General features: G+C 50.9%; 50 protein-coding genes and 1 tRNA gene (1 of these 51 running past the window's edge). 16 read left to right on the forward strand and 35 right to left on the reverse strand.

Annotated elements, in window-relative coordinates; all coding sequences use genetic code 11:
• Positions 1 to 102 precede the first annotated feature (102 nt).
• The 6 genes from ACQKPA_RS29960 to ACQKPA_RS29985 all read right to left on the reverse strand — a co-directional run bounded on the left by ACQKPA_RS29960 (position 103) and on the right by ACQKPA_RS29985 (position 9,278).
• Positions 103 to 1,815 carry a PrpR N-terminal domain-containing protein gene (locus ACQKPA_RS29960; protein ID WP_427496037.1) on the reverse strand — a complete coding sequence of 571 codons (1,713 nt, stop codon included), beginning with the start codon at positions 1,813 to 1,815 and terminating at the stop codon, positions 103 to 105.
• Positions 1,816 to 2,001: 186 nt separating this feature from the next.
• Positions 2,002 to 2,736 carry a glycoside hydrolase family 30 protein gene (locus ACQKPA_RS29965; RefSeq protein ID WP_427496038.1) on the reverse strand — a complete coding sequence of 245 codons (735 nt, stop codon included), beginning with the start codon at positions 2,734 to 2,736 and terminating at the stop codon, positions 2,002 to 2,004.
• Between the two features lie 124 nt (positions 2,737 to 2,860).
• Complete coding sequence (locus ACQKPA_RS29970) at positions 2,861 to 3,676, reverse strand: phosphotransferase (RefSeq protein ID WP_427496039.1); 816 nt, start codon at positions 3,674 to 3,676, stop codon at positions 2,861 to 2,863.
• Positions 3,669 to 5,888, reverse strand: a complete 2,220-nt coding sequence (locus ACQKPA_RS29975) for a DEAD/DEAH box helicase (RefSeq protein WP_427496040.1) — start codon at positions 5,886 to 5,888, stop codon at positions 3,669 to 3,671. The genes ACQKPA_RS29970 and ACQKPA_RS29975 overlap by 8 nt, the downstream gene beginning before the upstream one ends.
• Positions 5,885 to 7,222, reverse strand: coding sequence for an ATP-binding protein (locus tag ACQKPA_RS29980; RefSeq protein ID WP_427496041.1), 1,338 nt, complete (start codon positions 7,220 to 7,222; stop codon positions 5,885 to 5,887). The genes ACQKPA_RS29975 and ACQKPA_RS29980 overlap by 4 nt, the downstream gene beginning before the upstream one ends.
• A gap of 73 nt (positions 7,223 to 7,295) precedes the next feature.
• Positions 7,296 to 9,278 (reverse strand): TerB N-terminal domain-containing protein, encoded by a 1,983-nt coding sequence (locus ACQKPA_RS29985; RefSeq protein WP_427496042.1) that lies wholly within the window; start codon positions 9,276 to 9,278, stop codon positions 7,296 to 7,298.
• A gap of 138 nt (positions 9,279 to 9,416) precedes the next feature.
• On the opposite strand from ACQKPA_RS29985, the gene ACQKPA_RS29990 reads away from it, so the two are divergent.
• Positions 9,417 to 10,079 (forward strand): M50 family metallopeptidase, encoded by a 663-nt coding sequence (locus tag ACQKPA_RS29990; protein ID WP_427496043.1) that lies wholly within the window; start codon positions 9,417 to 9,419, stop codon positions 10,077 to 10,079.
• Between the two features lie 108 nt (positions 10,080 to 10,187).
• A complete protein-coding gene (locus tag ACQKPA_RS29995; RefSeq protein ID WP_427496044.1) occupies positions 10,188 to 10,718 on the forward strand; it encodes a DUF6933 domain-containing protein in 531 nt (176 codons plus the stop codon).
• A gap of 522 nt (positions 10,719 to 11,240) precedes the next feature.
• Here the strand turns inward: ACQKPA_RS29995 and ACQKPA_RS30000 are convergent.
• Positions 11,241 to 14,030, reverse strand: coding sequence for a glycoside hydrolase family 2 protein (locus ACQKPA_RS30000; protein WP_427496045.1), 2,790 nt, complete (start codon positions 14,028 to 14,030; stop codon positions 11,241 to 11,243).
• A 146-nt stretch (positions 14,031 to 14,176) separates the two neighbouring features.
• Here ACQKPA_RS30000 and ACQKPA_RS30005 point away from each other — a divergent pair, with 146 nt between their 5' ends.
• Positions 14,177 to 15,109 carry an ArsR/SmtB family transcription factor gene (locus ACQKPA_RS30005; protein WP_427496046.1) on the forward strand — a complete coding sequence of 311 codons (933 nt, stop codon included), beginning with the start codon at positions 14,177 to 14,179 and terminating at the stop codon, positions 15,107 to 15,109.
• 134 nt (positions 15,110 to 15,243) lie between these two features.
• On the opposite strand, the gene fhuB is transcribed toward ACQKPA_RS30005, so the two are convergent.
• Both fhuB and ACQKPA_RS30015 read right to left on the reverse strand, forming a co-directional pair.
• A complete protein-coding gene (gene fhuB, locus ACQKPA_RS30010) occupies positions 15,244 to 17,349 on the reverse strand; it encodes a Fe(3+)-hydroxamate ABC transporter permease FhuB (RefSeq protein WP_427496047.1) in 2,106 nt (701 codons plus the stop codon).
• The gene (locus tag ACQKPA_RS30015) at positions 17,346 to 18,380 is read right to left on the reverse strand and encodes an ABC transporter substrate-binding protein (protein ID WP_427496048.1); all 1,035 of its coding nucleotides are present in this window, start codon (positions 18,378 to 18,380) and stop codon (positions 17,346 to 17,348) included. The genes fhuB and ACQKPA_RS30015 overlap by 4 nt, the downstream gene beginning before the upstream one ends.
• Before the next feature lie 310 nt (positions 18,381 to 18,690).
• Here ACQKPA_RS30015 and ACQKPA_RS30020 point away from each other — a divergent pair, with 310 nt between their 5' ends.
• The 4 genes from ACQKPA_RS30020 (at position 18,691) to ACQKPA_RS30035 (ending at position 22,534) form a co-directional block, all read left to right on the forward strand.
• On the forward strand, positions 18,691 to 18,909 hold the full coding sequence (locus ACQKPA_RS30020) for a DNA-binding protein (protein WP_427496049.1): 219 nt from the start codon (positions 18,691 to 18,693) through the stop codon (positions 18,907 to 18,909).
• A 428-nt stretch (positions 18,910 to 19,337) separates the two neighbouring features.
• Positions 19,338 to 20,858, forward strand: a complete 1,521-nt coding sequence (locus ACQKPA_RS30025) for a flavocytochrome c (protein WP_427496050.1) — start codon at positions 19,338 to 19,340, stop codon at positions 20,856 to 20,858.
• 122 nt (positions 20,859 to 20,980) lie between these two features.
• Positions 20,981 to 21,292 (forward strand): ArsR/SmtB family transcription factor, encoded by a 312-nt coding sequence (locus ACQKPA_RS30030; protein WP_427496051.1) that lies wholly within the window; start codon positions 20,981 to 20,983, stop codon positions 21,290 to 21,292.
• A 117-nt stretch (positions 21,293 to 21,409) separates the two neighbouring features.
• Positions 21,410 to 22,534, forward strand: a complete 1,125-nt coding sequence (locus ACQKPA_RS30035; RefSeq protein ID WP_427496052.1) for an NADH:flavin oxidoreductase — start codon at positions 21,410 to 21,412, stop codon at positions 22,532 to 22,534.
• A gap of 103 nt (positions 22,535 to 22,637) precedes the next feature.
• Here ACQKPA_RS30035 and aroC read toward each other — a convergent pair whose 3' ends face one another.
• Positions 22,638 to 23,696, reverse strand: coding sequence for a chorismate synthase (gene aroC / locus ACQKPA_RS30040; protein ID WP_427496053.1), 1,059 nt, complete (start codon positions 23,694 to 23,696; stop codon positions 22,638 to 22,640).
• A gap of 109 nt (positions 23,697 to 23,805) precedes the next feature.
• Between aroC and ACQKPA_RS30045 the strand changes: the two genes are divergently transcribed.
• A complete protein-coding gene (locus ACQKPA_RS30045) occupies positions 23,806 to 24,690 on the forward strand; it encodes a LysR family transcriptional regulator (protein WP_427496054.1) in 885 nt (294 codons plus the stop codon).
• Positions 24,691 to 24,814: 124 nt separating this feature from the next.
• On the opposite strand, the gene ACQKPA_RS30050 is transcribed toward ACQKPA_RS30045, so the two are convergent.
• The 10 genes from ACQKPA_RS30050 to ACQKPA_RS30095 form a co-directional block, all read right to left on the reverse strand.
• Entirely contained in the window at positions 24,815 to 25,267 is a 453-nt protein-coding gene (locus ACQKPA_RS30050; RefSeq protein WP_427496055.1) for a hypothetical protein, read from the reverse strand.
• Between the two features lie 106 nt (positions 25,268 to 25,373).
• A complete protein-coding gene (locus tag ACQKPA_RS30055; RefSeq protein WP_427496056.1) occupies positions 25,374 to 25,559 on the reverse strand; it encodes a matrixin family metalloprotease in 186 nt (61 codons plus the stop codon).
• A gap of 42 nt (positions 25,560 to 25,601) precedes the next feature.
• Positions 25,602 to 25,889: a hypothetical protein gene (locus tag ACQKPA_RS30060; RefSeq protein ID WP_427496057.1), complete on the reverse strand. Its 288-nt coding sequence runs from the start codon at positions 25,887 to 25,889 to the stop codon at positions 25,602 to 25,604.
• Positions 25,890 to 25,901: 12 nt separating this feature from the next.
• Complete coding sequence (locus tag ACQKPA_RS30065; RefSeq protein ID WP_427496058.1) at positions 25,902 to 26,153, reverse strand: hypothetical protein; 252 nt, start codon at positions 26,151 to 26,153, stop codon at positions 25,902 to 25,904.
• A 935-nt stretch (positions 26,154 to 27,088) separates the two neighbouring features.
• Complete coding sequence (eno, locus tag ACQKPA_RS30070) at positions 27,089 to 28,378, reverse strand: phosphopyruvate hydratase (protein WP_071219501.1); 1,290 nt, start codon at positions 28,376 to 28,378, stop codon at positions 27,089 to 27,091.
• Positions 28,379 to 28,426: 48 nt separating this feature from the next.
• Positions 28,427 to 29,971 (reverse strand): 2,3-bisphosphoglycerate-independent phosphoglycerate mutase, encoded by a 1,545-nt coding sequence (gene gpmI, locus ACQKPA_RS30075; protein WP_411552648.1) that lies wholly within the window; start codon positions 29,969 to 29,971, stop codon positions 28,427 to 28,429.
• Positions 29,972 to 30,724, reverse strand: a complete 753-nt coding sequence (tpiA, locus tag ACQKPA_RS30080; protein WP_216535198.1) for a triose-phosphate isomerase — start codon at positions 30,722 to 30,724, stop codon at positions 29,972 to 29,974. It lies immediately after the preceding gene.
• A gap of 75 nt (positions 30,725 to 30,799) precedes the next feature.
• The gene (locus ACQKPA_RS30085; RefSeq protein WP_194540401.1) at positions 30,800 to 31,981 is read right to left on the reverse strand and encodes a phosphoglycerate kinase; all 1,182 of its coding nucleotides are present in this window, start codon (positions 31,979 to 31,981) and stop codon (positions 30,800 to 30,802) included.
• A 194-nt stretch (positions 31,982 to 32,175) separates the two neighbouring features.
• On the reverse strand, positions 32,176 to 33,180 hold the full coding sequence (gene gap / locus ACQKPA_RS30090; RefSeq protein WP_071219497.1) for a type I glyceraldehyde-3-phosphate dehydrogenase: 1,005 nt from the start codon (positions 33,178 to 33,180) through the stop codon (positions 32,176 to 32,178).
• Between the two features lie 101 nt (positions 33,181 to 33,281).
• Positions 33,282 to 34,325, reverse strand: coding sequence for a sugar-binding transcriptional regulator (locus ACQKPA_RS30095; RefSeq protein ID WP_113060526.1), 1,044 nt, complete (start codon positions 34,323 to 34,325; stop codon positions 33,282 to 33,284).
• A gap of 369 nt (positions 34,326 to 34,694) precedes the next feature.
• Between ACQKPA_RS30095 and ACQKPA_RS30100 the strand changes: the two genes are divergently transcribed.
• Both ACQKPA_RS30100 and clpP read left to right on the forward strand, forming a co-directional pair.
• Positions 34,695 to 34,769: transfer RNA gene (locus tag ACQKPA_RS30100), tRNA-Arg, on the forward strand.
• Between the two features lie 162 nt (positions 34,770 to 34,931).
• Positions 34,932 to 35,528 carry an ATP-dependent Clp endopeptidase proteolytic subunit ClpP gene (gene clpP, locus ACQKPA_RS30105; RefSeq protein ID WP_006207581.1) on the forward strand — a complete coding sequence of 199 codons (597 nt, stop codon included), beginning with the start codon at positions 34,932 to 34,934 and terminating at the stop codon, positions 35,526 to 35,528.
• A 748-nt stretch (positions 35,529 to 36,276) separates the two neighbouring features.
• On the opposite strand, the gene ACQKPA_RS30110 is transcribed toward clpP, so the two are convergent.
• The 7 genes from ACQKPA_RS30110 to ACQKPA_RS30140 form a co-directional block, all read right to left on the reverse strand.
• Positions 36,277 to 37,350, reverse strand: a complete 1,074-nt coding sequence (locus ACQKPA_RS30110; protein WP_427496059.1) for a PdaC/SigV domain-containing protein — start codon at positions 37,348 to 37,350, stop codon at positions 36,277 to 36,279.
• A 142-nt stretch (positions 37,351 to 37,492) separates the two neighbouring features.
• Positions 37,493 to 37,732, reverse strand: coding sequence for a hypothetical protein (locus ACQKPA_RS30115; RefSeq protein WP_427496105.1), 240 nt, complete (start codon positions 37,730 to 37,732; stop codon positions 37,493 to 37,495).
• Positions 37,733 to 37,973: 241 nt separating this feature from the next.
• Entirely contained in the window at positions 37,974 to 39,026 is a 1,053-nt protein-coding gene (locus ACQKPA_RS30120; RefSeq protein ID WP_427496060.1) for an ABC transporter substrate-binding protein, read from the reverse strand.
• Positions 39,027 to 39,057: 31 nt separating this feature from the next.
• Positions 39,058 to 39,819, reverse strand: coding sequence for an ABC transporter permease (locus ACQKPA_RS30125; RefSeq protein WP_427496106.1), 762 nt, complete (start codon positions 39,817 to 39,819; stop codon positions 39,058 to 39,060).
• Positions 39,820 to 39,864: 45 nt separating this feature from the next.
• Entirely contained in the window at positions 39,865 to 40,713 is an 849-nt protein-coding gene (locus tag ACQKPA_RS30130) for an ABC transporter permease (protein WP_113060521.1), read from the reverse strand.
• Positions 40,710 to 41,681 (reverse strand): ABC transporter ATP-binding protein, encoded by a 972-nt coding sequence (locus ACQKPA_RS30135; protein WP_427496061.1) that lies wholly within the window; start codon positions 41,679 to 41,681, stop codon positions 40,710 to 40,712. Before ACQKPA_RS30135 ends, ACQKPA_RS30130 begins: the two co-directional genes overlap by 4 nt.
• Before the next feature lie 402 nt (positions 41,682 to 42,083).
• Positions 42,084 to 42,845 (reverse strand): SIMPL domain-containing protein, encoded by a 762-nt coding sequence (locus ACQKPA_RS30140; protein ID WP_427496062.1) that lies wholly within the window; start codon positions 42,843 to 42,845, stop codon positions 42,084 to 42,086.
• A 324-nt stretch (positions 42,846 to 43,169) separates the two neighbouring features.
• Between ACQKPA_RS30140 and ACQKPA_RS30145 the strand changes: the two genes are divergently transcribed.
• Complete coding sequence (locus ACQKPA_RS30145; protein WP_427496107.1) at positions 43,170 to 44,558, forward strand: amino acid ABC transporter substrate-binding protein/permease; 1,389 nt, start codon at positions 43,170 to 43,172, stop codon at positions 44,556 to 44,558.
• Positions 44,551 to 45,279 (forward strand): amino acid ABC transporter ATP-binding protein, encoded by a 729-nt coding sequence (locus tag ACQKPA_RS30150; protein ID WP_427496063.1) that lies wholly within the window; start codon positions 44,551 to 44,553, stop codon positions 45,277 to 45,279. The genes ACQKPA_RS30145 and ACQKPA_RS30150 overlap by 8 nt, the downstream gene beginning before the upstream one ends.
• A 1,009-nt stretch (positions 45,280 to 46,288) precedes the next feature.
• Here ACQKPA_RS30150 and ACQKPA_RS30155 read toward each other — a convergent pair.
• The 8 genes from ACQKPA_RS30155 to ACQKPA_RS30190 form a co-directional block, all read right to left on the reverse strand.
• On the reverse strand, positions 46,289 to 47,365 hold the full coding sequence (locus ACQKPA_RS30155) for a sensor histidine kinase (protein WP_427496064.1): 1,077 nt from the start codon (positions 47,363 to 47,365) through the stop codon (positions 46,289 to 46,291).
• Positions 47,365 to 48,045, reverse strand: a complete 681-nt coding sequence (locus ACQKPA_RS30160; RefSeq protein ID WP_113060556.1) for a response regulator transcription factor — start codon at positions 48,043 to 48,045, stop codon at positions 47,365 to 47,367. The genes ACQKPA_RS30155 and ACQKPA_RS30160 overlap by 1 nt, the downstream gene beginning before the upstream one ends.
• A 38-nt stretch (positions 48,046 to 48,083) precedes the next feature.
• Positions 48,084 to 49,883 (reverse strand): ABC transporter ATP-binding protein, encoded by a 1,800-nt coding sequence (locus tag ACQKPA_RS30165; RefSeq protein ID WP_427496065.1) that lies wholly within the window; start codon positions 49,881 to 49,883, stop codon positions 48,084 to 48,086.
• A 331-nt stretch (positions 49,884 to 50,214) separates the two neighbouring features.
• Positions 50,215 to 50,484 (reverse strand): HPr family phosphocarrier protein, encoded by a 270-nt coding sequence (locus ACQKPA_RS30170; RefSeq protein WP_006207570.1) that lies wholly within the window; start codon positions 50,482 to 50,484, stop codon positions 50,215 to 50,217.
• Between the two features lie 102 nt (positions 50,485 to 50,586).
• Entirely contained in the window at positions 50,587 to 51,516 is a 930-nt protein-coding gene (whiA, locus tag ACQKPA_RS30175; protein ID WP_427496108.1) for a DNA-binding protein WhiA, read from the reverse strand.
• 5 nt (positions 51,517 to 51,521) lie between these two features.
• Positions 51,522 to 52,463 carry a gluconeogenesis factor YvcK family protein gene (locus ACQKPA_RS30180; RefSeq protein WP_181469905.1) on the reverse strand — a complete coding sequence of 314 codons (942 nt, stop codon included), beginning with the start codon at positions 52,461 to 52,463 and terminating at the stop codon, positions 51,522 to 51,524.
• Positions 52,464 to 52,520: 57 nt separating this feature from the next.
• Entirely contained in the window at positions 52,521 to 53,429 is a 909-nt protein-coding gene (rapZ, locus tag ACQKPA_RS30185; protein WP_071219481.1) for an RNase adapter RapZ, read from the reverse strand.
• 52 nt (positions 53,430 to 53,481) lie between these two features.
• Positions 53,482 to 54,432, reverse strand: a complete 951-nt coding sequence (locus tag ACQKPA_RS30190; protein WP_427496066.1) for an ROK family glucokinase — start codon at positions 54,430 to 54,432, stop codon at positions 53,482 to 53,484.
• 310 nt (positions 54,433 to 54,742) lie between these two features.
• On the opposite strand from ACQKPA_RS30190, the gene ACQKPA_RS30195 reads away from it, so the two are divergent.
• The 4 genes in view from ACQKPA_RS30195 to ACQKPA_RS30210 are tightly spaced (at most 20 nt apart) and all read left to right on the forward strand, a layout consistent with a single transcriptional unit that may run on beyond the window.
• The gene (locus tag ACQKPA_RS30195) at positions 54,743 to 55,666 is read left to right on the forward strand and encodes an ABC transporter ATP-binding protein (protein ID WP_427496067.1); all 924 of its coding nucleotides are present in this window, start codon (positions 54,743 to 54,745) and stop codon (positions 55,664 to 55,666) included.
• Between the two features lie 2 nt (positions 55,667 to 55,668).
• The gene (locus tag ACQKPA_RS30200) at positions 55,669 to 56,415 is read left to right on the forward strand and encodes an ABC transporter permease (protein WP_427496068.1); all 747 of its coding nucleotides are present in this window, start codon (positions 55,669 to 55,671) and stop codon (positions 56,413 to 56,415) included.
• A 20-nt stretch (positions 56,416 to 56,435) separates the two neighbouring features.
• On the forward strand, positions 56,436 to 57,668 hold the full coding sequence (locus tag ACQKPA_RS30205; RefSeq protein ID WP_427496069.1) for a histidine kinase: 1,233 nt from the start codon (positions 56,436 to 56,438) through the stop codon (positions 57,666 to 57,668).
• On the forward strand, positions 57,601 to 57,671 hold the 5' end (the start) of the coding sequence (locus ACQKPA_RS30210) for a response regulator transcription factor (RefSeq protein ID WP_071219477.1). The gene runs 541 nt beyond the window's last position; 71 of the gene's 612 nt are visible here — the first part of the coding sequence; the start codon lies at positions 57,601 to 57,603; its stop codon lies beyond the right edge, outside the window. The genes ACQKPA_RS30205 and ACQKPA_RS30210 overlap by 68 nt, the downstream gene beginning before the upstream one ends.

Raw genomic sequence — 57,671 nt, forward strand, 5'->3', positions numbered from 1 at the left:
GTGGTAAAACCGCTGATTCCTCCACCCGCATAGCGGGTGGTTTTTTTGTTTCGCGCGTTTCACGCGCTCAACTGGCTAAAGCCATAACAAAAAAAGCTGAAACTATTGTTTCAGCTTTCTCCACAGGGTCGAACGGTTGATACCCAGCCGTTCCGCAACCTTCGTCTGATTAAATTGTTCTTCCTCCATAATCGCGTCGATGATCCTCTTCTCGATCTCATCCAGCGTACCATGAAGAAACTCGGGGCTCATCGCAGCTGACGGATGACCTTCCTTCTTGGCAAGAAGCCGGGAAATGAGCGGCTTGCCGATCACGTAGCCCTTCTCCTCCGTCACTGCGTCCTGAAGCAGGATTTTCAGCTCCGACACGTTGCCTGGCCAATCGTACTGGGTCAGCAGCTGAATCGCTTCATCCTTGATCTTGATCGGTGAAGTCCCAAGCGTGCCATGGTAGGACGCAATATAATAAGTCACTAATGGTTTGATGTCGTCCTTACGCTCGCGCAGAGCCGGCACGGCAACCCTTGCCGCCTCCTCATCCAGCAGGAGGGGATGATAATTCGAATCGTCCTTTTCCAGCGAGAGGATGATCGCGAAGCCCCGATTCTTCATTCCGTTGATCCACTGCTTCAAATCCGTCATTTCTTCGGGAGCAATCGCGTCCAATCCATGGATGTACAGCGTTCGGATGTCTTCATCCCAAGCTTCCTTTTCGTCTTTTTGCAACAGGGCCATGGTCTGCTTTCCGGTAAGCCGGACATACAAGCCTTTGCCTTCATTCTTTCGGAAATGAATATATCGGGAGAGCAGCTGCTTGCCTGTTCCGGCTTCGCCGATGAGAATCAGCGCACGGCTGTCCAAATGATACTCGATCCGCTGCAGACAACCATGCATCGCCTCGCTTTGCGAAATCAACATCGGCAATTGGGTCACGGCCTCGACATGATAGCCATCGTTCTCCCCGTTTTGTTTCACTTCGGAAAAGGTATACAGGTAGTAACGTTTCCCTTGTATTGTTTTTGGCGTCCTTTTCTGTTTAACCTTCCGGGTGCCGACATGATGAATCGAAATAGAGGACTCAGCATCCCGAATTAACCGAAGATCGGCTTGCAAGGCCTCCCGCGAGAGTGGACAGGAACCGTAGTCCGGCCACTGTTCATATACAACCTCTCCCTCTTCATCCAAAACGGCAAAGTTCGCGGCCGTTTCCTCCAACAACGCATGCAGAAAGGATATTTCCCACTGCGTCCGCTCGTGGAGCCGGAATGCGGACTTGGCCTTTTGAAACGCATCGAAGATGGCCTCGCGCCCGGACTGGATCAGAATCCCTTCCAAATGGTGCTTGGCAGCTGCCTCTATCGTTACCACATCACCCATGATTAATTCGAAGCCCTTCGCCTTCAGATCCTCCAGCAGCCGGTCTACCTCTACCGCCTTCGCTACCGTGAACACGTGAACCTCGATATCCAGCACATCGGTAATGGCTTTGGCTCCAAGCGTAATATTGGAGAAGCCCACAATGGCTTTTTTGCCTGGAAAATGATTGGCCAATGTGAGCACACGCAGCATATCATAGCCTGAAACATGGACATCGATAACGGGAATGCGCACCTCGGGTTCGATCAGCTTAGCCGTACCGCCCCGGCTAATGATCACGTCATATCCCAGGCGTTCGCCTTCCTTTGCCAGAGGAACCGCTTCTAGCAAATTGCCGACCTCGACTCGGACTTCCAGCTCCGGCTCTTCCTTCCGGCATTCTTCTATTAAGTGGCTCATAGCGGGATACGGAGCAATAAATAACGTTTTAATGGTCATGATTGTCACCTGTGTTTTCTTTGGTAAACCTTATTCTTGTTATTATTCTACCGTTTCTATATGAAATAACCAACTCTATATATGAAAAGGCACCCTAGTCGGCGACCATCAACCAAAAAGGTCGACGGCGCCGACTAGAGTGCCTTATATTATCTAATATCTAACCTATGAACTGTTACCTCAAACTTACGCCTCTACTAAAACGGACATGGCGCTTTTCGGTGCAAGGCGGAGGTTAAGGTGCTCCGTTCCCCGCATGTGCAGTGCAGTATTCTCCTCCTGCTCACTGTCGTTAAACAACACAACGGCAATCGATCCATCCGTGTTCTTGAATGCTACCGAACGAATAGACTCATTGCTGGTAGAAGCAATTCGAACCGCTTTCGGACGGATCACTTTGCTAAAATGCGCCAGCGCATAGTAGTCCAGTGTATAGGTAAGCTCCTTCGTCTGCTGATTTACCGTGACAATGCCGCGGCAGGTGCTTTTTCCAAAGCCTGGAACGGTAGGGCCATTTTTCTCGTCCAGCGCCATATTCCACAGCACGTAGGATTTACTGTGATTGCGGAGTATCTCGATTCCGGTTCGCATCACATTGGAGAAGGCCTGCTCAAACGGCGGGATCCACTCCCCGCCCGATCCTTCCGTGAAATGAACCTCTTTCCCCGGGAATGCATCGAACACATCGGATTGGGCCGACGGCTTACCACCATACCAGTGCCAAGCGACGCCATCCACAGCGTCATCCGCTTGCTCAAAAACGGTCAACGGGTAGTCCGGCTTGTCCCAGTTATGGTCATAACAAAGGATTTTTGTATCGATACCGTTCTCCACGAATTGCGGCTTCAGATGATTCTTGATGAAATCGCTTTGCGCCTCGGGCAGCATGATCATGCCGGGATAATGACCAGGCGAGTACATAAGTTACCACATACGTGAGGTGAACACAACGCTTTTTTGGAAGGGGTTACAAAATATTTTTCCGATTACGCCCATGCCTTGGAGAATAGGCATAAAAAAAAGCAGGCCACTCCTCACATCGGTATCATTCATGATACCACTCTTCGAAGTGTGCCTGCAGAAATTGAATCTCTCGTTCGTAATGGACCACATGCCCCTCATCGATCATGTTCTGGTAAGCCTTGTTCCCTTGTGCTGCACCGGTTGTAAGTGTATCGCATAATGCCTTGAGGCGTTTTATAGTCCATTCTTTCAAGTTGGGGGGCGGTGATATGCCATAGGACTTAAAGAACAGCGATATTCTGTGCGTGCGATCCGCAGCATGTAATTCCGATTGATAAGGAATCGATGTCCCTGTAGTGTAATTTATTGCAAAGCTTGCTAGCGGGACTGAGGTGTACAACATATAAACCATGTCCCAAATTCGTGGACCTGGTGCAGCCAAATCAAAATCGATCAGTGCAATCGGCACTTCATCTTTAAACACGATATTGTATGGTGCGGCATCATTGTGACAGATCACTTCATCGTCCCATTCCTCCGAAGCCTGAGAGTTATGCGCAGCCTCCGGTTGGATTGAAGTTGCAGCAAAGCCCTGTACGGCGTCATGATAACGCCGTAACAACGCTGCACTCTGGATAAGGGCATGGTCCGACCATATATAAGGTTTAAAATCAGGATATTGGTTTCCCGGCACTTCGCCAGGAATGTAGGACAAGATCTCCCGACCGCTATGATCAATGCCTATGAACTTGGGGGCACCTTCAAAACCCTGCTTATCCAAGTGTCGAAGCAAGTCATGCACGAAAGAACTCCATTTCGTAGTACGATGAACGTTATTACCGATACGTACGACTTCGTTCACATTGCCACCAGGAAGTATTTCTTCCTTGTCATTCATTCGTAGCTCCCCTTCCCGCTGCTCCATGCGCCATTCCCAGCACCTCGGCCAGTCCTTCCAGATCCAGTCCGTCGGCGGCAAAAGCGGTGCGAACGAGCTTCGGCGGAACGAACTCGTCATATTTGCCGAGATACGGCGCTTCGTCCGGATCGAGGAGCGCGCCGGCATCCTCGCAATCCATCAGTTCCTGCTTGATTTCCGCCATCAGCGTCTTATTATCGACCTTACCCGCGACAACCATATAATACGGCTCCATCGGTACGATGGAGCGCAGCGCCAGCCGCTCGAACAGATTATGCTTCAGCAATCGCTCCAGCGTGCGGAACTGCTTGCTGCCCGCCCAAGGCAGGATGAACAGGGAGTCACCGCCCGCCGGTAGGACCACCTGCTTCAGCAGTCCACTTTCCCGGGCAAGGCGGCGAGCCCGCTCCAGGCGATTCACCGCGCCCGGTGCCAGATACGGGTAAATGGCGCTGTCCGCCAGCACCTCCCGCATCTTCTGCACCACTCGAGTATGCACATCTCCGCCTGCGCCAAGCCACAAGGTATCGACCTTCCCTTTGGCCGACTTCACATATAGGGCCTTATGCCTCGTATCGACTTCCTCCACCTTCCACAGCTTGCCCGCGAGCGAGAAGCAGTAGCCCGGCGGCGGCACGGTCGTAATCGATCCGATTTCTTCGGACCCGTTATAAACGACATGCTCTTCATCGTCCTTAAACACCGCATAGAAGCGGTAGTTGTTCACGATTTTCTCCCCGCCAAGGCCGATGATCAAGCTTCCTTCCTCCGTACGCTGGATATGGTCCGTCTGGATTAAATACTGCAAGAACTCTTTGTATTCCTCCGGCTCGATGCCGCGGAAAGCCGGTAGTGTCAGCACCGATCTCGCCAGATCCGGCGGCTCTGCCTCGCCCATGCTCTTGAGCGTGCTCATCGTCTGATGATAGAGCACGCCCACCGGCTTCTTCCGCAGGGCCAGCGGTTCGACCCACTTCTCGCGAATATACAGCTCGATGACCGCAATGGCCCGGAGCAGCATCCATGGCATGCGCGCAGGCAGCATGGCCTCCTCGTCCTCGTCCTCCGGACAGAGGAACATCATCTCGGAGGCCTGATCCCCGCGCCGGCCGGAGCGGCCGAGCCGCTGAACGAAGCTGGAGCAGCTGTACGGCGCGCCCAGCTGGATCACCCGCTCCAGCTCGCCGAGATCGATGCCGAGCTCCAGCGTCAGGGTGGCCGCCGCAACCGCTGGCCCCGGACCTTCTCGGAGCGCGGCCTCGGCTTCCTCGCGCAGCATCGCGGAGATGCTTCCATGGTGCACATGGAAGACATCCCGCTGCTCGCGCTTGGCTGCAATCCGCCGCAGCTCGAGCGTGGTCAGCTCGGCATCCGAGCGGCTGTTGGTGAAGACCAGCGCTTTTTTCAGATGCGTGTTGTCGTATACGAAATCGTAATAGGCTTTACAAGCAAGCTCCAGCTGCTCCGCCTGCTTCTCATCCCGTGCATCCGGGAAGGAGAAATGCTCGACCGACAGCCGCAGCTTCCGCCCCCCTTGCGGGGCAATGACTTCAACCGCGTTCTTCGTGCCCGCGCCCAGCCAGCCGGCTGCGGTCTCGTAATCACTCAGCGTTGCCGACAGCCCGATGCGGCGAGGCGAGCAGGCAGCCATCCGCTCGATCCGGGTCAGCTGGCTCAGCACCTGAATGCCGCGGTCAGCTCCCATAAAGGCATGCACCTCGTCAATGATGACATACCGCAAATCCTGGAACAGCGCCGGGATGGCGTTCGGCCGGTTCATGAGCAGCCCCTCAAGCGATTCCGGCGTAATCTGCAGCACGCCCGACGGCTTCTGCATCAGCTTCGTTTTCTCCGCTTGGGACACATCGCCATGCCAATGCCATACCGGCACCTGGCCCTCCTTCAACAGATCGGAGATGCGCTCAAACTGATCGTTGATCAGCGCCTTTAGCGGGCCGATATACAGGATCCCGACCGAACTGGAAGGCATGTTGTACAGCTCCGTCAGCGCCGGGAAGAACGCGGCTTCGGTCTTGCCCGATGCCGTACCGGAAGCGATCAGCAGATGATTGGGCGTATCGAACAGGACACGGCAGGCTTCCACCTGCGCCTCACGGAGTGTGTCCCATCTTTTTTTATAGATAAACTCCTGAATGAACGGGGCCAGTCTGGAAAAAGGGTTCGCACTCATAATTCAAACTCCGCCAGGAGATCGTCCAGATCGTCCGAATCGGCATCATTCGGCCCTTTGCCCTGCGGCTGCGCTGCGGCACGCTCGCCTAGCAGCTCTTCAAACGTGGCCTCCGGATGCTGATGCAGCGTATGCAGCAGATCCATGAAATCCCGCACCACCTCGCGGGTGGTGAGCAGTTCCTCTGCTCCCAGCCTATTCACGGCCGTCTGCATGAATGCGATGAGCTGATCATCCGTCAACTGCGCTTCATACTTGAAGTGGAGGGCGTGAATATCGCGCAGCTTTTGCAGGAGAATAAGAATCTCCTCATACGACAGCATGTCCAGCTTCAGGATGGGCGACGTGTAGGTTCTCAGCGAACTGCTGCCGTAGCGTCCGTCGATCAGGCGGGAGCGCAGCGCATCATAACTGAACAGCCCCCGGCGCTCATCCTCGACAAACTGCGGCGTTCCGCCCATGTAGATGCCCAAATGCTCCGCTTTGCCCTGCATGGTGTCGTTAAACATGGTCAGCAGCTTCTCGTAGTTGCTCTGGCGGGACACGCTGTTAGTGATTTTGTAGAGGTTAACCCCTTCGTCAATAAACAGCAGCAATCCCTTATACCCGATGGCAGCTGTAAATTCCGACCACAGCTTCATGTAATCGTACCAATTGTCGTCATCGATAATGACCCCGACGCCAAGGTCCTTGCGGGCCTCCGTCTTCGTCGGGACTTCCCCGCGGAGCCAGCGCAGCGCCGCTCCCTTGCGGTCATCGTCGCCAAGCTTATAGCCGTTCCAGTAAGCAGCGAGAACCTTCGCAAAATCAAATCCGTGCACCAGATTCTGCATGCCGTTTGTCACCGCATAGATCTGCAGCTCCACCCGATCATTCAGGGCAGGATCATCTGGCCGCATGCCCGTCTCCTGCATGATGTCCTGCTGGATCGCAGCAATCCATTTCTGCAAAATGGCCTCAAGGGCTCCCCCGTCCGGGCGCGTCCTTGTAGACAGATGGGTCATCAGCTCACGGTAAGTCGCAAGCCCTTGCCCTTTCGTGCCCACCAGCCGCCGCTCCGGCGACAGATCCGCATCCGCCACCACGAAATCGCGGTCCATCGCGTAGTTGCGGATGATCTGCAGCAGGAAGCTTTTACCGCTTCCGTAGCGGCCCGTAATCAGGCGGAAGGCAGCGCCGCCCTCGGCGATATTATCCATATCGCGCAGGATCGACTCCACCTCCGGCTTCCGGCCGACGGCAATGAACTCAAGTCCCACCCGCGGCACAACCCCTGCCGTTAAAGAATTCACGAGGGCGGTTGTGAGCCGTTTTGGTATTTTTAGTTCCGTCATGGTTCCACCTCTTTCAAGCATCTTCCAAACATCTCTCAAGCCTAACGAGTCAAATCGATTTCAATCCGTCCGGTTATTCGGACTTCAATGTTTCCAGCATATCTATATAATCATCCGCAATGGTCTCTCCATCGATCAGAAGATCACCGATGGTATCCATCGCGGCCTCATTGATCTCATCGAGCAATAACGCCGGCATGGAACCGGCCTTCTCCGCAATTTGCTGCAGCCCCGGTCGGTTCGGTCCCGCCTTGAGGGCGTGGAGAACTTCCAGATGGATGGGATTGAGACGCTCTGCGAGCTCCTCCCATTCCTCATCCTCTACCTCCCATTGCCACGACTGCTCTCCTACTGTAGGCATCACTATAAGAGACTCTTCATCTACGACGTGCGGGTCCCTAACATGGATACCCCTAGCTTCAGATGAATGATCTTCTAGAGAGCCCATGGACTGCAATAAGCTTTCATCAGCACTCTCTGACGGCTCCAGAGACCTTCCATTAGCTGCTTCTGACTCCGATTCTTCCGTGTTCACGGAACGAACGATGACATCTGCATCGTCATGCTGTTCACGCACCTCTATGGCGCCCGGCTCATAAGGGTCCGCATCAAAATCCATCACCGCCTGGAACACGTCCGGTTTCTTTGCCGCCGATTTTCGCGAGGACCGACCCTTGGAAGGCGCAGCCATGTTAGTGCTTATTCCCACATCTTCGGAGTGGTATGAAGGAGCTCCAACTGACGGAGCAGAATCCGATGCCGGCTGGCTGTTGATTACTTCAGCCTGCTGCTGCCCCGCTTCCTCCGTAAGCAGCATGTCGCGGACCTGGTCCGACTCCCGCTGTAATCTGCGCAGCTTCCCGGTGTCGATCTGAACCTCAGGTATTGCCTGTTTGCGCTCGGCCTCCTGCTCCTCGTGAATCTCTTTTTTCAGATAACGGGTGATGATCTCTTGCACGTCGGGCTCCACCGCATCCGCGCCGCGCAGCCGTCCCTTAAAACCTCTCAATTCCCGCAGCTTATTCTCGGTCAAGCGAACCAGACCCGTTATATAGGAGCGCAGAGGAGCGTACTCGCTTAAGGACACCACCGTCAGCACGACGTTTCGCCCGTATAACCCATGATCGTACACCGCGCTGCGGAATAAATGCCGTTTTACCTGCCGGGGCCGCGGCTGAAAGCGATCGATGAAGCGCTGCCCCTTCATTTTGGCTAAGTAGCTGTCCACGAGCGCAATCACCTTCGGGGCATACCGTTCCAAGTCCTTGCGGCCAATCTCCTGGTAAAAACGGCTCTTCTCCACGTCATAATCCAGCAAATCCAGCAACAGCTCCCACGTCAGCTCCACCGGCTGAAGGGAGAACCGACGCTTCCATTCCTTCTCCTTCAGCTCACTGGATAAAACGGGCGGGAAGCGCTGGTACGTTTCCCGGATCGGCATATCCAGGCCATGCACGATCATAAAATCATATAACCACTCCCGCAAGTACGTATCCAGCTTGGCATAACGCTTACGGTAGGCTGTCCACGCCTGCTCCATCAATTCATAGCCCTGCAGGGGTTCGGTCCAGCCCACGCCATGGATCAGCTCGTAAAAATAGACAAACAAATAGGATAAGTCCGTATCCGGGTAACGCCCTGATCTTACTTCCTCCCGCCAGTAAAAATACCATTTGAATTGGTCGCTGGCCATCTGGTCGTAGGTCGGCCAATAGCTTTTGAAAGCCACAAAAGGGGCCTCTCCCTCCACATGCCATGCGAGCTCCCTTGCTTTCTGCACGAATATCTGCTCCTTGGTCACGTAGCGGAAGTCCTCGCCCCAATTCATATCCAGCGGCTGCTGCGGCTTCACAATCAGGGATTCCTTCGTTGGTGCCACAGGATTCATTGGTTCCTGTTCCTGAATCAGCATATCCGACTGCTTGTCCGGCAGCGAAACGTCCTGCTCGTCGCCGGCCAGCTCAAATTCGGCAAAACGAATCCCTTGGTCATTCACGAGCGTAGTATGTCTTATATGTTCTATGTGATTGTCGTTGTTAGGCTTATCATTTTTCATCGAACATGAACCTCCGTCACAACTTCAATTATACCATTTAACCTATAGGGACTACCCGGTTTTCACATGTTTCTCATCTGTATTATAATGGACGGAATGATAGTCTAGCGAATGACTTTATGCTGAAAGGACCTTCGAATGAATAAATGGCTGAAAGCATTGTTATTTCTAGTTGGCGCGGCTATTCTGACAAGGCTGATCCCCTTCTCCTCCTGGTTCCGTATCCTGGATACGATGATCCATGAGCTGGGGCATGCCGTCATGACCCTACTGATGTCGGGACGGGTCCTCAGCATCGAGCTGAATCCCGATCACAGCGGCGTGACCTATTCCATGCTGGCTTCCGGCGGTTGGAGTCCAATCGTGGTCTCGCTTGCAGGTTATATGTCGGCGTCCCTGTTCGCCATTCTGATGTTCTATGGCTATGCCAAGAAAAAACAGGCCACCGGCTTGATCACCATTACCGCGCTTGCCCTCATTATGATCATTTTCTTTGTTCGCGCCGGCTATGGATTGTGGTGGCTCATTATTTTTATGATCGTGAATCTGATCTTCTATTTCCTCGGCGAGAAGATCCGCAATTTCTACTACCTGCTGCTTGCCTTTCTCGTGCTGGAAGAGTCCGTGGTCGGTCCGCTAACCCTCCTGACCATGGCGCTGACCCAGCCCAAACAAGCAGGCGACGCCTCTAACCTGGCCAACATGACCGTGCTCCCGGCCTTCGTCTGGGCGCTGCTGTTCCTGCTGTTCTCCCTATGGTGCGCGAGGATGGCGCTGCAGCTGTTCTGGAAGAAGCGGTGAAACAGGTTAGTCGCAAGACAGGCAGAAGAAGCCAGCATTATCCAAGCATTTGGATGACGCTGGCTTTCCATTGCTATAAATAGATCAAACCGAAAAAGAGGCGATTTTTTGCTTATTATCCGCTCAACAAAGAATTTATTAAAGGATATGAAAATCGATAAATCCATAACCAAAATTGACATTGCTGATCCGTTCTTTAGTTGGCATGCTAATCTCGTTTTTGTGAACAAACGGAAGCATATAGTTTTAATAAATGATCTGTCGAGATTGAGTTTGACTATAGCAGGAATTAGAAGTACCCAATATAAAAACCTGAAGAATATATTTAAGGAACAATTAAAGAATTATTTAATATCTGAAAACATTAACAATTCAACAATTAATGAATACCTAAACAAGTGTAATGAAGCCGTTTATACAACAACGAACAATAGAAGTATTCTCGGAACACTGAATGATATTGTTCTAATCATGCAGGAAGTAGGTAAGGAATTTGATAATTATTATGATTTAAATAGATGGAATACCGATAGACTTTACAAATCGACAGATCTAAATAATCAACGAGAATATCTTAGACCTATAGAATTATTTAATAAGGAATTAGAAAACCGATATACAAGATTATTTGACAGTTGATGACTGAAGGCAATGAAATCGCCTAACACATTCTTGATCTTTTAACATGCATTAACAATAACAACAAGAGAAAGTAAAAACCCACCCAAAGGTTGAGGCCAGAGGTGGGTTTTGTTCCTATCGACTTAGAAGGGAATAAACCATCCAAGCCAATTGTACTGACCAAGTGTTCGCTGCACTTGGTCTTTATTACATATATAATAACATAATGAAAAAAATGTATCAAAGTGTAGGATAGAAATTGAAACAAGAAAAATTAAGTTGAAGGTAAACGAAAATGGCAGCTCCATCACATAACAACCTATCCATGCTGGGGCATTGCCCATGGTCTACCCAAGGCTTACATATGAGATCAGATTCTCAAACGTATACGAACCGTCGATAACACCATATCTCCACTCAGGGCTATCGAAACGAGAAATTCCCATACAAAATGGGCTGCCCGGCACGTAGTTATTCACTACGAATGGACAGCCCACTTACTATTAAACTTTACATTAATGGTTTGTATCTGTCACGATATCACCGGTACCGCACCAGCAAATCGATCGGATAGCGGCCTGCATTCCGACCATACAGACTGATGCCGCCTTCCTCGGCCCGCAGCTCCAGTCGGAAACTGCGCTTGCGGTCAAGCACTGCCGCGAGTCTTCCCGGTACCTGCGCCTGGCACAGGTATCCGTACGAACCGGCCTCTTCCAGAAGGTTATGGACCGACTGATAGTGCCACGACAGCACGCCTCGACTATCGGCAGGGTCATCCGCGAGCACAACCTCGCCGATTTGGACATCGTCCACCCACACGGAGATACGGGATTCATGCATCTCTTCATCCGTCATATAGTAAGTGCTCGGGTTATACTCCACGTCTGCCGACGCCCCGTGCATAAAGTCGATTCCGTGCGTGCGATGCCGCGCCCCCTCGATATTTCTGGCCAATAAGCGTTTCGCGCCAGCCTCGAAGAATATCTCGATATCGCGGATCAGCGGCTGTTCGCCATGATCCGGCAGCTGCACCTCATAGACGAATCGGCCCTCTCCGCCGCCATTCACTTTGGAGCCTTGAAGTGCCTCCCACATGTAGCTGAAGCTTTGTTCACGGAATGTGTTAACCGGGATGCTTACGGTGCTGCCTTCCGTTCCATTGTTCCCCTGCCCCTCACCGCCACGCACGTCAAACGTCGTAAAGTTGCGTGTTACCACACCATTCGCTTCATTCAAGAGACGAACACCGAGGATGGCAACCGCAGCAGTCTCCGGCATACGAAGCTTCAATTCAGTTATTGGTGCTACACCATAGCCGTCCCATGCTACTTCCAGAGTACCTTGATCAGCCACAACCTTCGTTCCGCGCTGATCATAGGATAATTCCCAGGCAAGGGTAAGCTTCTGCCCGTGGAATTGATCCGAATAACTGGAGCGCAGCAGCGGTATGACAGCCTCAGCCCCTTGGTCCAGCGTCTGGCAAGGCGGTGCGTCAATAACGATGAAATCCGGCGTGTGCAGATCGGCGATCGTCATGCCCGGCACAAAGTCCTCGTACCCGAATTTTTTGTCCGTCCCGTCCAGACGGTAGTAGCCGTTAAATTCGTTTGTCACGTCACGGAACTCCGTAAATACGAAGCCGCACAGCTTATCATGGCGCCGGAATTCGTTCAGCATGTAACGGTAATGCCACGCGAGATCGCTGTCCCCGGCTCCTCCTTCAATTCCCCACACGTTTCCGCATTCACTGTTCATGAGCGGAGCGTCGCCTTGCTGATTGCCGCCGATATAGTTATGTTCTGACCCTGGATAGGTCTTCTGGACAATCTCCTCGATATGATTCCGCAGCGGTTCATAACCGTTGATGTAAAAATGCCAGGTATTGATATCCGTCTCCACATGATCATACGCGCAAGGTGAGTTATCTTCTACAATCCGAGTCGGGTCCAGCTCCTTGGCCCATCTGTATTTCTCCCTTACCCACTCCTGGGTCTCCGGAAGATAATACCGATGCTGTCCTTCGCCGCCCGTCAGGCCGGCAGACTCGCTATCCGTGCGAAGCCCCCAAGTCTCGTTAAACATGACCCATGAAAAAATCGACGGATGATTCCGGTCCCGCTCAATCACCTCCAGCGCCTCGCGCTCATAGGCGGAACGCGCCGTTTCATCCGGATTGCCCCAAAAGCATGGCATATCCTCCATCACCAGAATCCCGAGTTTATCCGCCCAATACAGCTTGCGGGGCTCCTCCGGCTTGATATGAATCCGCACGAAGTTCAGACCCAGCCGTTTCATCAGATAGATCTCGTCCCGCATCTCCGTATCCGTCGGGTAAGTGAAGAATCCCGTCTGGTGGTAGGATTGGTCCAGCGTCCCGTTTAAATAGACCGGCTTCCCGTTCAGCGTAATCCAGCGGTAATCCCGTCCGTCGAACTTCGCCGTTCCGATCTCGCGTATGCCAAAATAAGTATGGACGACATCTTCGCCGGATGAACCGGCCAGTCGCAGCTCCCCTTCGTATAAATGAGGGGTTTCAGGACTCCACAACCGCGGCTCGTGGACTTGGAACACCGTTGTCCGTTCATTCGCGCCTTCTTGCAGCTCCCACTCCACCTGATGCGTAACCGACCCCTCCGCAAACGAGAGTTGAAGTGTGACTGGGCCTGCTTCTTGAGCCTGGATCTTGGATTTCAATTCGATCTGACCGTCAATGGAGGTCGTAAAAATAGCTTGCTCCAAGTAGGTTTGAGGCCGGGCCTCCAGCCAAACCGGCTGCCAAATGCCCCGGATCTCGCCATACCCCTGCTTCCCTCGGGTCTGGTAATTGTGGTCGAAGTCCTCTGCACGCACAACGATCGTATTGTCTTTTGCCGAATCCCACACCGTTGTCACGTCAAATTCAAAGGTTCCGTAGCCGCCTTGATGCGAGCCGACATGCTTGCCGTTGACCCATACGTCACACAGATAATCCACGGCCCCAAACCGCAGAAAGACTCGTGCCTGCTTCTTCTCCGGCTCCCATCTCACGGATCGGCGATACCAGCCTACCCCCTTCTCGTTACGCTCAATACCGGACAAGGGACTGACCCAAGAAAACGGCACCGTAATCTCTGAGGTAAAAAGGCTGGCGTCTCCGCCCGGCAAGCCAGTAGCGTCATCACCGGCGCTCGTACCCGCTTGCTGTTGTACATCATCTGATCCTTCCGTGTCGAGCCGGAACGACCACTGGCCGTTCAAATTCAACCAGTCTTTTCGCTCAAAATCCGGTCTGGGGTACTCCGCGCGCGGAATTTCCGTGTGAATGGAGGGTGCTACAGGAGTCTTCATGAAGCTACACAACCTTTCCTTTTTCTGAATTTGCCCCTATTCTAGCACCTGTATATAATAAATGCAATGTACATTGTACTTTTACAATATGCCAAATGTATTGTACACTTGGAGCTACTACAACTCCTTAGTAAAGGAAGGGGATTATGAACGAATCGAAGCTGGAAACCAACCGTTATCCGGCATCCCGGATCGTGGAAGTGGCCAAGGCCCTATCCAGTGATGTCCGTGTCCGCATCCTTGAAGCGCTCGGCGATAAACCGATGAGTGTCGGTCAGTTAGCAGAGGCGCTAGGGATTGCGCAGCCTACGGTGTCCATTAATGTCCAGATGCTGGAGCAAGCGGATCTGATCGTCTCTTCGCAAGGAGCGAACCGGGAAAAAATCTGCGCCGTCACCTGCCGCTCTATTTTTCTCGAGCTGCCATCGAAGCCGGGCGAGGGGTTGCAGCGCACGGAAGAAATCCACATGCCGATCGGCATGTTCTCCCACTGCTATATCGAGCCAACCTGCGGGATGGCAGCTCGGGACGGATCTCTGATCGGATCCCCTGACGATCCGCGCGCCTTTTACATGCCGGAACGAACGGAGGCTGCGCTGCTCTGGTTCTCGGGATCAGGATATATCGAATATTATTTTGCGAACCCTATGCCGCCCGGAGCGGTCCTTGATGAGCTGCGCATCCGCGCTGAGCTTAGCTCCGAAGCGCCTTCCTTCCAGCAGGATTGGCCATCCGACATCACGGTTAGCATCAACGACCTCCCTGTAGGCACCTGGACAAGTCCCGGTGATTTTGGTGATCGCAAAGGCAAACTCACCCCGGATAAATGGAGGAGCGGCAGCGAGTACGGTTTGCTGACGGAATGGCGCGTAACCAAACAAGGCAGCCAAGTCAATGGCCACGAGTCCAGCGCCACGACCATCGATTCGCTGGAGCTCGCCTTTAACCGGCCCATCCGTGTCCGCTTTGAAGTGAAAAAAGACGCCGAGCACCCGAACGGCCTGAATCTATATGGTTCGGGTTTCGGGGATCATCCGCAGGATATCATCCTGTCTTTTGTGCGGTACACGGAAGCCTAACAGCCGACCGCAGCCAGAAGAAGAAAAAGAGGCAAATCTAATAATCAACCGAATGAAGACAAAAAAGGCTATCCCATGCCACCTCTCTTGGCGACTATGGAATAGCCTCTTTGAATATTTAATCATCACGACGGTTATTTCTTCTTCAGCTTATTGGTTTTTCCCATCAGATATAACAGATATGGCGCACCCAGAAGCGCGGTAACGATACCCGAAGGCAACTCCTTCGGAATCATGACCACTCTCCCGATCCAGTCTGCCCCAGCCAGCAAAATTCCGCCGAGCAGCGCCGCGATGACCATCGATTGCCGATGGCGAGCCCCAACCAGCATTCTGGCGGCATGCGGCGCAAGCAGTCCGATAAAGCCGACCGAGCCGACATTGGCTGCGGCGATCGAAGCCAATAGCACCGCAATGATGGTGACATACATCCGGGTATTCCGCACATGAAGACCGAGACCGGTTGAGCTTTCTTCACTGAACGTCAGCAGATCCACCTTCCGCCCGAGCCACGCAGCCAGAGGAAGCAGGATCAGAATAGCGGGAACAATCCGCTGCACCTCCGTCCAGCCCCGGTTATATGTGCTTCCCGCCATCCAGGATAATGCGGGGGCTACGTCGACCTTGGCATGAATGATCATCAGATTGATGATGGCGGAACCAAGCGCGGCAACGGCAATGCCGACCAGCGTAAGAATCGTCGGATGAAGTCCTCTTTTCCAGGACACCGCATATACCAAAGCGGCTGCAGCCATCCCCCCAAGAACCGCGCCGACCGGGACCCAGCCTGCCGACAATTGCGGAAAACCGATCATCAGGAGCAGTGCGCCAGCACCGGCTCCGCTGGTTACTCCGATCACCTGGGGATCCCCCAGCGGATTGCGGACCGCATTCTGCAGAAGACTACCGCTGACGGCCAGCGCCATGCCGGACAACCCGGCAGTTAACAGCCTGGGAAGGCGGAACTCGAGCAGAATCTGGCGATACATCGACTCGCCGCCTCCCGTAAGAACGGCCAGCACTTCCGTGAAGGGAATGCGCAGACTGCCGCTCATCAGGCTGAATACCCATACCAGCACCAGCAGCACGCTGAACAGTGTTACCAAGGCCGGATAAGGTATCCGGCGCAGGCTCGTGCCCGCCATGATCGATCCGCCGGAAGACCCGCGCCCTCCGATCAACGAGCGGGATACCCGCATCGCAAGCCAGATGAGGCACGGGGCTCCGATCATAGCCGTAATGGCCCCGACCGGAAGCTCACCGTAGGCGTTTATGAACATCCTGGCCACCGTGTCGGCGCCGACAAGCAGAGCCGAGCCCCATAAGGCAGCCAGCGGAATTAACCCCGCATGCCGGACCACGCCGGACAGGCGGACCAGATGGGGAGCGACCAGCCCGATAAAGCCAATCGGACCCACCACGCTCACGGTCACGCAGGCCAACACAATGGCTGCCCCCATCGCAAGCAAGCGGGTGGTGCCGACTTTTTGACCAAGGGAACGTGCCGACTCCTCATTGAGGGTCAGAATGTCCCACTGACGTACCGCCAAACACAGCACGATCAGCCCGCCAATGATCCACGGCCATGAAAAAGCTACGCCATCCCAGTCATTCTGAATAAGCGAGCCGGAGCCCCACAGAAAAATCCCCTGCGTCGTTTGCTGGTTCAGCAGCACCAGTGCACTCGTAACGGAGGATAAAACCAGGGTAACAATCATCCCGGATAATGCAATCCGTAGAGGTGAGCCCTGCGTTTTTCCCGCCAGCGCATAGACGGCGACGGCCGCCAGCGTCCCCCCTGCCACAGCCAGTGGAAGGGCATACTGATGCAGCAGTCCCGGCCAGAAGATCATCCCCGCCACGACGGCCAAATAAGCGCCGGCATTCACGCCAAGCGTCGTCTCCGATGCCAGCGGGTTGCGCGTGACGGTCTGCATAAGCACGCCCGACACCGCCAAGGCGGCGCCAGCCAACAGGCCCATGACCGTACGCGGAAGGCGCACGCTGCGAATGAGATGGTGATCCGCAATATCCTGCGGAGACACCAGGGCCTGCACGACCGTATTGACGGATATATCGGCTAGCCCTTGCGTCAAGCTGATAAACGTGAGAAATAGCAGAGCCACAAGGCCTCCAACCAGCATCCATAACGGCTTCCAGCCCCTACCTGATGAAACGGGTGGGGCTGGATGGATGCTCACCGGCGCGGAGCCTTGTGCCAGTTTGTTGCCGAGACTCATTTTGTGAGCAGATCAGCTGTCTTCTGGGCCATAGTTTGGGCAGACAATGGGCCGCCGTATGGCCACATGTCACCGCCAAGTGCGTACACGCGGTCTTCTTTAACAAAGTTCAGACCTTTCCACACCGGATTGTCCTTCAATTGGTTCTCGATGATGTTATCGCTATCCTGGATAATATGCAGGAAATTCGCATCCTGAAGGGGAGGCAATGCCTCTACGTCCGCGGTGGTGAATCCGTAAACCTCAAATTGATTTGGCTTATGGGCGTTGGTCAGCCCAATGTGCTCAAGAATTTTGACAGCCAAGGAATTATCCGTCGATAACCGGAAGATCGCCGCATTCTGGTTACTGTACCCCATGGCAAGCGCAAACGGTTTTTCCGTCATGCCGGCTCCTTCAAGCTTGGCTTTGGCATCGGCATAGGTTTGATCCAGATCGCTAAGCACTTTCGCGGCTTCGTCTTTTTTGCCAAGCACGTCAGCAATCGTATTGAAGGTATTAACCATCTCTTCATATTGATCCCCTTGTCCCTCAGTCGGATAAGGATCAAACACCAAGGTGGGGGCAATGCTGTTGTATGTATCATAGCCAGCTTCAAGATTCGATTTCAAACCGATGATCAGGTCCGGCTTCAAGGAAGCGATCAGCTCCATATTAGGCTCTTGACGGGTGCCGACATCGGTAACGTCCGCCCCGATCTCTACCGGGATGTTCACCCATTGGTTCATCCCTTCAATGTCTGCAATGCCTACAGGCTGAACACCAAGTGCCAGGACATCCTCCGCGTAAAGCCATTCCAGCGCGACAATACGCTTCGGAACGCCCGTAATTTTTGTCTCGCCCAGAGCGTGCTTGATGGTTCGGGTCTCCGGCGTGGCTTCGGTGTTATCCCCGCCCTGCGCGGCCCCTTGATCCGAATTCTTCGCTGCCGTGGAGCTGACTCCTTCATTGGATGCCGCGCCACCGCCGCAACCGGCTAAAGCCAAAGCAAATATCAATACGATTAACACGAGCCCCTTCATACTGCGCATCGAATTTCTCCCCCTCTTACCTTCTATGTATTGTAGATATTGTTTATTAATAATAATTATTGAGAACAATTATCATTATCAACGCTCAGCACAATGATAATTATTCTCATTAAGATTGTCAATAGAATTTATGAAGATTGTCTAAACGATCCGTGAATCTGTCCTTCTTCCATGATTATAGGATTCGTTCTTTACAGAACATTAGATGTATAACATAATCTTACTGATTATTCCTACAAACTTAACCTCTACCACTCATTCTTGTGCCTTGTATCCATTGAACATAACAATCGAAGAGAGAGGGATCTCCATGCGTGACAAAACCCCCACTCCGGCTGCAGAAAGCGGCTTTCCCGTTAAGGCCGGCAAACCCGCACGCCAAGCCCTTATCGTCGCAGGTTATCATCAGCTTGCTGACCTCACCCAAGCATCCGAGAAAGAACTCCTGGCGCTTCACGGGGTAGGACCCAAAGCGGTCAGAATACTACGCGAAGCTCTTGCCGAGAAGGGTCTAGCCTTCAAAGAATAAATAAACACGGTAGGTCTCCTGAAGCCATAAGGACCAGGGATCTATCGTGTTTATTTTTTCCCATACAGCGCACCCATCTTGGATTGGTGCGCTCGTTGATGTTCCATATCATCTATCCAATGGGACTTCGACTATATGATGTTATAGCCCCTAAATATCGAATACTACATTCATCACCATCGTATCAATATTGGAAATGGATTCACAATTGTGAAATAATTCACCACTTAATTGACCGCCCTATATTAAAATGAAGAGGACCTAACGAGGCAGACGGTAGGAGGCACCCGGCGAATTTATGAGATTCGGAGAGTAAAGGTAACGCTCATGTTTCCTTTCATTTCTCGTTGCTCTACGTTACGCCCTCTTTTTTCGTTTGGCTCTCTTCGGTCAACTAAACAGATATAGAGAAAGTGGAGGGTTATACAGTGAAACAGAAAGTTGCAGCAACGCTTATACTCATTCTCTCATTCATGCTCGTGATCGCGGGATGCGGCAGCGGGAACCAGGATCGGAATCAGAGCAACGCGAAAAAAGAAGAAGCCCAAGAAACGGCCGTTTCGGGTGCGTCCCAAACCGGTTATACACCGTTCGATCAGCTCAAAGAAAAGTATGATATCATCATCGTCGGTGCAGGCGGGGCCGGTATGTCTGCTGCCCTTGAGGCAAAAGAAAAAGGCATGAACCCGGTTATTTTTGAAAAAATGCCGATTGCCGGCGGGAATACCATAAAGTCATCTTCGGGCATGAACGCTTCCGAAACCAAGTTCCAACAAGAACAGGGCATTAAGGACAGCAACGATTTATTTTACGAAGAGACTCTAAAGGGCGGTCACGGAACCAACGACAAAGACATGCTTCGTTTCTTTGTTGACAACTCGGCAAGCGCGATCGATTGGCTGGATTCCATCGGAATTCGGCTGAACAATATCACCATTACGGGCGGCATGAACGAAAAGCGCACGCACCGTCCTGAGGACGGCTCGGCGGTAGGACAATACCTTGTCAACGGACTGGTGAAAAATGTACAAGAACAAGAAATTCCGCTATTCGTCAATGCTAAGGTAACGGATATTACGGAAAAAGACGGCAAGGTAAACGGCGTCACAGTCATCTTCAACGGGAACGACGAGAAAAATATTGCAGCGAATGCCGTCGTTGTGACAACCGGCGGTTTCGGAGCCAATATGGACATGATTTCCGAAGTTCGGTCCGATCTGAAAGGTTATGTGACCACCAACCAAGAAGGCAGCACCGGTGATGGCATTACCATGATCGAAAAGCTCGGCGGCACAACAGTCGATATGGATCAAATCCAGGTTCACCCGACGGTACAGCAGGAGAAATCCTATCTGATCGGGGAAGCCGTTCGCGGAGAAGGTGCGATTCTCGTTTCCAGTGAAGGCAAACGTTTCACGAACGAACTGGATACTCGGGACAACGTCACCGCCGCCATCAATAAGCTTCCTGACAAATCGGCTTATCTTGTGTTCGATTCCGGGGTAAAATCCCGCGTCAAAGCGATTCAGCAATATGAAAAAATGGGCTTTGTCATTCATGGAGATTCAATCGAGGTTTCGGCCAATGAAATGGGCGTTCCAGCCGATTCGCTTAAAGCCACACTGGATTCATGGAACAGCGCGGTGAAGAACAATAAAGATACCGAATTCAACAGAACAACAGGCATGGATAACGACTTGTCCGAGGCGCCATACCATGCCATCTTAATCGCCCCCGGTATTCACTACACCATGGGCGGCGTAAAAATCAATACGAACACGGAAGTTTTGGATAAAGACGGCAAGCCTATTCCTGGATTGTTTGCAGCCGGCGAACTAACAGGCGGCTTGCACGGTCAAAATCGGATCGGCGGCAACTCCGTTGCCGAGATCATTATTTTCGGCCGTCAAGCCGGCATCAAATCTGCTGAATTTGTGGGAGCGCAGTAAGCTGTAGCCTGCATCTTTCTTTTGGCAAAACAACGAACGCTCGGTCTCGTCCTGATCCTCCGGTAGTCATCATTTTCAAAAATCATATTTACATTTCTATAAAAATAGATATAATGAAACACATGGATACCTTACAAACCATCAAAGCACTATCAAACGAGTCCCGGTTTAAAATTCTGGAGTGGCTGAAGCATCCGGAGGAACATTTTGCTCCGCAGGATCACATGCCTTCCAAATGTGATTTTCATGGCGGTATCTGCGTGGGCTCCATTTCAGAAAAAACAGGACTCGCTCAGTCGGTCGTTTCTGGCTACCTCGTCAAATTGCAAAAGGCTGGTCTACTGGAATCCCATCGAGCGGGCCAGTGGACATATTACAGACGTAATGAGGAGGGCATTAAGCGTTTTATCGAACAACTCAAGGAAGAGCTTTAGGCTTAAAAAGCAAATTCAAATTGAAGATTAAGCTTAAAAGCTCTTTCTTTTTATCATATATATCTATTTTTATAAAAATACAGAAAAGCATATTAAACATATTGGAGGATTCCATACATGAGCAATCAAAATCAAAGTGTCCGATCTACAGCATCCCTATTCGAGCCATATACCATCGGTAACCTTACTCTTCCATCCCGCGTGGTGATGGCCCCTATGACGCGTGGGTTCTCTCCGAACGGCGTTCCAGGCCCGGATGTGGCCGCTTACTACCGCCGGCGTGCGGAGAATGGCGTCGGACTGATCATTACCGAAGGAACACTGATTAATCACCCAGCGGCTACCGATAACCCCAATGTGCCTAACTTCCATGGTGAAGCGGCATTGAACGGCTGGGCCGAGGTGGTCCGTCAGGTCCACGAAGCCGGCGGTAAGATCATGCCGCAAATTTGGCATATCGGCATGACTAGACCAATAGGTGCCGAGCCAAATCCGGAGGCACTTCCGATCGGACCATCCGGACTTGACCTTGACGGCAACGTGGTCACGAAGCCGATGACCAAGGATGAAATCGAGCAGGTCGTTCAAGCTTATGCCGATGCCGCCGCAAATGCCAAACGCCTTGGCTTTGACGGCGTAGAAATCCATGGGGCCCACGGTTACCTGATCGACCAATTCCTCTGGGAAAGAACGAACCAGCGTACCGATGAATACGGAGGCGACATGCTGAAACGCGCCCGCTTTGCGATCGAAGTGGTTAAGGCAGTCCGTCAAGCGGTGGGTCCTGACTTCCCTGTTGCCATCCGCCTATCCCAATGGAAGACGACCCAATATGAAGCCAAGCTGGCGGATACGCCTGAAAAGCTGGGTCAGTTGTTAACCGCACTGTCTGACGCCGGGGTCGATATATTCCACTGCTCGACCCGCCGCTTCTGGGAGCCTGAATTTGAAGGCTCTGACCTGAACTTTGCCGGATGGGCCAAGAAGCTGACTGGAAAAACGGTCATCACCGTCGGTTCTGTTGGCCTCGACGAAGTGTTTACCAGCCTCTTCATCCAAGGTAAGGGTGCCGGTCAGAGGGACCTTGAGGAGCTGCTTAGCCGCCTTGAGGAACACGAATTTGACCTGGTTGCTGTAGGCCGTGCCCTGCTGGCGGATCCGCAATGGGCTGCTAAGGTTCGAGACGGACGTTTCGACGAGCTGGCACCATTCAAGCCGGATTCCTTGAAAACTCTGGTTTAATGCGATTTCAGTCCTCCCCCCTGGACTTAAAGACGCATTGAATCTTTAAATACAAAACCGGAAGCAGATCGCTTCCGGTTTTTTTGCCGTATGTTGTTCAATGCTATTCGTCCAGCAAAGCGGCTTGACGCTTGTAATGATCCTCGATGACCATGCAAGCCATCGCTTCGATCACGGGTACGACACGGGGACAGATGCATGGATCGTGCCTGCCGATCGTCTCAATCTCCCGTTCGTTACCCTCCACATCAACTGTCCGTTGGGTAATCGAAATGGAGGAAGTCGGCTTGACGACAACTCGGAACACGATGTCCGCCCCGGTGCTGATACCGCCGATAATCCCGCCGGCATGGTTGGTCCGGAACCCCTCCGCGTCCATCTGGTCGTTATGTTCGCTTCCCCGCATGGAGGCGGCTTGGAAGCCCGTGCCAAATTCAATGCCCTTAATCGCTCCCACGGACAGCATCGCCTTCGCCAGCTCAGCGTCAAGCTTGTCGAATACGGGCTCCCCCAATCCCGCAGCGATTCCGCTGATACGGCACTCGACGATTCCCCCGCAGCTGTCGCCCTCTTCGGCCAGTCGTTCTATCCTCTCGATCATGCGAACGGCCGCTTCAGGATCACACGCCCGAACAGCATTCCGTTCGATGGCATCGATGTCGAATTGCTCGCATCGGATGCCGCCGATCTCAGTCGTATAGGCCAGGATCGAGACGCCCCGACGTTCCAGAAGCTTGCGCGCCACAGCACCGGCAGCCACTCGCGCAGCCGTCTCCCTTCCTGAAGCTCTTCCGCTTCCTCGATAGTCGCGTATCCCGTATTTTTTCTCATAAGTGAAATCCGCGTGCCCGGGCCGATAGGCTGATTTGATGGTGTCGTATGCCGACGGGCGCATGTCGGTGTTGTTCAGCATGATGCACAGTGGCGTACCCGTGGTTCGCCCCTCGAAAAGCCCGGATACAATGCGGATCTTATCGTATTCCTTGCGGGGAGTCGTAACGGAGGATTGCCCCGGCCTTCTGCGATCCATCTGAATTTGGATGTAGGCCTCATCCAGCTCAACGCCAGGCGTGACGCCCTCCAAAATGACGCCGACCGCTTCTCCGTGTGATTCCCCGAACGTAGTCATTTTCAACCGTTCTCCAAACGTACTTCCTGCCATGTCCCTACCTCCCGAATACTTTCGATTCCTTTTCATTCAGTTTAAGGGTATAGTTGAAATAAATGAAATCGTAATATCGTAGAGATGCCATAGAGAGGATTGATGACAAATGATCGCCAACACCGAATGGTATCGAGTGTTTCTGCATGCCGCCGAGACTTCCAATTTGACGAAAGCTGCACAAAACCTCCATATGACACAGCCTTCTGTGAGTTATGCCATCAAGCAGCTGGAAGAAGCGCTCGGCGTGGGGCTGTTCGACCGGTTATCCAAGGGCGTCCGCTTAACGCAAGAAGGTCAAGCCTTGTATCAGCATGTCCGGCAAGCCTTTAACGAGCTCGATTCAGCCGAGCGCCGCTTGAAGAAGCTGAAGCAGTTCGGCGAAGGCAGGCTGAGGATCGGCGCGAACGGGGCTATCGTTAAGGACTTTCTCCTATCCTTGCTCGACCGATTCCATGCCCGCTATCCCGACATCCGCATTCAGCTGTCACAGGAGCGAACAAGCAGCATCGTGGAGCGCTTAAAGAAAGGATCGTTGGATCTCGGCTTTGTTCACCTTCCCGTATCGGACGAGGAAATCCATATCATCGACTCCCGTACCTCGCCTTATTGCGCCGTGGTCGGAACGGCCTTCGCAGATTGGGCGCGCAGGCCTCTACGGACCGAAGAATTGACGGAGCTTCCCCTGTTGTTGCTATCCCCTGGCAGCTCGACGCGCTCCTTCATCGAAGGGTGGTTCCGATCGCAAGGGGTGGAAGTGGAAGCCGACTTCGAGTTGAACAGCCTGGACATGTTAGCGGAATTTGCCGAGCGCGGTTATGGAACAGCCTTCTTGCCACGGGCCTTTGTATCGTCCAATATCTCGGACGGTTCCTTGCTGGAGCTTCGAACAGACACTCCGTTACCGGATCGATATATCGGCGTCGCCGTTCATAAGCAGCAGTCGCCCTCGCTGGCGGCAGGGGCATTTTTGGAGATGCTGCAGCAGAAGTAAGACGCCCTTAAGGACTTTTATGCATCCACTATTTTTTCACCGGACATGTTTGTATAAACCAAGAAGGAGCTGCGCCAGCAGATCCTTTCCCTTTCTAATCAACCAGCTGTCTTATAGAAATTTCCTATAATCCCAATGAATCTACTAAATCCGTTAAATTTTTCGGAGACCCATCAAAATCAATAACTTCATTTTCTGAATTCAATAAGAATTTCCCCTGATAATCACCAGTAATTACATAAGCATTATCAACAATTGGTCCCTCATATTTTTGCAAAAATACTAGAGCTCTATCATTTCTGTTTAGTGTTGGATTTCCATTTATACTAAACTGCTTATTATCAATTATTCCACCAGTTTCAAGTAACTTTATACTCTTTTCTATAATTTCACCATTATATTCATTAAGTACTTCTACTTCAGAAATAGTAAAAGGAACATTTTCGTAAACTAGCGATTCTCCTTCAGTCACCATAATCTCCGCAATCAATAATGAATCATTCTTCAACTCAATTGTACTTTCATATTCTTTGTTCAGAGAAAGAGAAAGATCCATCTGAACTAGTTTATTATTCAATTTTGAATATACTAGACAAGAAAATAGGACTAAAGCGAACCCACATATAATTATGTAGATACTTTTTTATAATTTATTTTATTTTCCATTTATCTTCACGCCTCCTTTAATATAGATAATTAACACCGTTTATTTCATCCTGTGTGGGTGTATAAACCACTCGACTGTCATCCCTATGCATCAATGCACTAGTGTTACTAATATCACTTAAACCAAGGCCATGGCCAATTTCATGAGCAAAGACAGCGTTCCTTTCATACACCAAATAAGAATTAGTGTAATATGTATTCATCGATATAGCTGAGTAAAGTAAATAATTTCCGCTCAATGTAGGCTAATGTAAGCCCGACCAACTAACATTCCCAAAATTGCTGCAACTAAAATACCATGTGGCGCTTGATGATTCAACAAAGTGTATTGTGGAATTTACAGGCGTATTTTCCCACATACTCATTGCTGACTTTGCTGAAGAACTACACGTACTATCCACTTTACTATCTATTTGATATCCCATAGTACCTAAACTTCTTCTTTTATATCCGAGCAACTCGTAAGCCCCTACACTTTCAGCAACTAATAAAAATAACAGAACAACAGATATTATAGGAATTATTTTTTTCATTTACATCACTCCCTATTCTTCATTCTCTTTGTTAACTAAAATGTGAATTTCATTGTTTTCAACTTTGATTGCTATAACTTCACTAATATCCTTATCTTTTATAGAAAAGATCTCAGTCCCAATCTCATAGGCATTCGTATATGTTCCACGATAAACACCTGTTTCCGAATCTAGTTTAGTTTCAATAACGCCTAATTTCCCCCCTAAGTCGCTATCTTTTAATTTTTGATCCGTCAATTTGTATGTGACATTATTAAATACCACAAAATCGTATGCCCATGATTTCGAGCTAATAACTTCCCCCTTATTTGATCCATTGCAAGCAGAAACTATGAAAATAATAATTAACAACAGTATTAGTCGCTGAATTAGTAATCCCCCTCCAATCAAAACAGATCATTCATTGTAATTGGCTCCTTCTGGTTTTGGGTGTCCATATCGTGAGGTGAAAGGTGAGCGGCATTCTTATAAAAAAACACTAACCCACTTATTTTCGTGCAACCTCCTCCAGTTTTTTGAATTTTTGCTTCTTTTTTCTTTAAAAGGACATCTAGTATATAGAATACAACTAATACAACAAGAGTTACGCATAAAAATAAAATTAGAAGGATACAGATGGGGGCTTGTTCCATTTTGGGCTAAAGATATTAAGATAGGTTATAAGATGATCCTGAGATGTCCACGAAAAGGCTGCACACCTCCTCCCTGCTCAAGTGCGTATATCGGGGGAAGAGCAACGCGTTCGCCTTTAAAATCGGGAAGCTTCCACAGCCTATTTCCTTCCAGCTTCCCGATTTTAACAGCGAACGGAGCCGATATACGCACCGCTCCTCGGCACGATACCAGCATGCAGCCATTCACACTCTCCTCCTCCCACGCCCAAAAGCCCAGCTCATGTGATCGGACATGAGCTGGGCTTTCTTTGCACTACTACGAGATGCCCCCCAAGAGGCTGCACACCTCTTCCCCGCTCAGGTGCGTATATCGGTGGAGGAGCAACGCGTTCGCCTTTAAAATCGGGAAGCTTCCTCAGCCTATTCCATATCCTAGCTTCCCGATTTTAACAGCGACCGGAACCGATATACGCACCATCCCACAGCACGATAACGGAGTGTGCAGCCCTATGCCGCGTCCCCTCAAACTAATGCAAAAAAGCCCAGTTCCCACAAAAGCAGGAGCCGGGCTTTCTCTTATTTCAATTATTTGCGCTTCAAGTTGTAGAACGACTTCAAGCCGTTGTATTGAGCAAGCTCGCCCAATTGGTCTTCGATGCGAAGCAATTGGTTGTATTTCGCCACACGGTCCGTACGGGAAGGAGCACCCGTTTTGATCTGACCCGCGTTGGTAGCTACTGCGATATCAGCGATGGTGCTGTCCTCGGACTCACCGGAACGGTGGGAGATAACAGCCGTATATCCTGCACGTTTTGCCATTTCGATCGCATCGAACGTTTCAGTCAATGTACCGATTTGGTTTACTTTAATCAGGATGGAGTTACCGATGCCTTCGTTGATGCCTTTTTCCAGACGCTCGGTGTTGGTAACGAACAGATCGTCACCCACGAGTTGAATTTTGTTGCCCAATTTCTCGGTGAGCAATTTCCAACCTTCCCAATCGTCCTCGGAGCATCCGTCTTCGATGGTTACGATTGGGTATTTGTCTACCCAAGAAGCGAGCAGGTCAACGAATTCTGCTGGTGTGAAGGATTTGCCTTCTCCTTCCAGAACATACTTGCCATCTTTGAAGAACTCGGTCGAAGCAACGTCCATACCCAGCAATACATCTTCACCTGGCTTGTAGCCGGCTTTTTCGATCGCTTCGATGATGGAAGACAAGGCATCTTCGTTGGACGTGAAGTTAGGAGCGAAACCACCCTCGTCACCAACCGCTGTGTTCAGGCCTTTGCCCTTCAGAACGGATTTCAGGTTGTGGAAGATTTCAGCGCCCATGCGAAGCGCTTCTTTGAAGCTAGGTGCGCCAACAGGCAATACCATGAACTCTTGAACGTCAACGTTGTTGTCCGCGTGAGCGCCACCGTTAACGATGTTCATCATTGGTACCGGAAGTTGTTTTGCGTTGAATCCGCCAAGGTAAACATACAGCGGAAGATCCAATGCATCAGCAGCGGCGCGAGCTACAGCCATGGATACGGCCAGAATTGCGTTCGCACCCAACTTGCCTTTGTTCGGCGTACCGTCCAAAGCGATCATCAGCTTGTCGATGCCAAGCTGGTCCAGAGCGTCCATGCCAATCACTTCAGGCGCGATGATTTCGTTCACGTTCTCAACGGCTTTCAGAACGCCTTTGCCCAGGTAACGGGATTTGTCGTCGTCGCGAAGCTCAACGGCTTCGTGAACGCCAGTGGAAGCACCGGATGGAACGATCGCGCGACCGATTGCACCGGATTCCAGGTATACTTCAACCTCTACGGTTGGATTCCCGCGGGAGTCAAGGACTTCGCGTGCATATACATCAGAAATAATAGTCATGTGTATAGTCTCCTTTTAATGTTATGTTTATGTTCCATTATGAACTACTTATTTACGTGCTGCAATCATGGAGGTTCCCGTCATTTCGTCAGGCTTCGGCAGCCCCATCAGATCGAGAATCGTTGGCGCGATATCGGCCAGAATACCGCCTTCACGCAGCGTTACGTTCTCATCCGTTACGATGAACGGAACCGGGTTCGTAGTATGTGCGGTGAACGGACGTCCACTCTCGTCAAATACCATGTCGGCGTTCCCGTGGTCAGCGGTGATCAGAACTACCCCGCCTTTTGCCAAAACAGCCTCAACGACCTTGCCGACACACTCATCCGTAGTCTCAACGGCTTTAATCGTCGGCTCCAGCATACCGGAATGACCTACCATGTCCGGGTTGGCAAAGTTCAAAATGATCGCATCATGCTTATCTGCTTCGATTTCTCTCACGCAAGCATCCGCCACTTCATAGGCGCTCATCTCCGGTTTCAGATCGTAGGTCGCCACTTTCGGCGAGTTGATCAGTACGCGCGTTTCGCCAGGAAGCTCAACATCGCGTCCACCGCTGAAGAAGAATGTCACGTGCGGGTACTTTTCAGTTTCCGCAATCCGAAGCTGCTTCTTGTTGTGCTGAACCAGCACTTCGCCGAGCGTGTTATCGAGATTCTTCGGTTTGTAGGCAACGAAGCCTTCCACCGTCTCGCTGAACAGCGTCAAGCATACAAAATGCAGGTTTTGCGGGAACTTCGGTCCACGCTCAAAACCACGGAAATCATTATTCGTAAATACCTGGGACAGCTGAATCGCACGGTCAGGGCGGTAGTTCAGGAAGATAACGGAATCTCCGCTCTCCACCAGACTAACCGGCTCGCCTTCACCATTCACAATCACGGTCGGTTCTACGAATTCATCGTAAACCGATTTCTCGTAAGATTCGATGATGGCTTTCAGCGGATCCGTATATTTAGGTCCTTCGCCATACACCATGGCACGGTAAGCCTTCTCGACGCGATCCCAACGCTTGTCGCGGTCCATCGCATAATAACGACCGGAAAGCGTAGCGATTTGGCCAACGCCCACTTCTTCAATCTTCGCAATCAGATCCTTAACGAACTGCTTGCCGCTGTCCGGTGCCACGTCGCGTCCATCCATGAAGCCATGGATGTATACGTCATGGAAATCTTCCTTCTTGCAAAGATCCAGCATGGCAAACATATGCTCAATATGACTGTGAACGCCGCCGTCGGATACCAGCCCGTACAGATGCAGCTTCTTGTTGTTGTTCTTGGCAGCGCGAACGGCTTCCACCAGCGTTTCGTTCTCGAAGAATTCTCCTTCGCGAATCGACTTCGTGATACGGGTCAAATCCTGATACACGATCCGGCCTGCGCCGATGTTCAAGTGACCCACTTCGGAGTTCCCCATTTGACCTTCCGGCAAGCCTACGGCTTCACCGCAAGCAGTCAACGTGGTGTTCGGATATTGCTTCAAATACCGGTCGTAGTTAGGCTTGTTCGCTTGAGCGACCGCATTGCCCACCTCGGTGTTGCGAAGCCCGAAACCGTCCATGATGATCAGAGCTACGGGTTTTGGAGCAGACATTTACTTCGCCCCCTCAACGAGTGCGATGTAGGAAGCCGGTTGTAGACTAGCACCACCAACGAGCGCGCCGTCGATGTCGCTTTGTCCCATATACTCCGCTACATTTTCAGGCTTCACGCTGCCGCCGTATTGAATGCGAACTTGCTCTGCAACGGTTTCGCCGTACAGGCCTTTAACGAGTTCACGAATATAAGCGATGACTTCGTTTGCATCCTCTGCCGTAGAGGATTTGCCCGTTCCGATCGCCCAGATTGGCTCGTAAGCAATAACGACATGAACCGCTTGATCAGCAGGAACACCTGCGAACGCTGCTTCCGTTTGTACTTTGCACACGTCTTTGGTTTGGCCGGCTTCGCGTTCTTCCAGCTTCTCGCCGACGCATACGATCGGAAGAAGACCATGGCGGAATGCCGCATGTACCTTCTTGTTCACGATCTCATCGGTTTCAGCAAAATACTGACGGCGCTCGGAATGTCCAATAATGACGTAGTCCACGCCCAGGTCTTTCAGCATCAAGCCGCTGATTTCACCCGTAAAGGCGCCATTGTCTTCAAAATGAAGATTTTGTGCACCGATTTTGATGTTCGTGCCCTTGACCGCTTCAACCAATGCAGGAAGATTGGTAAATGGCGCGCAAATCACGCTTTCCACGCCTTCTACTTCCGCTTTGCCTTTCACATCTTCAATAAATGAAGTTGCTTCCGGAACGGTTTTGAACATTTTCCAGTTACCAGCTATGATAGGTGTTCTCACACGATTCACTCCTTTATTCCCCCGAACAATCGGGGTCCAAACTTCATCCACTTCTATCCAATATAGTGCCTATTTCTATTTGTCGTTCAGTGCCACAACACCAGGAAGTGCTTTGCCTTCCATGAACTCAAGAGATGCACCGCCGCCTGTCGAGATGTGATTCATCTTGTCGGCAAGGCCGAATTTCTCTGCAGCTGCAGCCGAGTCGCCGCCGCCGATAATCGTGTAAGCTTCCGTATCCGCACAAGCTTGTGCCACTTCACGAGTACCGTTGCTGAACGGAGCGATTTCGAATACGCCCATAGGGCCGTTCCACACGACAAGCTTGGAGTTCTTGATCACTTCTGCATACTTGGCGCGAGTCTTAGGACCGATGTCAACGCCTTCCCAATCGGCAGGAATGCCGTCGATATCAACGACCTTGGTATTCGCGTCTGCGCTGAACTCGTCCGTTACGACGATATCTTCCGGCAGGTAGAAGTTTTTGCCCAGCTCTTTAGCTTTCTCGATGAAACCGAGTGCAACGTCAAGCTTCTCTTTATCAAGCAGAGATTGACCGATTTCATGGCCTTGAGCTTTGAAGAACGTATAAGCAAGTCCACCGCCTATGATGACATTGTCAGCAAGCGTAAGCAGGTTGTCGATCACGTCGATTTTGTCCTTAACCTTCGATCCACCGATGATGGCGGTAAAAGGACGGTCCGGATTCGAAAGGGCTTTGCCGAGAACGGACAGCTCTTTCTCCATCAACAATCCCGATACAGCCGGAAGATGATGAGCGATACCTTCTGTCGAAGCGTGCGCACGGTGAGCAGCACCAAACGCGTCATTCACGAACAGATCGGCCAGTTCGGCGAATTGCTTCGCAAGTTCCGGATCATTCTTCTCTTCACCAGCGTAAAAACGAACATTTTCAAGCACGAGCACATCGCCGTTTTGCAGCTTCTCGACTTGAGCTTTAACGGCTTCTCCTACGGCTTCATCCGCTTTGGCTACCGGTTTGCCGAGCAGCTCGGACAGACGCTGACTTGCCGGAGTCAGGCGCAAAGATTCAACGACCTCTCCTTTTGGACGACCCATGTGGCTGGCCAGGATGACTTTCGCTCCTTGCTCTACCAGATATTTAATGGTCGGCAAAGTCTCGCGAATACGAGTGTCGTCTGTAATTTTACCATCTTCGAGCGGTACATTGAAATCGACACGGACAAACACCCGTTTGCCGCTTACTTCTACATCACGTACACTTTTCTTGTTCATCTCCACGTTCCTCCTAAGAAAACTATTCTCCTCACCGACAGCATGCAGTTGCTCTCGTTTCTCTCTCTATCGCTAACCAGCGCCCGGATCTTATCTATTCTTCCCAGTGCTCTGGCATGAAAGCAAGGAAAAACCATGAACCAAAGAGGAGACCCGTGAAACGGAACTCCTCTTCGATTGTATGGCTAGATCAATTACAGACCTTTGCTTGCGATGTAAGCAGCGAGGTCAACGACACGGTTGGAGTAGCCCCACTCGTTGTCATACCAAGAAACAACTTTCACCATGTTGTCGCCAACTACCATAGTGGAGAGCGAATCGATAGTGGAAGAAGCTGGGTCGCCATTGTAGTCGCTGGATACAAGCGGCTCTTCGGAGTAGTTCAAGATGCCTTTCAGCGGGCCTTCAGCAGCTGCTTTCAGAGCACCGTTTACATCTTCAAGGGTTACGTTTTGGGACAGCTCAACTACGAGGTCCGTTACAGAAACGTTCTTCGTAGGTACACGCATTGCCATACCGTTCAATTTGCCTTTCAATTGTGGCAGAACGAGGCTAACCGCTTTAGCAGCACCAGTTGTGGATGGAATGATGTTTTCAGCAGCTGCACGAGCACGACGCAGATCTTTGTGCGGAAGATCGAGCACTTGCTGGTCATTCGTGTAGGAGTGAACCGTAGTCATCATACCCTTAACGATACCGAATTTCTCGTCAAGAACTTTTGCGAAAGGAGCCAAGCAGTTTGTTGTACAAGAAGCGTTGGAGATTACAGTATGGTTAGCTGCATCGTATTTGTCTTCGTTAACGCCCATAACGATGGTGATATCTTCATCAGTTGCTGGAGCGGAGATGATAACTTTCTTAGCGCCGCCTTTCAAGTGAGCGGAAGCTTTGTCTTTCGCTGTGAAAATACCAGTGGATTCTACAACGATTTCAACGCCGTGCTCAGCCCAAGGCAATGCTTCAGGGTTACGCTCAGCGAATACTTTCACTTCACGGCCGTTTACAACGAGTGCGCCTTCTTTAGCTTCAACTGTTGCATTAAGTCTTCCGTGAGTTGTGTCATATTTCAAAAGGTGTGCCAGCGTGCTTACGTCCGTCAAATCGTTGATTGCCACGATTTCAACTTCGCTGTTGTTCAGCGCAGCGCGGAACACATTACGTCCAATACGTCCAAAACCGTTAATACCTACTTTAACCATGAGTAGTTCCCTCCATATTTGTAAAATTTATATATTCAAGATTGGCCGTTAAGCCAATCAAGACAACAATAATGAAAAATCAGGTGTGTACGCCCGTGGATTCAAATACCGGCGTCAATCTCCTTCTCGACTTCCAGTGCCGCGGCTTCATCGGTAACGAGAATATCCTCATGTCCGAATTTCAGCACCGCGTGAATCGCCTTGCCCTTGCCTTGACCCCCAGCAATGCCGATGATCGTTTCTGTCCGCATAATATCCTCAAGCCGCAGCCCGAGAGTAAGCATTTTGTGGACAACTTCACCATCTTCACTGAAGTAGTAGCCGAAGGATTCCGCAATCGCGCCATCTGCCTGCAAGTTCTGAATAGAGTTTTCATCCAGTTTGCGCCTTCTTGCCATCTCCATGGCATCTCCGATGCCGTGAATAATGACGCGGCAGCGCCTGATCACATCCACGATCTCCTGGATATGCTGATCCTGCACCAGAGACTGATAGGCATCCTCGCTTAGCAGATCCGGTACGTGAAGCAATCGGTACTCAGCCCCAACGCGCTTTGCCATCTTGGAAGCAATGGTGTTCGCTTGAATCTCCATGCTCTCCCCAAGACCGCCCCGCGCCGGCACAAACCAAGTGCTTGTCAGCGGTTCGCCGCCTGGCAAAGAGGACATCTGCTCGGCCACTTCGGCGAGCGTGGAGCCGCCAGTTACGGCAATCGTATCTCCATCCTGGACAAAGCTTAGCAGCGTTCTTGCTCCGGCCCGGCCAAGCTCGCGTTTGACTTCCGGAGATGACTCGCTGTCACCGGGAATAATGACCACTTTACGAAGCCCGTAAGCCTGACGAATCTTCTCTTCCAGTTCAACCAGTCCGAATAACTCATTCATGACCGGCTCCAGCTCCTCCAGCAAGCATATCCCTGAGCTGCTGATGCGCATGCCAAGCGTTTCAATCTCGATCAGCCCCTGCGCTTTCAGAAGATCAGTCTCTGCTCTGAGAACACGCTCGGTCATCGAGAGTGATGAAGCCAATGTCCTTCGGCCAACAATTCCGGACAACTTGATCTGATGAAGGATGGTATACCTTCGTTTAAGAGTGTCCATCAGATCCGGCAGAAGCTGCTCTTGTATTTCTAATAGGTTACGCATGCATTCCACTCCTGCAAACTTCGTCTCGGCTCTCCTCTACCTGGTCGTAAAATGTCCCAGTTAAACTTTTTAAGTCCCACCTTATTCTAACCAATAATTATGCCGGTTGCAAGTGTCCGAAAGTATATTTCTCTGCCCCGGGCATTCTTATACATTATGGCCAAGTACTGGCTCGTCTATATAATAGGAACAAAGTTTTGTCTGCTATTGTATTTTTTCAATAGATGCGGTATAATCAACTTCGTTGCTAATTTTTTAGATATCAGAAAGTATAAACTTCTCGGAGCCAGCTTCCTGATATCGCAAGAAAAACTACCGCTAAACGCGGTCTGTCTTCTTTGAATGTACGTCGTTAGACATTTTTCTTATGCGCCCGTGGTCCAATGGATATGACGTAGGCCTCCGGAGCCTGAGATCGAGGTTCGATTCCTCGCGGGCGCGCCATTATAACTTTTATTCTCTATACTGATTACCCTAAAGCGCCCATGACGGCTCTTTTTTTTACCCAATAGTTTGACTATCTTTGACTTTTTGATTTAAATTGTTTATCATGTGGGTAATACGGTAACAGTATTTATATGAGGTACTTAAGAGGAGGTTTTCCACGTGAGTTTTATACCTATGGTCGTTGAACAAAGCAACCGCGGTGAGCGGGCGTACGACATCTATTCCAGATTGCTGAAAGACCGCATTATCTTCCTCGGCTCCGACGTAAATGACGTGGTCGCCAATTCCATCATTGCCCAAATGCTGTTCTTGTCGGCTGAGGATCCTGAGAAGGATATTCATCTTTACATCAACAGTCCTGGCGGTTCCATTACCGCAGGTATGGCGATATTCGATACGATGCAGTTCATTAAGCCGGACGTTTCGACGATCTGTGTCGGGATGGCTGCTTCCATGGGCGCATTCCTGCTCAACGCAGGCGCTAAAGGCAAACGTTACGGACTGCCTAACAGCGAGATTATGATTCACCAGCCGCTCGGCGGCGCACAAGGTCAAGCCACGGATATTGAGATCCGTGCTCGCCGCATTCTCAAAATGCGCGACAAGCTGAACCGCATCCTCTCCGATCGCACTGGCCAACCGCTGGAGCGCATTGAGAAGGATACCGATCGTGACTACTTCATGACGGCTGACGAAGCCAAAGAATACGGTCTGATTGATCAAGTATTAGAGAATACACCACCGCAAGGCTTATAAAAGAAATGAAGTAAAGGGCAGGCGCCGTTATCCGGTGCCTGCCCTTTCTTATCCTCTGAAGGGGAAACTCATGAAAACTTCGAGTGCTAAATAGTGAGAGTATCCCCTCCGGTCGCTGTTGAAATCGGGAAACTTGAATGAATGGATAGGGAGGTTTCCCGATTTCAAAGGCGAACGCGTTGCTCCTCCAAGGATACTCTCACTTCGGTACGATTTTTTCTATAAAACATAAAGACGGAAAGGACATCCCCCTCCTAAAAGGCCTGCCTTTACTTGTGAGGAGGGAATAGAGGAAGGCCGTGCAGGCTTCCTTTGCAAGGGTAATTGGGTACGTAAGGCCTAATGATGCGCCACCCTCACTGCTTTCACAAACAGGGTGACATCGATAACGCCTAGGGCGACTTGTGACCTTTACCGTACGGCTTGCTTGCCTCAGACCACGCATCGTGCGCATGGTGTACAAGCTAAACAAGTTATCATCGAGAGGACTATGTTAATCAGAGAATGCCTAAAACAGCAATTCCTAAGGATCACATATCCGTCCGTATTCGAAGGCAAGCCTCTCGATAAACGCAAAAAATCCCCTGACCGCAGGAAACGGGAGTACACGCTCCACGCTCACGTAATCAGGGGATTTTTCGCAACTGGTTCCAGTACAGTGTTACATCAGGACAACATCATGTTTCTAGACAAGCTATAGGATGAAAATAAATGATTGCAGTTTACACAAACCGCTTACCGTATACTCTTACTTCCACTCTTTCAGCTTCAGTTCAAACTCCGGAAATCCATAAGCATATGCGGTGTACTCATAAAGCTGGAAGTACAGCACCACAGCGTTATCCTTCACATAAAAATCAGCATCCGCTGGCACGCCTTCAAATCCGCCGAGGTAGCCCCCTTCTTTTTTCAGCTTGTTCAGCACAAGGTTGTTCAGCTTCTGTTTGTTCTTGCCCTGCATGTTGATGAAATCGCCCAGCTTCATTTGCTTGCCATCCTTCAAGGAGAACGTGAAGCTTTTACGGAAGGTCATGCCATGGGCACCGCCGGTGTACGAATAATCGTATGCCGTAATGCTCAGAATGTCGTTCTGGTTGTAATGGACCACGAAGTCACCACTGAATTCGTAAGGGAAACTGGATTCCGATGGCGGGAATTCCTCAGCATTCCCTTCGGCACCGGTGATTACGCCGGACGCATTTTCTTTCAGCACTTTGTTGATTTCGGCTTGGACCTCCGCATTATCGAGTCCGCTGATTACAGGATAGTTCACAACGGCTTCCACGCCCTGAATCTTTTTCTTCAGCGTAGCCGATTTGATCGTAATGTCGTTCTGTTTCTTCTGTGTCATGCTGAGTGTTTTCGAGGAAGGATTCCATTGCCCCTGAACGCCCATGTATTCGCTGATCGTTTTGAATGGCACATACAGACGACCATTGATGATCTGTCCGCCAGGCTCGCCGGCATACGAACCATTCACCAGAATACCGATTTCAGTTGAATCATATACGACAGCGCTCAGTTTGTTATAACCGTTACCTAGTGTATACGTACGGTTTTTTACATCATATTTAAGAGGCATCCCCAGGCCGTCCCGCAGAGCGGTTGCCGGCACATAAGTTACCCCGCGCAGCACGAGACCTTTCTGTGACAGGGTCTTGCCATTCCATTTCAGTACGACTTCATTCTTCGACGATTTTTGGCTGGCGGAAACGGGTGCCTTAGCGGCGCTTGCATCGATGACCTGTCCGCTCAAACCCAGACCGCCAAGCAGGACGCTAGTTGCAATTAATGATGCACATACACGTAATTTAGGATTCATATCAGAATTCCACCTTTGTTAAATTAAGTTTCCGTTTAGTTGTTAATCTATTACCCTTAATCATTATAAGGAAAGCTTTCAATGTATTGGTAACAAAGTCAATGACAATTTTGATTCCAGGCCGTAGGACCTATACGTTCATCTAATCTTTCTGCATGAATGCTTTTACGCTTAGAAATACACCAAACAAGAGAGCGCATGTACTCATAAACAACAAGACTTCGCTTACCTGGACTGTATAACTTAATAGAAATAATCCGATACCGACAAGCGCACTGTGAATACTCAATAACAGCAGATGCAGCGCGCTTTTCCTGAAGATGCTCAGAAACAACACCGCTGCTGCGCCGGCAACGATTTCTGCAATAACCAACAAGCCCATCACATCGCTTAAGCCGCTTTCTCCTTTTCCTGATTAAACGCATAGAAACTTGGTTTAAGTCATTTGCGCCTCCTTTATATAAACAACGAAACGGCCCCCGAAGTTGTGGTTTGATTCGTATAAATCGGCTATTTCTTCCTATTCCAGGACTTAGGACCTAATCTTCAGAAACATAAAAAGAGCCTGCCCCAATGGGACAGACTCTTTTTATTACAAAAATATGAAAATGTAAGCCCTATAATTAACGACCGCTCTTCAGTTCGGTCCATAAACGATCATAGATGGAGAGCGAGTCACCGACATTATCGAGCCACTCGGTACGGCCTAGCTCTTCATCTGTCAGGTTGATCATCGTATTGGCGCGGTATTCCTCGCTATGGAATTCCATCGCTTTGGTGTTCGGATTGCTGTATCCGATAAATTCATAGTTTTTGGCGCTGACCTCAGGCTCCATCATGAAATTGATGAATTTCTCGGCCAGCTCTTTATTCTTGGCACCCTTAGGAATCGCGTAGTTATCAGAGAAGATGGTAGCCCCTTCTTCTGGCACGACATACGCCACATCCGGATTCTCCGCTGCAATAAAGGCCGCATCTCCGGACCAGACCGTAGCAATCCAGCCTTCTTCTTGGATCATCTTCTGCTTGATGTTATCCGTATCAAACGCTAGCACATTCGGCAGCAGGTTCTTCAGCTCATCCGCAGCTGCGGTGATATCTGCTTCATCTGTGCTGCTGTTGGACTTTCCTTGCTTCTTAAGCGCCATGCCGATCATTTCACGGTTGTCGTCCAGAAGCAGGACTTTACCCTTGTATTCCGGGTTCCAGAGATCTTCCCAGCTGTTGATCTCATCCTTCACATACTTCTTGTTATATGCAATTCCCGTTACACCGGATGTGTAGACAATCGAATATTTATTGCCCGGGTCATAAGAAGGATCTTTGAAAGTATCCGTAAGATTGACGAAGTTCGGGATATTATTCATATCAAGCGGCTCAAGCAGCTCCGATTCAATCATCGTTTTGACCATATAATCGGATGGCTGAATGAGGTCATACCCACTGCCGCCAGCCTTAATTTTAGCCAGCAGGTCTTCATTGTTTGCGTAATTATCGTAGGTTACCTTCACGTCGAACTTCTCTTCGAAGTCCTTCAGCACCTCGGGATCAAAGTTATCCGCCCAGCTGTAAATGTGAAGCGTCTCCTTATCCGATCCGCAGCCGGCCAAGAGTCCTACAGACAATACCGCAACCATGCCTGCCGTCAGCAGGCGGGTCCATCTTGATTTTTTCAATTCAATATCTCCTCTCTTTCCACTTCCATGTTTAGATCGGTAATGTTTTATGTTTCTTTTCCCCGTTGCCGCGGTTAAGAATATATTGCGCTAACAGAATCAGCGTGATGCTGACCAAAATGAGCAGCGTACACAGCGCGTTAATCTCTGGCGAGATGCCGCGCTTCACTTGAGCGTAAATATAGATCGGCAGCGTTGTTGAGCTGGGGCCGGCAACAAAAAAGCTGACCATAAAGTCATCCAATGACAGCGTAAAGGCAATCAAGGCGCCGGAGATAATGCCCGGTGCAATCTGCGGCAATGTAACATGCCGGAACGTCTGCCAAGGCGTAGCGCCCAAATCCTGGGCCGCCTCATCCAGCTGTTTGCCCATGCCCGACAGTCTGGCCGTCACTACGACATACACATACGACAGACTGAACGTAATATGGGCGATGATCACCGTCGTCTTGCCAAGCGGTATATTCAGCTGACTGAACAATACCAGCAGCGACAGCCCCATAATAATATCCGGGATAATGACCGGAAGGTACAGCAGCCCGTTCATGCCGCTGCGTCCTCGGCGTCCCAGGTTCCGAAGCGAGAGCGCCGCCGCAGTTCCGAGGAGGGTAGAAACGATCGTCGATATGACCGCCACCGTCAAACTGTTCATCAGCGCTTCCATCACATGCCGGTTCTCGAATAGCGACACATACCAATCCAATGTAAATCCTTCCCAGTTGCCGCTAAGCCGCGTGTTGTTAAATGAATAGATGATGATCATGATGATCGGTACATAGATGAAAGCCATCATAAGGAAAGAGTGAATCCCAAGCAGCGGGTGATTCTTCTTCTTCACTTATCTCCCCTCCCCTACGCGTTGATGCCGGGCTTGCATCGCCCGGTTAAAGAGCAGGATCAGCACCAGGGACGTAATCACAAAGATCACCGACAACGCCGCTCCAAAGGGCCAGTTGCGCGCACCCAGGAACTGCTGCTGAATGATATTACTGATCATGGAGGACTTCGCGCCTCCCAAAATATCCGTAACTACAAACATCCCGGAAGTCGAGACATAGACCAGAACCGCTCCCGTCATGATGCCGGATTTGCTCTGCGGCAAGGTAATGTGCCGGAATGCTTTCCACCTGGAAGCGCCCAGATCGCTGGCCGCATCCAGAAGGCGCTTGTCCATCTGCTCCAGGGCCACGTAAATCGGCAGAACCATGAAGGGGATGAAGTTATACACCATCCCGAGCAGTACGGCGCCGTACGTATACAGCATCTGAATCGGCTCGTCGATCCATCCCATCCACAGCAGCAGGCTGTTCACCACGCCTTGGGTCCGAAGCAGCAGGACCCAGGCATAGGTGCGGATCAGAAAGTTAATCCAGAACGGAACCGTGATCAGAATTAATCCCCAGGTTTGGATACGCGGGGAAGCGTTGGCTATATAATAGGCCAAAGGATAGCTGACTAACAAGCAGATCACCGTAGTCAGCAGCGACAGTACCAAGGTATCCCAGTAGATCCCCAAATATAATGGATCAAAGAAGGTCTTGTATCCTTCCAGACTGAAGGAAAACACGACGTTCCCCAGCGAATCCCGCGAGAGAAAGGAGATGCCGACCACGATTAGCATCGGAACGATCAGGAACAGGGATAACCACAGCAGGACCGGAGTCAATAGGAACCTTGATTTCCTCATGATCCGATGATCACCTCATCTTTGGCGTTCCAGTTCACCCCAACCCGTTCGCCAACCTCCCATGGCTGATCATCCGAGATATCGAGAGCAATCATGACCTTCATCGGCTCATCATCCAATTGGACCAGCAGTTTATGAACGCTGCCGAGGTACTGCACATCCTCAATCACACCGCTCTTCTTGGCACCCGATTCCCGCTGGGGAATGAGTTTCTCCGGCCGCACGGCAAAGAGACCCTCTGGCGAGGAAAAAACGTTATTCTCCCCTACAAACGTAGCGGCAAACAGCGTTTGCGGTCTTGCATAAATCTCGCGCGGCGTACCGATTTGCTCTACCCGTCCATGGTTCATGATGACGATCCGATCGGAGAGCATCATGGCTTCCTCTTGGTCGTGCGTTACATATACAAACGTTATCCCGAGCGTCCGCTGCAAATGCTTGAGCTCGGACTGCAGATTCTTCCGCAGCTGCAGATCCAGTGCGCCAAGCGGTTCATCCAGCAGCAGCACCTTCGGTTTGTTGGCAATGGCGCGGGCGATGGCCACGCGCTGCTGCTGTCCACCGGACAGCTGGTGCGGGAAGCGTTCCCGCAGGGCGGTCAGCTGCGTCATGGCAACGGCTTCGTCCACCCGCTCCATGATGAGTTGACGCGGCATTTTTTTCATTTTCAACCCAAAGGCGATATTATCTTCTACGGTCATATGCGGAAACAGAGCATAGTGTTGGAATACCAGATTCAAATCCCGCTTGTTCGCAGGCATTTCCGTCACATTCTGATCCGCCAGCCAGACCTGTCCTTTGGTTGGCTGTTCGAATCCTGCTATCATTCGGAGAATCGTCGTTTTGCCGCAGCCGCTGGGGCCCAGCAAAGTCAGGAATTCCCCTTCTTTAATGGAGAGCGACAGCGGATGCACGACCGCTTGTCCCTGAAAATGCTTCTCGATCTGGACAAGTTCAATCACATGCATCAACCCCTTCTTCAAAATGTGACCTGTTCCATGTGTACATTCCTGCTAACCAGTATGCACAAAAACGTTCCCCACTAAGAAGAAACGGTCCTACTGCCTGTTGTGCTCAGGTTGGCAGAATCCGTTTCTTAAAGGTGGGGGCGGCTAGAAGTCTCTACTAAGAAAAAAAAGCCATATCCATGGGTATGGCTGTAACGTTCAGATCAAAGTTCAGTTTTTCGCATATTCACTATACCTCGTTTTCCCCCTATACACAACACTTTTCTGTGTATTTCGACAGGGGAAGGGACGGATGTGGGCCCTGATTATGGTATTTCATTTTTCGAAAAAGGATACACAAAAAACCGTCCACCCGATAAGATCCGGATGAACGGTTTTCAGTATTCCAAGTCAAAAGCGCTACTATTTCAGCTCATATTGCACGTACAGCTGCGTCGAGATTTTGATCTCGCCCGGCTTCACGGAGGTGTTGGCGCCCGCGTCCGCTGCAACGGATTGTGCTTCCATTGCCATTTTTTCGAGACCATAGATGGTATCTACACCAACGGAACCTTCCACAATGTTCAGCACGATGCCCAGCTGGCGCTTGGAGGCTTTTGCCATCGCCTGAGCTTTCAGGTCTGCATTCGCCATCGCCTTATCAATCACTTGAGCCTCAAACGCATCGCGGTTCTCAACTGAGAAACGGGCATTTCCAATGGAATTGGCGCCGGCATCGGATGCTGCATCAAGCAAATCGCCGACTTTGTTCAAGTCGCGAAGAGTAACTTCTAAGGAATGATAGGCGCTGTAATTCTTCACTTTACGTCCATTATCATCGGAATACGTATAGTTAGGTTGTACATAGAACTGTTCGGTTTTGATATCCTTGTCATCGATTTTCCATGTTTCTTTCAACAGCTTCGTAATTTTATCCATTTTCTGTGCGTTGCTCTTCTGTGCGGATTTTGCGGTTTCCGCATATGATTCAGCCCCGATGGAAAGATATACGATATCTGGCTTCACCGAGATCTCGCCTTTACCGAGTACGGTCAGAAGGTTTTGCTGTGCTGCCTCCGCCGCATGCACCTCGGTTGCCCCGCTCAATCCTACTAAAGCCGTGCTTCCAGTCAACAGTGCACCTGCAATCATGATGGAACCTACTTGTTTGACCCATCTTTTCATTATCGTCAGCCTCCTTCAATATTGGCATCGCTGCCATGCTTGCCTTACCCTTCTAACGTGAGGGCATTGGTAAATGTTGCATCCGGAACAGAGGGTTTTGAAATTTTTCTTCAACTTATTTTAATACCCCTGTTAATTGGTATATCTAGGCATGATTGGCTGATTAGCAAAATAAGATACCCAATGAAGAAGACGGCAACTGTTTAATAAGGAAGCCTTAATGGGTAACTAACTTACATCGGTGTTTAAAAAGAGGAGGTCACTATGAAATCATTCCGGATGTTATACGCGTTCATGTCACTGCTGATACTCATGGCAGCGGGCATGCCATACGGGGCGGCAAGCGCCGCGGCAGAGCCAGCCTCCGGTAAAACCTATCAGATCGGAACGGACATTACGTTTGCCCCGTTTGAATTCCAGGATGCAAGCGGCAAATTTGTCGGTATCGACATGGATCTGCTGGATGCGATCGCAAAAGACCAAAATTTCAAATATGAGATCAAGCCGCTCGGCTTCAATGCGGCGGTTCAGGCGCTGGAAGCCAATCAGGTCGATGGAGTCATTGCCGGCATGAGCATCACGGAAGAGCGGAAGCAGAAATTCGACTTCTCCGATCCTTATTTTGAATCAGGTGTGGTCATGGCCATTCGCCAGGATCAGGAGTCTATCAAAGGGTATGAAGATTTAAAAGGGAAAAAGGTCGCCGTCAAAACGGGTACGGAGGGCTACAGCTTCGCGGAATCCATATCCTCCAAGTACGGATTCACCATCGTGCCTTTTGACGATTCGGCCCAGATGTATGACGACGTCAGGACCGGCAATTCCGTTGCCTGTTTTGACGACTTCCCCGTGCTTGCATACGGAGTCGAGCAGAACAATGGACTGAAGATCGTTACGGATATGGAGCCAGGTGCCTCTTACGGATTTGCCGTCGGCAAGGGACGGAACCAGGAGCTTCTGGAGAAATTCAATGCCGGCTTGATCAACCTGAAGGCCAGCGGAGAGTACGATCGCATTAAGGCAAAATACATTGGCGAAAATGCCGTGGGCGCGGCGGATCAAAGCCGCTGGGAACTGATCGTGGAGTCGCTGCCTTCGCTGCTGAAGGGCCTTGGCAATACGCTGCTGTTGACCATCGTATCGCTGTTCTTCGCGTTTTTCCTAGGGTTGATATTCGGTTTTATGAAGGTCGGACGCAATAAATGGCTCCGAGGCATCGCAACTGTATTCGTGGATATTTTCCGCGGCATACCGCTGCTGGTCCTTGCCTTCTTCATCTACTTCGGTATTCCGCAAGCGCTCGGGTTCACGATGTCACCGATCGTGGCAGCTGTCCTGACACTCAGCCTGAATGCCGGTGCCTATGTCACGGAAATTATCAGGGGCGGTATCCAATCCATTGACCCTGGACAGCTGGAGGCTGCCCGTTCGCTCGGTCTGCCATACCGCAAAGCCATGATGAAAATCATCATTCCCCAGGCGATTAAGGTCATGATCCCGACCTTTATTAACCAGCTGGTGATCACGCTCAAGGATACGTCGATCCTGTCGGTAATCGGCCTGGTCGAGCTGACCCAATCCGGGAAAATCATCATCGCAAGAACATTCGCTTCGTTTGATATTTGGCTCGTGGTCGCCATCATGTATCTGGTCGTGATTACCATTCTGACCAAAATTTCGGGCCGTCTGGAAGGGAAGGTGCGTCATGGATAAAATCCGCGTAGAAGGACTGAAGAAGAATTTTGGCACGAACGAGGTGCTGAAGGGAATTAACATGCAGGTTCAGGAAGGCGAGGTTGTCTGTGTCATCGGGCCCTCGGGCTCCGGCAAAAGCACCTTCCTGCGATGTATCAACAGACTGGAGGACATTACGGCAGGCAGGGTGTTCGTGCATGACAAGGATATCAATGACCCTAAAACGGACATCAATAAGGCACGTGAAAACATCGGCATGGTGTTCCAGCACTTTAATCTGTTTCCCCACTTCAATGTGCTGAAGAACATCACATTTGCCCCGGTCGAGCTGGGCAAGCAGAGCGCGTCCGAGGCGCGTGCCTCGGGGCTGAAGCTGCTGGAGCAAGTAGGACTCTCCGATAAGGCGGAGGCCTTCCCCAGCCAGCTGTCAGGCGGACAGAAGCAGCGTGTCGCGATCGCCCGGGCCTTGGCGATGAATCCGGACATCATGCTGTTTGACGAGCCGACATCGGCGCTGGACCCGGAGATGGTCGGCGAAGTGCTCGGCGTCATGAAGGATCTGGCGCGCGAGGGCATGACGATGATGATCGTCACGCACGAGATGGGCTTTGCCCGCGAGGTTGCGGACCGGGTGATCTTCATGGATGGCGGGTATATCGTAGAGGAAGGCCCACCGGAGGAAGTGTTCGGCAGACCGAAGCATGAGCGTACGATCAGCTTTTTGGAGAAGGTGCTGTAAAAGTGCAGCTAACCTACCTTAGCCAACCGCTGCCGTGTGGCTGCACGCACCTTGCGGGTTGTTCACTGTGAGCGCACTGCTCACAGTGCGCACAGTGCGTGGCCGAGGTGCGTCGACGCTGATCAGCTTGCAGCAGCCATTTCCGTGGGGGAGAGGCACGCGGTAAACACGGTGCGTGGGACTCGGAATGTGCTTGGATGGCTTTCGACCATATTCATGCAGCAACCAGTGACCCTATTATCCGGCCAGCCTATTAGCTGGAAACTAACCCGTTATCGTACGGCTAACAATGGCATGTGCACGTTATCGTACGGCTATATAATGGCATGTGCACGTTATCGTACGGCTATATAATGGCATCTGCATATTGTCGTACAGCGTGATCACCAGCCATGTAATGGCATCTGCATGTTATCGTACGGCCATATAATGGCATCTGCAGATTGTTGTACAGCGCTATCGCCAGCCATGTAATGGCATCTGCATATTGTCGTACAGCGTGATCGCCAGCTATGTAATGGCATCTGCATGCTATCGTACAGCGTTATCGCCAGTTATGTAATGGCATCTGCATGCTATCGTACAGCGTTATCGCCAGCTATGTAATGGCATCTGCATGCTATCGTACAGCGTTATCGCCAGCTATGTAATGGCATCTGCATGCTATCGTACAGCGTTATCGCCAGCCATGTAATGGCATCTGCATTATATTATTTAGAGCCGACTGCAATGGTCGTGCTATGGCTGCATTGCACCTGTTTTAGTGGAGCTAACGGACCGAGAGTACCTTATTAGGGGGGAAATGGAGCTTTTCCGAAGACTATCGGACTAAGGATCCGTTATTCCTTCCAAAAGACCGCATTTACCTATACAAATCCTAAAATAACGGATCTGGTGTCCGTTATTTTAGTTTACGGTGCTTCATTTGGCAAATAAGGTCCTTGGTGTCCGTTACATTCGCAAGATTACCGAGGGAAATGCTTTATGTCCAACCCTCACCGCACAATCACTACTTCGTATTCAGTGGTCGCTTATAAGGCACCTTCACGGTAAATGTCGAGCCCTTCCCAAGCTCGGATTGGACCATTATTTTACCTTGATGAATATCGACAATCCGCTTCACGATCGATAATCCAAGCCCGCTGCCGCCCGCAGCGCGATTACGCGATTTGTCCGCTTTGTAGAAACGTTCGAATATATGCAGCTGGTCCGACTCCGACATCCCGACCCCCGTATCCGTCATCGTAACCTCGGCTCCGTCTTCCCCTGCTTTCAGCACGATGGTGATCATACCGCCTTCCGGCGTGAATTTGATGCTGTTGTGCAGCAAGTTGGTCCACACTTGACTCAGCAGATCCTCTGTGGCCTCAATCTCTACCTTAGCGAGATCCAGATCCACCTGAATCCGTTTCGCCAGCCACTGCGGCTCATGCGCCAAGACGACCGCACGCAGCTGCCCGTCGAGCCGGTAGCGCGCCATTTCGAATGCAGGCTGCTCTCCTTCCAGGGATGACAGCTTCAACAGATTGTCACTCAGCTGCGACAGACGGCGGCCCTCTCCTTCGATAATCTCCAGGTAACGGGCTCTCTTCTCTTCCGTGAGACGCGGATTTCGGAGCGCTCGGGCAAACCCCCGAATCGAAGTGAGCGGGGATTGAATTTCATGGGACACATTGGAGATGAAATCCTGACGCATGGTCTCCATCCGCCCCAATTCGTCGGCCATGTCGTTAATGCTGCTGGCGATCATCTTGAACTCCCCGCGCCATTCCTGTTCGTCCATCTTCACACTGAAGTCTCCCTGCGATATCCGGCGCATGGCATCCGTAATGGAATTCAGCATGGCCATTTGCCGATGCTTGAAGAACATGCCCACGACCAGCATGAATAGGAAGAAGATGATGACGCCAACAAACAAGTTGATCAGCTGAATGACATAATCCCAACGCGGCGTTCCCGTCCAGGTGTAAATAAACCGCGTCACATAGGTCGCCGCCGTCCAAGACGCGCCCAAGACCGCAAAGATCAAGATGGTCTGAAGCGTTTCCCGAACGATCTTCCACAATATTTTGTGCGTTTTCTTCATTAACCTTCACCTGCCTCCAGGCGGTAACCTAGACCACGCACCGTCCGAATCCTGAACCGGTATTTCTCCTCCGGGAACCGCTCCCGTAACCGATTCACGTGGACGTCCAGTGTCCGTTCGTTCCCTTCAAAGTCATATCCCCATATATCTTCGATCAGCCGGTCGCGCGGCAACGTGCTCCCCGGATAACTGGCCAGCTTGAAGAGCAGCTCGAACTCTTTCAGCGGCAGGGTAAAAGCCTCATCACCCGCCTTGACCTCATAGGTTCTGCGGTTCATCTGCAGCTTGCCGATGGTCACCGTCTGCGATGCGGCTACCTGATACCGCTTCAGCAGCGCTTTGACGCGCACAACGAGCTCCGCTGGTTCGAAGGGCTTCACCAGATAATCGTCGGTACCCAACTCAAAACCCTTCACGATCTGCCTCGTTTCCCCTTTTGCCGTCAGCATCAGCACCGGAATACCGGTGTTCCTCCGGATCTCCCTGCATAGCTCCCATCCGTCCATATTCGGCATCATGATATCCATCACGACCAGATCGACGGATGTCTGATCCATGACGGACAAGGCCTCGACGCCATCCGAGGCTTCGAATACCCCTTCCATCCCCGCTTCCTCCAGAAACACCTTTATGAGTTCGCGGATATTCGGGTCGTCGTCCACTACCAATATTTTTGCCATGGTGGCCATCCCTTCTTCCCCAGCATTTCAAGGCGCCCTTAGGCCTCAATCGTTTCATTCATCTGCAGCTGCTGCACGGCAAACTCTCTGTACATGTCATGCTGCTCAATCAATTCATCATGCGTTCCCCGTCCGGTTACCGTTCCTTTTTCAATGAAAATAATCTGATCTGCTCCTACAACCGTGGATAACCGGTGCGCAATAATAATCGTCGTCCGGCCAGCCATCAGGTTCTTGAGCGCCTTCTGCACTTCAATCTCGGAACGGCTGTCCAGACTGGAGGTGGCTTCGTCCAGCATCAGAATCTTCGGATCCCGCAGCAAGGCTCTGGCGATCGCAATCCGCTGCCGCTGACCGCCGGAGAGCTTCACGCCCCTCTCGCCCACATCCGTATCAAAACCATGCGGCAGCTCGTCGATAAATCCATCTGCATAGGCCATTTCTGCCGCTCTTCGGATCTCCCCATCGCTCACTTCCCGGTCCATCCCATAACATAAGTTGTCGCGAATGGTTCCCGCGATCATTGGACTATCCTGTGAGACATAACCAATCAACCCGCGCCATGAGCGTAAAGAGAACGAATCGATCGCCGTCTTACCCAATCGGATCTGTCCTTTTTGCGGAAGGTAAAAACGCTCCAGCATGGAGAACAGCGTCGTCTTGCCTCCGCCACTCGGTCCAACCACTGCCGTGACCGTGCCCGGCTCCATCTGAAAGCTGATGTCATGCAGCACCAGCTCATCCGGCTTGTAGCCAAACGAAAGATTCTCGATGGACACCCGCTGATTCGCGTTCACCACATCGCTACCTTCCGAAATGGACTCTTCCTCTGCATCCAGTGTTTCCAATATTCGCTCCGTTGCTCCTTTGGCCTTCTGAAACTGGGTAAAAAACGTCGTTAACTGCGTCATCGGCATCACGATCTGAATCAGATACAGGATAAACGCAACCAGCTCGCCGGCGGTCAATGCCCCTGTGGATACCTGAAGTCCGCCATACCCGATGACTACCACCAGCAGCATCATCAACACGAAAGACATCAGCGGCGCGATCCAGGCGGATACCACACCTTCCTTGATCCCGAAATTCAGCAGATTGGTGATCCCTTTATGCCCATTCTCATACTCTCTGTCCTCAGCGTTAGAAGCTTTCACCAAACGAATCTCCGACAGCACCTGACTGATATTCGCCGTAAACGTAGCCGTCTCATCCTGCATGCCAAGCGATATTTTATACATTTTCTTGCCAAGCGGCACAAGAATCAGCGCTGCAATCGGAATGACGATAAACATGGTCAACGTCATTTTCCAGTTTAAATAGAGGAGCACCCCAATGGAACCGACAATGGAGATAATCCCGCTGAAAAATCCGGCCACATGGTCAGATATGAGACTTTTGATCACTCCTGTATCATTCGTCATCCGGCTGACCGATTCCCCTGAACGGTTATGATCGAAGTAGCGGATCGGCAGCACCAGCAGCTTTTTCCACAGCCGTTCCCTAAGGGCGGCCACCATCCTCTGTCCCGTATAACTCAGCAAGAAGATCGAAACCCCGGCAGCTATCGTCTGCACCACAAATGCGATCCCAAGTCCGATGATATGGGAACGGTTCATATCCGTTAAGGAGAAGCCATCCACCAGGCTCTTTGTAAACATCGGAATGACTAGCCCGACCAGGGTTGATACCACATTCAGCAAGATGGCTCCAATCAGCAGCAGCATCGGCGGTTTCGTTTCTTTTAATAGCAGGAAGAAGGCCTGCGAACCTGCTTTGCTGCTGCCGGCCGGCCTTTCCTGAGCTATTTCCTGTATAGAAGTATGGTCCGTTTCTCTCATCGTTTACTCTTCCCTTCCATCCTTGTTTATTGTCTGTAAGGAAAGAATAGTTCAACAAGTTAAACTGAAGTTAAACGAAGGCTTACTTCTAGGGAAACAACCGAAAATAACTCCACCAAGTGGAGCCTAAGCTACGAGGCTTATTCCAAATACTTTGCGGGGACACCATAGAATCTAATATGTTGAAAAAGAGCGGATTTCTCCGCCCCTTCTCGAAATTGATCCATATGTACGCACGAAAACCAAGCGAGAATCCAGCAACGGAAGACCTTGATAGCAAAAAAAGCCTTGCAGTAACAAGACTTTTCTTAAACTTCAATCACGGTGACCCTTATTGGTTCTCGAGTTCCTCTTTGCTCACCAAGTTCACGAGTGAAGTAACCGCTTGCTCCGCGTCGGCTCCCTCAGCACTAATGTAAACTTCCGTACCAGAGCTGATCGCAAGGCTCATAATTCCCATGATACTTTTGGCATTAACTTTTTTATCATCTTTTTCAACGAAGATTTCAGATGAGTATTTATTCGCTTCCTGAACGAACAGCGCGGCCGGTCTGGCGTGAAGACCCGTCTTTAACCGAACGACTACCGGGTGCTTTGTCATGAAAATTACCCCCTATCTAATAAATCTGCTGCATTGAAAGCGCGATTGACATTTTATAATATTATACCATTTTACCATACAGGACACTAGAAGAAAAAATTCTTACCCATTCCGAATCTTTTCGGCCAATTCGTCGATTTTGCGCAGGCGGTGATTAACGCCGGATTTACTGACGGTTCCTTTAAGAAGCTCGCCGACTTCCTTCAGATTCATGTCCGGATGAGCCAGTCGAATTTCAGCCACTTCCCCCAGTTTATCGGGCAAATTCTCAAGACCCACTTCCTTTTGGAGCAGCTTAATGTTCTCAATCTGACGGACGGCAGCGCCGATCGTTTTGTTCAGGTTGGCGGTCTCGCAGTTTACGATCCGGTTCACCGAATTCCGCATATCCCGCATAATCCGGACATCCTCGAACTTGAATAATGCCTGGTGGGCACCGATCAGATTAAGGAACTCGATAATTTTCTCGCCTTCCTTAATGTAGAAGATAAAGCCTTTCTTCCGCTCGATGCAGCGTGCGTTCAGATGAAATTCATTCGCCAGATCCACCAGGGACTGGCAGTGCTCTTCATACATTGAGGCAATTTCCAGATGGTATGAAGACCCCTCCGGATTGTTCACGGATCCGCCAGCCATAAAGGCACCGCGCAAATAGGCGCGTTTACAGCAATTTTTGCGAACGATTTGTTCATCAATCCGCGATTGAAACAGAAAGCCCTCGGAAACGATGCGCAGTTCTTTAAGTATCTCCTGAACCTGGGCGGGAATACGAACGATATACACGTTATTCTTCTTCAAACGCATTTTTTTACGCACCAAAAGTTCGGTATGTGCCTGGAAATGCCTCTTAATTAAGGAATAAATACGTCTTGCAATCGCGGCATTTTCCGTTGAAATATCCAGGATTACCTTTTTGTTCGAAAGCTGAACAGAACCGTTCATCCGAATGAGCGCGGACAGCTCGGCTTTTTCACAGCAGTTCTGGCTTTCGATCATTGTCAGTTCTTTCTTCGTCTGTGCCGCAAAGGACAAGGTACTCACCCCTTTCGTGTAATCCAATCCTGTACCAGCTGAAAAATATGATTGCTCAGCTTGTCAGCGTCATGTCTTAAGTATGTTCTAAATAGCACAAGCTTATCTGCAATGAGTTTGTACCCTCTGCTGGTCACTTCATCACGATCCAGGAATACGGGCTTTGCACCCTTCTGAGCATACTTGTCCTGAACCTGCGGCGGGATTTCGCCATCATTTACAATAACATAATCGAATAGATGAAGACCAATATGATCGTATACGGCCTGCAAATGATCGCTCACCGTATAATTATCGGTCTCTCCAGGCTGTGTCATCACATTGCACACGAACATTTTGATCGCCTCAGAGGATACGATGGCTTCAGCAAGCTTGGGAACAAGCAAATTGGGCAAAATACTGGTATATAGGCTTCCCGGACCGATCAGAATTGCATCAGCCTGCTGAATCGCCTCCAGCGCTTCTGGCAGAGGCTCAACATGCTCCGGCTCCAGGAAGATCCGTTTAATGCGGCGCCCAGCCTCCGGGATTTTGGATTCACCGGTCACGATGGATCCGTCCTCCATCTCTGCATGCAAAATAACGGCTTCACCCGCTGCGGGCAGCACCTGTCCACGAACAACAAAAACCCGGCTCATCTCCTTGACTGCCGTGACAAAATCACCGTGCAAATCCGTCATGGCAGCCAAGATTAAATTGCCGAGGCTGTGCCCGGCCAGTCCCGAGCCATTCTTAAAACGGTATTTCAATATATCGGATAACAGCGGCTCCACATCGGCAAGCGCTGTAAGTACATTTCGAATATCTCCCGGGGGCGGCATCTGCAATTCGCTACGCAGTATGCCGGAGCTCCCCCCATCATCAGCGACGGTAACGATAGCCGTAATATCGAGCGGCTTCTCCTTGAGTCCCCGGAGCATAACGGACAGCCCGGTTCCTCCACCCATCACTACGATGCGGGGACGCTTTCTAGCTTGCACAGCCACATTTATCACTTCCCTTAATTAATGCCGATCCCGATCGGAATCACGGTGACTCACCGATACCGTCTCCGTTTCGCTAACGCCCAGCATTTTGCCAAGGTATTCCGCTATCGCAACGGAGCGATGCTTCCCGCCGGTACAGCCAATGCCGATAATAACCTGGCTTTTGCCTTCCTTCCGATACTGCGGGATCAAGAAATGCAGCATATCGAGCAGTTTGGTTAGAAACGCCTGCGTCTCCGGCCATTTCATCACGTATTCATATACATCACTGTTCTGGCCGGTATTTGGGCGCAGTTGCTCAACATAGTGCGGGTTGGGCAGAAAGCGCACATCAAACACCAGATCAGCGTCAATCGGAATCCCGTATTTAAACCCAAAGGATGTGATATTTACCGATAACGTGCTGCTCTCCAGATGTGTGAAACGTGAGATAATCTTCTCCTTCAATCGCACAGGCTTCATATTGCTGGTATCGATCACCTGAGTAGCCGAATTCTTCAGCTCATCCAGCATTTTGCGCTCCAACCTTATACCGTCAAGCGGCATGCCTTCCGGAGCGAGCGGATGGCGACGGCGGCTTTCCTTATAACGTTGTACAAGCACGGAATCCGTTGCATCCAGGAATAGAATCTCGCAGTGGATGGTAAAGTGATCCTTGATGTAACTCAGAGACTCTGATAGAGCCGTAAAAAATTCGCGGCCACGCAGGTCGATGACCAATGCAACCTTGCCGATCTTACCCTTGGATTGATCGATCAGCTCCGCGAATTTGGGAATGAGCACCGGAGGCAGGTTATCGACGCAAAAGAATCCAAGATCCTCCAGACTTTGTACGGCCAAGGTCTTACCTGCTCCCGACATCCCGGTGATGATGATCAGGGTGGCCATGGATGATGTGTTGCTGCCTCGGTTGGCTGCTTCCAGCATCAGCTTTCCCTCCCTTATAAGTTTAGATCAGACGATGTATGGTGAATAATGACTACGAACGCAAATGCAGTCCGGCAGCGCCTACAACGCCGGCATCATTACCGAGCTCAGCCGGAACGATGCGCACACCCCGCTGAAGCGGCTCTGGTGTCAGCTTCGTAAATACAGCGTGGACTTCATTAAACAGAATGTCGCCGGCTTTGGACACGCCGCCGCCGATAATAAAGGCTTCCGGATTCAACACGGCCGCAACGGCAGCCATAGATTTGCCCAGGTAATAAGCTGCGCGATTCACGATCCGAATGGCAACTTCATCGCCGGCCTTTGCAGCATCAAACACTTCCTTCGCCGCAATGCTCTCTACATGGGCAAGGGAAGTACGGTCCCCACGCTCTACGGCATCCTTCGCCATGCGGATAATGCCGGTTGCCGACGAAACGGTCTCCAGACAGCCCATTTCACCGCATCCGCATTGAATCGCTTCCAAGTCCGGCACAACCGAGATATGTCCAAGCTCGCCAGCCATGCCGCCGAAACCTTGATAAATCTTGCCGTTAATAATAATGCCTCCGCCAACACCGGTACCCAGCGTGTAGCATACGCAGTTCTCAACGCCGCGGCCTGAGCCGCTCCAGGCTTCACCCAATGCAGCCACATTGGCGTCGTTGTCTATTTTGACGGGCTTGCCGAGTCGCTCTTCAAGCAGTGCGCGAATCGGTACATCTTTAAATCCTACATTCGGTGCCAGAATAATGATGCCTTCACGAATATTCGTAAAGCCGGCGAATCCAGCTCCCACACCAGCAAGTTGATCCCAGCTGAATGGCGATTCTTCCACAATGTGACGCACATATTTCTCAATGTTGTCAATAACCGTGTCAACGCCTTTGGCTGTTTCCGTCGGCCCCTCATACTTATGCAGAAGATGCCCCTCTTCATTGCAAATTCCAACTTTAATTGCTGTTCCGCCCAGATCGACACCGACGTAGATGTTCTCAGACATGTTTCAAGCCACCTTTTTCCTTCTATATTATAGATTGCTCCTACTGTACCCACTATAATTGAAGGCACTTCTGCGGTCAAGAGAACACCACGTGACAGGAAACCGTAAGCAGTCCTTTAATTTCGATTATGTAAGCGTATCCAAACATCCGCGAAACCTCCCTTGTTTGTTCATCATCTAACTCCCCTCTCCCTACGGCAGATCCGACATGACAATTGTCACTCTGAAGTGGTGACATCCTTTACTAACGGGGATTCCCTCGCTTTCGTATGATGAATTCAGATCATTTCGATTACGGAGGAGCGATTCCATGACAAACCCAATCCAAGAACCTATTGCAGAGCTGCGGCAGGTAACCAAGATGTTCGGAAGCAAAAAAGCCGTCAACCAAGTGTCGTTTACGATAGAGAAAGGGTCGATTACAGCCATTCTCGGACCTAACGGAGCAGGGAAATCAACCGCCATCTCCATGATGCTCGGCCTTAAAGACGCCAGCCAAGGTGAAGTTCTCCTGTTCGGACGCAGTCCGAAGGACTTGAAGGTACGTGAGAGGATTGGCGCCATGCTTCAAGAGGTCAGTGTTATGGACGGATTGCGGACGCGCGAAATTATCAATCTCATCCGAGGCTATTATCCGAGCCCGCTTACACTGAATGAAATCGCGAGCTTGAGCGGACTTACCGCTGAAGAACTGAATAAATGGGCTGTCAAAATGTCTGGCGGCCAGAAACGCAAGCTCAGCTTTGCGCTGGCGATTGCGGGCAACCCCGAGCTGCTGTTCTTCGATGAACCAACGGTCGGCCTGGATACATCGGCCCGCCGGTTATTTTGGCAGACGGTACGCAAGCTTGCCGATCAGGGCAAAACGATTCTGTTCACCACGCATTATCTGCAAGAGGCGGACGATATGGCCGACCGGATTCTGCTGTTCCATCAAGGTCAGGTTGCCGCTGATGGCACGCCGGAAGCGATCAAAGCCAAGCTGACCCGAAGGTCGGTTTCCTTTATCGTGGATGCGGACCACCAGCAGGTCAAGGAGCTGCTTCATGAAGTACCCGGCGTAACCGATGTGCATGAACACAACGGTCGGCTGAACGCCGTAACCGACGATACGGATACGGCGCTGGCGGCTCTGTTCCGGTCCGGGCTGGCTGTACGCGACATTCGCATCGATCAAGGAAGCTTGGACGAAGCATTCGACCAATTAACGATGGATCAAGGGGAGGCCGTATAACGATGACAACCTGGAAACTGATAACCTTGCAGTGCAAAATGGAATTACTCCGGATGGTACGCAATCCGTATTATATTTTCTGGTCTTTGGCCATGCCAATTCTGTTCTATTTTATCTTTACACGGGTCGTGAATACGGGGGCCGACGATACCGGACAATGGCAGGCCCACTATCTCATGTCGATGGCGTCCTTCAGTGTCATGGGCACCGCCATCATGTCGCTCGGCATTCGCCTCGTGCAAGAGAGAGTCCAGGGCTGGGCTGTATATATGCGGGTAACGCCGCTTCCTGGCAGCGTGTATTTCTTTGGCAAAATGTTTGTGCAGACGGTTATGCATCTGCTCTGCATCATCGTCATTTTTGTAGCCGGCTACCTGATTAACGGAGTCTCCCTCACCTACGGACAATGGCTGCTCAGCGGACTGTGGATACTGATCGCATCCGTCCCGTTTCTTGCCATCGGTACCTTGATTGGATCCATGAAACGGGTCGATACGGCAAGCGGCGTCAGCAACGGCATCTACTTAGGGCTGGCCGTTACGGGCGGGATGTGGTTCCCGATCGAAGCGATGCCTTCCATCATGCAAGCCATCGGCAAGTGGATGCCCTCCTATCATTTTGGCGGAGGTGCCTGGTCAATCGTTCGCGGAGAAGCGCCGGGATTGGATAATTTCATGGTTTTAGCAGGATATTTGGCAGTATTTATGTTACTATCCACCTATATTCGGAAAAAACAACAAGCCGATTAAGGGGATAGGATGATGGCTTCATGAAAAAATTGAAAGACGCGAAGTCCGCGGGGTTTGAGGTTTTTCCAACGCAATTGGGGTTTTTCCCCTATCTGTGGCTCATTTATATATCTCTGCCCATAATTAACATGATGAGCGAAGAAGGCTGGAAGATGGGGATTGGATTTACGCTGATTGCCTTGTTTCTCCTCACGTACCGCCAGCTTTACTTCGCTGCTGGCACTCCTCGTTTTTTCTGGTGGCTCGGCATTCAGATGTCTATCATTTTCATTCTTTGCATGTGGTACCACCCAACCTATATGTATATGGGGTTCTTCACAGCCAATTTCATCGGCTGGTATACCGACCGGCGCAAATTCACGATATCCCTTGTGCTGTTTGGTATCATAGAGACCATTCCTTTGATCAAAAATGCGAGCATGCTGGGATGGAAGGATCTTGTCTTTATGATTCCTTTCTTTCTCATCATGCTGTTCTCACCCTTCGGCATTCGTTCTCTAAACCGTCGACAGCAGCTGGAGAAGGAGCTCGCGCAGGCTAACGAGCAGATCCGCAATTTGATTAAGGGCGAAGAGCGGATGCGTATTGCCAGAGATCTTCACGATACCTTGGGTCATACCCTGTCTCTCATCACGTTGAAGAGCCAGCTTGTGGAGAAACTGGCGGTAAAGGATCCCGAGAAAGCCCAAATGGAGGTCCGTGAGATTCAGAACACCTCGCGCGCCGCGCTGCGCCAAGTGCGTGAGCTGGTATCCGACATGCGGACCGCCACCTTGCCCGAGGAACTGGTCGAGGCCCAGATCATTCTGGAGAGTGCCGATATCCAGTTTAGCTGTGCCGGTAATCCGAAGCTGGAGGGAATTTCCGACCTGGCCCACAATATTCTAAGCCTCTGCTTGCGGGAAGCCGTAACCAATGTGGTGAAGCACAGTCAGGCGAGCCAGTGCCGGATTCTTATCGAGTCGCTGGGCAATGAGTGGCGGCTTGAGGTGGCCGATGATGGCGTTGGTCTTCATTGCAAGGAAGAAGATCCATCAGCTTCATCCAACAGCAATGGCCTGAAAGGCATGGCGGAGCGGCTGTCCCTCATCGGGGGCACCGTTGAGGCCAGCTCCCAGCAACAAGGCACGATATTAGTGATTCGTGTTCCGATCATCATCAAGAACCGGAAGGAGGACACTTCCCATGAGCATCAAAGTGCTGATCGCCGAGGACCAGCGAATGCTGCGCGGCGCTCTGGCTTCCTTGCTTGATTT

The sequence above is a fragment of the Paenibacillus sp. NPDC093718 genome (assembly GCF_050279985.1).
Lineage (GTDB): Bacteria > Bacillota > Bacilli > Paenibacillales > Paenibacillaceae > Paenibacillus_AQ.

Bases quoted from the DNA above. Each gene is read 5' to 3' on its own strand.
- ACQKPA_RS29960 (WP_427496037.1), bottom strand. From the start codon at position 1,815: ATGACCATTAAAACGTTATTTATTGCTCCGTATCCCGCTATGAGCCAC.
- ACQKPA_RS29965 (WP_427496038.1), bottom strand. From the start codon at position 2,736: ATGTACTCGCCTGGTCATTATCCCGGCATGATCATGCTGCCCGAGGCG.
- ACQKPA_RS29970 (WP_427496039.1), bottom strand. From the start codon at position 3,676: ATGAATGACAAGGAAGAAATACTTCCTGGTGGCAATGTGAACGAAGTC.
- ACQKPA_RS29975 (WP_427496040.1), bottom strand. From the start codon at position 5,888: ATGAGTGCGAACCCTTTTTCCAGACTGGCCCCGTTCATTCAGGAGTTT.
- ACQKPA_RS29980 (WP_427496041.1), bottom strand. From the start codon at position 7,222: ATGACGGAACTAAAAATACCAAAACGGCTCACAACCGCCCTCGTGAAT.
- ACQKPA_RS29985 (WP_427496042.1), bottom strand. From the start codon at position 9,278: ATGAAAAATGATAAGCCTAACAACGACAATCACATAGAACATATAAGA.
- ACQKPA_RS29990 (WP_427496043.1), top strand. From the start codon at position 9,417: ATGAATAAATGGCTGAAAGCATTGTTATTTCTAGTTGGCGCGGCTATT.
- ACQKPA_RS30000 (WP_427496045.1), bottom strand. From the start codon at position 14,030: ATGAAGACTCCTGTAGCACCCTCCATTCACACGGAAATTCCGCGCGCG.
- ACQKPA_RS30005 (WP_427496046.1), top strand. From the start codon at position 14,177: ATGAACGAATCGAAGCTGGAAACCAACCGTTATCCGGCATCCCGGATC.
- fhuB (WP_427496047.1), bottom strand. From the start codon at position 17,349: ATGAGTCTCGGCAACAAACTGGCACAAGGCTCCGCGCCGGTGAGCATC.
- ACQKPA_RS30015 (WP_427496048.1), bottom strand. From the start codon at position 18,380: ATGCGCAGTATGAAGGGGCTCGTGTTAATCGTATTGATATTTGCTTTG.
- ACQKPA_RS30020 (WP_427496049.1), top strand. From the start codon at position 18,691: ATGCGTGACAAAACCCCCACTCCGGCTGCAGAAAGCGGCTTTCCCGTT.
- ACQKPA_RS30030 (WP_427496051.1), top strand. From the start codon at position 20,981: ATGGATACCTTACAAACCATCAAAGCACTATCAAACGAGTCCCGGTTT.
- ACQKPA_RS30035 (WP_427496052.1), top strand. From the start codon at position 21,410: ATGAGCAATCAAAATCAAAGTGTCCGATCTACAGCATCCCTATTCGAG.
- aroC (WP_427496053.1), bottom strand. From the start codon at position 23,696: ATGGCAGGAAGTACGTTTGGAGAACGGTTGAAAATGACTACGTTCGGG.
- ACQKPA_RS30045 (WP_427496054.1), top strand. From the start codon at position 23,806: ATGATCGCCAACACCGAATGGTATCGAGTGTTTCTGCATGCCGCCGAG.
- ACQKPA_RS30055 (WP_427496056.1), bottom strand. From the start codon at position 25,559: ATGAATACATATTACACTAATTCTTATTTGGTGTATGAAAGGAACGCT.
- ACQKPA_RS30060 (WP_427496057.1), bottom strand. From the start codon at position 25,889: ATGAAAAAAATAATTCCTATAATATCTGTTGTTCTGTTATTTTTATTA.
- eno (WP_071219501.1), bottom strand. From the start codon at position 28,378: ATGACTATTATTTCTGATGTATATGCACGCGAAGTCCTTGACTCCCGC.
- gpmI (WP_411552648.1), bottom strand. From the start codon at position 29,971: ATGTCTGCTCCAAAACCCGTAGCTCTGATCATCATGGACGGTTTCGGG.
- ACQKPA_RS30085 (WP_194540401.1), bottom strand. From the start codon at position 31,981: ATGAACAAGAAAAGTGTACGTGATGTAGAAGTAAGCGGCAAACGGGTG.
- gap (WP_071219497.1), bottom strand. From the start codon at position 33,180: ATGGTTAAAGTAGGTATTAACGGTTTTGGACGTATTGGACGTAATGTG.
- ACQKPA_RS30095 (WP_113060526.1), bottom strand. From the start codon at position 34,325: ATGCGTAACCTATTAGAAATACAAGAGCAGCTTCTGCCGGATCTGATG.
- ACQKPA_RS30110 (WP_427496059.1), bottom strand. From the start codon at position 37,350: ATGAATCCTAAATTACGTGTATGTGCATCATTAATTGCAACTAGCGTC.
- ACQKPA_RS30115 (WP_427496105.1), bottom strand. From the start codon at position 37,732: ATGGGCTTGTTGGTTATTGCAGAAATCGTTGCCGGCGCAGCAGCGGTG.
- ACQKPA_RS30125 (WP_427496106.1), bottom strand. From the start codon at position 39,819: ATGATGGCTTTCATCTATGTACCGATCATCATGATCATCATCTATTCA.
- ACQKPA_RS30130 (WP_113060521.1), bottom strand. From the start codon at position 40,713: ATGAGGAAATCAAGGTTCCTATTGACTCCGGTCCTGCTGTGGTTATCC.
- ACQKPA_RS30135 (WP_427496061.1), bottom strand. From the start codon at position 41,681: ATGCATGTGATTGAACTTGTCCAGATCGAGAAGCATTTTCAGGGACAA.
- ACQKPA_RS30140 (WP_427496062.1), bottom strand. From the start codon at position 42,845: ATGAAAAGATGGGTCAAACAAGTAGGTTCCATCATGATTGCAGGTGCA.
- ACQKPA_RS30145 (WP_427496107.1), top strand. From the start codon at position 43,170: ATGCCATACGGGGCGGCAAGCGCCGCGGCAGAGCCAGCCTCCGGTAAA.
- ACQKPA_RS30150 (WP_427496063.1), top strand. From the start codon at position 44,551: ATGGATAAAATCCGCGTAGAAGGACTGAAGAAGAATTTTGGCACGAAC.
- ACQKPA_RS30155 (WP_427496064.1), bottom strand. From the start codon at position 47,365: ATGAAGAAAACGCACAAAATATTGTGGAAGATCGTTCGGGAAACGCTT.
- ACQKPA_RS30160 (WP_113060556.1), bottom strand. From the start codon at position 48,045: ATGGCAAAAATATTGGTAGTGGACGACGACCCGAATATCCGCGAACTC.
- ACQKPA_RS30165 (WP_427496065.1), bottom strand. From the start codon at position 49,883: ATGAGAGAAACGGACCATACTTCTATACAGGAAATAGCTCAGGAAAGG.
- ACQKPA_RS30170 (WP_006207570.1), bottom strand. From the start codon at position 50,484: ATGACAAAGCACCCGGTAGTCGTTCGGTTAAAGACGGGTCTTCACGCC.
- ACQKPA_RS30180 (WP_181469905.1), bottom strand. From the start codon at position 52,463: ATGGGTGGAGGAACCGGGCTGTCCGTTATGCTCCGGGGACTCAAGGAG.
- rapZ (WP_071219481.1), bottom strand. From the start codon at position 53,429: ATGCTGGAAGCAGCCAACCGAGGCAGCAACACATCATCCATGGCCACC.
- ACQKPA_RS30190 (WP_427496066.1), bottom strand. From the start codon at position 54,432: ATGTCTGAGAACATCTACGTCGGTGTCGATCTGGGCGGAACAGCAATT.
- ACQKPA_RS30195 (WP_427496067.1), top strand. From the start codon at position 54,743: ATGACAAACCCAATCCAAGAACCTATTGCAGAGCTGCGGCAGGTAACC.
- ACQKPA_RS30200 (WP_427496068.1), top strand. From the start codon at position 55,669: ATGACAACCTGGAAACTGATAACCTTGCAGTGCAAAATGGAATTACTC.
- ACQKPA_RS30205 (WP_427496069.1), top strand. From the start codon at position 56,436: ATGAAAAAATTGAAAGACGCGAAGTCCGCGGGGTTTGAGGTTTTTCCA.